At 40.7% G+C, this 57,671-nt stretch carries 57 protein-coding genes, 1 other RNA gene, 1 pseudogene and 1 riboswitch (1 of these 60 running past the window's edge); of the genes and pseudogenes, 43 read left to right on the top strand and 16 right to left on the bottom strand.

Going from position 1 to position 57,671, the window contains the following annotated elements; genetic code table 11:
- Both AAHB12_RS12545 and AAHB12_RS12540 read left to right on the top strand, forming a co-directional pair.
- A protein-coding gene (locus AAHB12_RS12545; RefSeq protein WP_342045578.1) for an ATP-dependent DNA helicase crosses the window boundary here: on the top strand, positions 1–1,382 show its 3' portion. Its footprint begins 559 nt before the window's first position; 1,382 of the gene's 1,941 nt are visible here — the last part of the coding sequence; its start codon lies off the left edge, out of view; the stop codon is at positions 1,380–1,382.
- A gap of 37 nt (positions 1,383–1,419) precedes the next feature.
- Positions 1,420–2,937 (top strand): carboxypeptidase M32, encoded by a 1,518-nt coding sequence (locus AAHB12_RS12540; RefSeq protein WP_342045545.1) that lies wholly within the window; start codon positions 1,420–1,422, stop codon positions 2,935–2,937.
- A 124-nt stretch (positions 2,938–3,061) separates the two neighbouring features.
- Here AAHB12_RS12540 and AAHB12_RS12535 read toward each other — a convergent pair whose 3' ends face one another.
- Positions 3,062–3,829: a TSUP family transporter gene (locus tag AAHB12_RS12535; RefSeq protein WP_342045544.1), complete on the bottom strand. Its 768-nt coding sequence runs from the start codon at positions 3,827–3,829 to the stop codon at positions 3,062–3,064.
- 113 nt (positions 3,830–3,942) lie between these two features.
- On the opposite strand from AAHB12_RS12535, the gene AAHB12_RS12530 reads away from it, so the two are divergent.
- The 5 genes from AAHB12_RS12530 (at position 3,943) to AAHB12_RS12510 (ending at position 7,648) form a co-directional block, all read left to right on the top strand.
- Complete coding sequence (locus tag AAHB12_RS12530) at positions 3,943–4,728, top strand: TrmB family transcriptional regulator (protein WP_129728182.1); 786 nt, start codon at positions 3,943–3,945, stop codon at positions 4,726–4,728.
- Between the two features lie 269 nt (positions 4,729–4,997).
- A riboswitch (purine riboswitch) is annotated at positions 4,998–5,099 on the top strand.
- A gap of 115 nt (positions 5,100–5,214) precedes the next feature.
- The gene (locus AAHB12_RS12525; RefSeq protein ID WP_342045543.1) at positions 5,215–5,811 is read left to right on the top strand and encodes a xanthine phosphoribosyltransferase; all 597 of its coding nucleotides are present in this window, start codon (positions 5,215–5,217) and stop codon (positions 5,809–5,811) included.
- Positions 5,808–7,121 (top strand): xanthine permease PbuX, encoded by a 1,314-nt coding sequence (gene pbuX, locus AAHB12_RS12520; RefSeq protein WP_342045542.1) that lies wholly within the window; start codon positions 5,808–5,810, stop codon positions 7,119–7,121. Before AAHB12_RS12525 ends, pbuX begins: the two co-directional genes overlap by 4 nt.
- A gap of 108 nt (positions 7,122–7,229) precedes the next feature.
- Complete coding sequence (locus tag AAHB12_RS12515) at positions 7,230–7,373, top strand: hypothetical protein (protein ID WP_165350767.1); 144 nt, start codon at positions 7,230–7,232, stop codon at positions 7,371–7,373.
- A gap of 74 nt (positions 7,374–7,447) precedes the next feature.
- The gene (locus tag AAHB12_RS12510; protein WP_129728183.1) at positions 7,448–7,648 is read left to right on the top strand and encodes a hypothetical protein; all 201 of its coding nucleotides are present in this window, start codon (positions 7,448–7,450) and stop codon (positions 7,646–7,648) included.
- Positions 7,649–8,025: 377 nt separating this feature from the next.
- Here AAHB12_RS12510 and AAHB12_RS12505 read toward each other — a convergent pair whose 3' ends face one another.
- The gene (locus AAHB12_RS12505; RefSeq protein ID WP_342045541.1) at positions 8,026–9,174 is read right to left on the bottom strand and encodes a DUF418 domain-containing protein; all 1,149 of its coding nucleotides are present in this window, start codon (positions 9,172–9,174) and stop codon (positions 8,026–8,028) included.
- A gap of 335 nt (positions 9,175–9,509) precedes the next feature.
- Here AAHB12_RS12505 and AAHB12_RS12500 point away from each other — a divergent pair, with 335 nt between their 5' ends.
- The 8 genes from AAHB12_RS12500 to AAHB12_RS12465 all read left to right on the top strand — a co-directional run bounded on the left by AAHB12_RS12500 (position 9,510) and on the right by AAHB12_RS12465 (position 18,419).
- On the top strand, positions 9,510–10,604 hold the full coding sequence (locus tag AAHB12_RS12500) for a type III polyketide synthase (protein ID WP_129728185.1): 1,095 nt from the start codon (positions 9,510–9,512) through the stop codon (positions 10,602–10,604).
- Positions 10,604–11,149 carry an isoprenylcysteine carboxyl methyltransferase family protein gene (locus AAHB12_RS12495; protein ID WP_342045540.1) on the top strand — a complete coding sequence of 182 codons (546 nt, stop codon included), beginning with the start codon at positions 10,604–10,606 and terminating at the stop codon, positions 11,147–11,149. The genes AAHB12_RS12500 and AAHB12_RS12495 overlap by 1 nt, the downstream gene beginning before the upstream one ends.
- A 569-nt stretch (positions 11,150–11,718) precedes the next feature.
- Entirely contained in the window at positions 11,719–15,390 is a 3,672-nt protein-coding gene (locus AAHB12_RS12490; RefSeq protein ID WP_342045539.1) for a dynamin family protein, read from the top strand.
- A 180-nt stretch (positions 15,391–15,570) separates the two neighbouring features.
- A complete protein-coding gene (locus AAHB12_RS12485) occupies positions 15,571–15,840 on the top strand; it encodes a YpbS family protein (RefSeq protein ID WP_129728188.1) in 270 nt (89 codons plus the stop codon).
- 16 nt (positions 15,841–15,856) lie between these two features.
- Positions 15,857–16,702 carry a sulfurtransferase gene (locus AAHB12_RS12480; RefSeq protein WP_129728189.1) on the top strand — a complete coding sequence of 282 codons (846 nt, stop codon included), beginning with the start codon at positions 15,857–15,859 and terminating at the stop codon, positions 16,700–16,702.
- Between the two features lie 116 nt (positions 16,703–16,818).
- A non-coding RNA gene (ssrS, locus tag AAHB12_RS12475) (6S RNA) lies at positions 16,819–16,998 on the top strand.
- 58 nt (positions 16,999–17,056) lie between these two features.
- A complete protein-coding gene (locus tag AAHB12_RS12470) occupies positions 17,057–17,914 on the top strand; it encodes a 5'-3' exonuclease (RefSeq protein ID WP_342045538.1) in 858 nt (285 codons plus the stop codon).
- Between the two features lie 244 nt (positions 17,915–18,158).
- The gene (locus tag AAHB12_RS12465; protein WP_129728191.1) at positions 18,159–18,419 is read left to right on the top strand and encodes a DUF6123 family protein; all 261 of its coding nucleotides are present in this window, start codon (positions 18,159–18,161) and stop codon (positions 18,417–18,419) included.
- A gap of 2 nt (positions 18,420–18,421) precedes the next feature.
- On the opposite strand, the gene AAHB12_RS12460 is transcribed toward AAHB12_RS12465, so the two are convergent.
- The gene (locus tag AAHB12_RS12460; protein WP_342045537.1) at positions 18,422–19,333 is read right to left on the bottom strand and encodes a DMT family transporter; all 912 of its coding nucleotides are present in this window, start codon (positions 19,331–19,333) and stop codon (positions 18,422–18,424) included.
- A 5-nt stretch (positions 19,334–19,338) separates the two neighbouring features.
- Positions 19,339–19,734, bottom strand: coding sequence for a reverse transcriptase-like protein (locus tag AAHB12_RS12455; RefSeq protein ID WP_342045536.1), 396 nt, complete (start codon positions 19,732–19,734; stop codon positions 19,339–19,341).
- A 567-nt stretch (positions 19,735–20,301) separates the two neighbouring features.
- Here AAHB12_RS12455 and AAHB12_RS12450 point away from each other — a divergent pair.
- Together AAHB12_RS12450 and AAHB12_RS12445 are read left to right on the top strand one after the other, a co-directional pair.
- Positions 20,302–20,961, top strand: coding sequence for a ribonuclease H family protein (locus AAHB12_RS12450; RefSeq protein WP_129728194.1), 660 nt, complete (start codon positions 20,302–20,304; stop codon positions 20,959–20,961).
- A 4-nt stretch (positions 20,962–20,965) separates the two neighbouring features.
- Positions 20,966–21,154, top strand: coding sequence for a zinc-finger domain-containing protein (locus tag AAHB12_RS12445; RefSeq protein WP_246040234.1), 189 nt, complete (start codon positions 20,966–20,968; stop codon positions 21,152–21,154).
- A 195-nt stretch (positions 21,155–21,349) separates the two neighbouring features.
- Here the strand turns inward: AAHB12_RS12445 and AAHB12_RS12440 are convergent, their stop codons facing one another.
- Positions 21,350–21,640 carry a DUF2564 family protein gene (locus tag AAHB12_RS12440; protein WP_129728195.1) on the bottom strand — a complete coding sequence of 97 codons (291 nt, stop codon included), beginning with the start codon at positions 21,638–21,640 and terminating at the stop codon, positions 21,350–21,352.
- Between the two features lie 596 nt (positions 21,641–22,236).
- Between AAHB12_RS12440 and AAHB12_RS12435 the strand changes: the two genes are divergently transcribed.
- From AAHB12_RS12435 to AAHB12_RS12425, 3 genes are all read left to right on the top strand, one after another.
- Complete coding sequence (locus AAHB12_RS12435) at positions 22,237–22,533, top strand: cytoplasmic protein (protein WP_129728196.1); 297 nt, start codon at positions 22,237–22,239, stop codon at positions 22,531–22,533.
- Positions 22,534–22,961: 428 nt separating this feature from the next.
- Entirely contained in the window at positions 22,962–23,306 is a 345-nt protein-coding gene (locus tag AAHB12_RS12430) for a DUF485 domain-containing protein (protein WP_342045535.1), read from the top strand.
- A 2-nt stretch (positions 23,307–23,308) separates the two neighbouring features.
- Positions 23,309–24,859, top strand: a complete 1,551-nt coding sequence (locus AAHB12_RS12425; protein WP_342045534.1) for a solute symporter family protein — start codon at positions 23,309–23,311, stop codon at positions 24,857–24,859.
- Positions 24,860–25,055: 196 nt separating this feature from the next.
- On the opposite strand, the gene AAHB12_RS12420 is transcribed toward AAHB12_RS12425, so the two are convergent.
- On the bottom strand, positions 25,056–26,342 hold the full coding sequence (locus AAHB12_RS12420; RefSeq protein ID WP_342045533.1) for a S1C family serine protease: 1,287 nt from the start codon (positions 26,340–26,342) through the stop codon (positions 25,056–25,058).
- Positions 26,343–26,972: 630 nt separating this feature from the next.
- Between AAHB12_RS12420 and AAHB12_RS12415 the strand changes: the two genes are divergently transcribed.
- Positions 26,973–29,126, top strand: coding sequence for a DNA topoisomerase III (locus AAHB12_RS12415; protein WP_129728200.1), 2,154 nt, complete (start codon positions 26,973–26,975; stop codon positions 29,124–29,126).
- 471 nt (positions 29,127–29,597) lie between these two features.
- Entirely contained in the window at positions 29,598–29,981 is a 384-nt protein-coding gene (locus AAHB12_RS12410) for a DUF3979 family protein (protein ID WP_129728201.1), read from the top strand.
- A 122-nt stretch (positions 29,982–30,103) separates the two neighbouring features.
- On the opposite strand, the gene AAHB12_RS12405 is transcribed toward AAHB12_RS12410, so the two are convergent.
- Together AAHB12_RS12405 and AAHB12_RS12400 are read right to left on the bottom strand one after the other, a co-directional pair.
- Positions 30,104–31,144, bottom strand: a complete 1,041-nt coding sequence (locus AAHB12_RS12405; protein WP_129728202.1) for a YkvI family membrane protein — start codon at positions 31,142–31,144, stop codon at positions 30,104–30,106.
- A 385-nt stretch (positions 31,145–31,529) separates the two neighbouring features.
- Positions 31,530–31,742 (bottom strand): DUF3896 family protein, encoded by a 213-nt coding sequence (locus AAHB12_RS12400; RefSeq protein ID WP_342045532.1) that lies wholly within the window; start codon positions 31,740–31,742, stop codon positions 31,530–31,532.
- 246 nt (positions 31,743–31,988) lie between these two features.
- On the opposite strand from AAHB12_RS12400, the gene AAHB12_RS12395 reads away from it, so the two are divergent.
- Complete coding sequence (locus tag AAHB12_RS12395) at positions 31,989–32,942, top strand: CobW family GTP-binding protein (protein ID WP_446715553.1); 954 nt, start codon at positions 31,989–31,991, stop codon at positions 32,940–32,942.
- 75 nt (positions 32,943–33,017) lie between these two features.
- Here AAHB12_RS12395 and AAHB12_RS12390 read toward each other — a convergent pair whose 3' ends face one another.
- A complete protein-coding gene (locus AAHB12_RS12390; RefSeq protein WP_342045530.1) occupies positions 33,018–33,146 on the bottom strand; it encodes a hypothetical protein in 129 nt (42 codons plus the stop codon).
- Positions 33,147–33,231: 85 nt separating this feature from the next.
- Complete coding sequence (locus tag AAHB12_RS12385; protein WP_129728204.1) at positions 33,232–34,173, bottom strand: metal ABC transporter substrate-binding protein; 942 nt, start codon at positions 34,171–34,173, stop codon at positions 33,232–33,234.
- Positions 34,174–34,375: 202 nt separating this feature from the next.
- Here AAHB12_RS12385 and AAHB12_RS12380 point away from each other — a divergent pair, with 202 nt between their 5' ends.
- The 7 genes from AAHB12_RS12380 (at position 34,376) to AAHB12_RS12350 (ending at position 39,870) form a co-directional block, all read left to right on the top strand.
- Positions 34,376–35,362 carry a permease gene (locus AAHB12_RS12380; RefSeq protein ID WP_129728205.1) on the top strand — a complete coding sequence of 329 codons (987 nt, stop codon included), beginning with the start codon at positions 34,376–34,378 and terminating at the stop codon, positions 35,360–35,362.
- Between the two features lie 14 nt (positions 35,363–35,376).
- Complete coding sequence (locus AAHB12_RS12375; protein ID WP_246040236.1) at positions 35,377–36,237, top strand: TIGR03943 family putative permease subunit; 861 nt, start codon at positions 35,377–35,379, stop codon at positions 36,235–36,237.
- A gap of 75 nt (positions 36,238–36,312) precedes the next feature.
- Positions 36,313–36,456, top strand: a complete 144-nt coding sequence (locus tag AAHB12_RS12370) for a hypothetical protein (RefSeq protein WP_165350768.1) — start codon at positions 36,313–36,315, stop codon at positions 36,454–36,456.
- A 147-nt stretch (positions 36,457–36,603) separates the two neighbouring features.
- A complete protein-coding gene (locus AAHB12_RS12365; RefSeq protein ID WP_342045529.1) occupies positions 36,604–37,263 on the top strand; it encodes an oxidoreductase in 660 nt (219 codons plus the stop codon).
- Between the two features lie 39 nt (positions 37,264–37,302).
- Positions 37,303–37,857: an HD domain-containing protein gene (locus AAHB12_RS12360; protein WP_129728208.1), complete on the top strand. Its 555-nt coding sequence runs from the start codon at positions 37,303–37,305 to the stop codon at positions 37,855–37,857.
- A 554-nt stretch (positions 37,858–38,411) separates the two neighbouring features.
- Positions 38,412–38,870, top strand: coding sequence for a methylated-DNA--[protein]-cysteine S-methyltransferase (locus AAHB12_RS12355; RefSeq protein ID WP_342045528.1), 459 nt, complete (start codon positions 38,412–38,414; stop codon positions 38,868–38,870).
- 76 nt (positions 38,871–38,946) lie between these two features.
- Positions 38,947–39,870, top strand: a complete 924-nt coding sequence (locus AAHB12_RS12350; protein ID WP_342045527.1) for a DUF2628 domain-containing protein — start codon at positions 38,947–38,949, stop codon at positions 39,868–39,870.
- Positions 39,871–39,908: 38 nt separating this feature from the next.
- Here AAHB12_RS12350 and AAHB12_RS31775 read toward each other — a convergent pair whose 3' ends face one another.
- Positions 39,909–40,424 (bottom strand): CotG/ExsB N-terminal domain-containing protein, encoded by a 516-nt coding sequence (locus AAHB12_RS31775; protein WP_446715552.1) that lies wholly within the window; start codon positions 40,422–40,424, stop codon positions 39,909–39,911.
- 211 nt (positions 40,425–40,635) lie between these two features.
- On the opposite strand from AAHB12_RS31775, the gene AAHB12_RS12345 reads away from it, so the two are divergent.
- From AAHB12_RS12345 to AAHB12_RS12320, 6 genes and pseudogenes are all read left to right on the top strand, one after another.
- Positions 40,636–41,712, top strand: a complete 1,077-nt coding sequence (locus AAHB12_RS12345; RefSeq protein ID WP_342045525.1) for a CotH kinase family protein — start codon at positions 40,636–40,638, stop codon at positions 41,710–41,712.
- Between the two features lie 440 nt (positions 41,713–42,152).
- A complete protein-coding gene (locus tag AAHB12_RS12340; RefSeq protein ID WP_129728212.1) occupies positions 42,153–42,752 on the top strand; it encodes a DedA family protein in 600 nt (199 codons plus the stop codon).
- 80 nt (positions 42,753–42,832) lie between these two features.
- Positions 42,833–44,215 carry a putative polysaccharide biosynthesis protein gene (locus AAHB12_RS12335; RefSeq protein WP_129728213.1) on the top strand — a complete coding sequence of 461 codons (1,383 nt, stop codon included), beginning with the start codon at positions 42,833–42,835 and terminating at the stop codon, positions 44,213–44,215.
- Between the two features lie 529 nt (positions 44,216–44,744).
- Entirely contained in the window at positions 44,745–45,689 is a 945-nt protein-coding gene (locus AAHB12_RS12330; protein WP_129728237.1) for a magnesium transporter CorA family protein, read from the top strand.
- 322 nt (positions 45,690–46,011) lie between these two features.
- Positions 46,012–46,250: pseudogene (gene tnpA, locus AAHB12_RS12325) on the top strand (IS200/IS605 family transposase); the annotation flags it as partial.
- 121 nt (positions 46,251–46,371) lie between these two features.
- A complete protein-coding gene (locus AAHB12_RS12320; protein WP_342045522.1) occupies positions 46,372–47,241 on the top strand; it encodes a polysaccharide deacetylase family protein in 870 nt (289 codons plus the stop codon).
- A gap of 190 nt (positions 47,242–47,431) precedes the next feature.
- Here the strand turns inward: AAHB12_RS12320 and pgaD are convergent, their stop codons facing one another.
- The 5 genes from pgaD to AAHB12_RS12295 form a co-directional block, all read right to left on the bottom strand.
- On the bottom strand, positions 47,432–47,872 hold the full coding sequence (gene pgaD, locus AAHB12_RS12315; RefSeq protein ID WP_129728215.1) for a poly-beta-1,6-N-acetyl-D-glucosamine biosynthesis protein PgaD: 441 nt from the start codon (positions 47,870–47,872) through the stop codon (positions 47,432–47,434).
- Positions 47,827–49,059 (bottom strand): poly-beta-1,6-N-acetyl-D-glucosamine synthase, encoded by a 1,233-nt coding sequence (pgaC, locus tag AAHB12_RS12310; RefSeq protein WP_129728216.1) that lies wholly within the window; start codon positions 49,057–49,059, stop codon positions 47,827–47,829. Before pgaC ends, pgaD begins: the two co-directional genes overlap by 46 nt.
- Before the next feature lie 615 nt (positions 49,060–49,674).
- Positions 49,675–49,761 carry a YjcZ family sporulation protein gene (locus tag AAHB12_RS12305; protein ID WP_129728238.1) on the bottom strand — a complete coding sequence of 29 codons (87 nt, stop codon included), beginning with the start codon at positions 49,759–49,761 and terminating at the stop codon, positions 49,675–49,677.
- A gap of 163 nt (positions 49,762–49,924) precedes the next feature.
- The gene (locus AAHB12_RS12300) at positions 49,925–50,662 is read right to left on the bottom strand and encodes a uracil-DNA glycosylase family protein (RefSeq protein ID WP_129728217.1); all 738 of its coding nucleotides are present in this window, start codon (positions 50,660–50,662) and stop codon (positions 49,925–49,927) included.
- Positions 50,663–51,073: 411 nt separating this feature from the next.
- A complete protein-coding gene (locus AAHB12_RS12295; RefSeq protein WP_342045520.1) occupies positions 51,074–51,556 on the bottom strand; it encodes a DUF456 domain-containing protein in 483 nt (160 codons plus the stop codon).
- Between the two features lie 297 nt (positions 51,557–51,853).
- On the opposite strand from AAHB12_RS12295, the gene AAHB12_RS12290 reads away from it, so the two are divergent.
- From AAHB12_RS12290 to AAHB12_RS12260, 7 genes are all read left to right on the top strand, one after another.
- Positions 51,854–52,099 (top strand): HPr family phosphocarrier protein, encoded by a 246-nt coding sequence (locus tag AAHB12_RS12290; RefSeq protein ID WP_165350770.1) that lies wholly within the window; start codon positions 51,854–51,856, stop codon positions 52,097–52,099.
- A 344-nt stretch (positions 52,100–52,443) separates the two neighbouring features.
- Positions 52,444–53,598 carry a stage II sporulation protein P gene (gene spoIIP, locus AAHB12_RS12285; RefSeq protein WP_129728220.1) on the top strand — a complete coding sequence of 385 codons (1,155 nt, stop codon included), beginning with the start codon at positions 52,444–52,446 and terminating at the stop codon, positions 53,596–53,598.
- Between the two features lie 437 nt (positions 53,599–54,035).
- The gene (locus AAHB12_RS12280; RefSeq protein WP_342045577.1) at positions 54,036–54,272 is read left to right on the top strand and encodes an HNH endonuclease; all 237 of its coding nucleotides are present in this window, start codon (positions 54,036–54,038) and stop codon (positions 54,270–54,272) included.
- A 331-nt stretch (positions 54,273–54,603) separates the two neighbouring features.
- Positions 54,604–55,353 (top strand): M15 family metallopeptidase, encoded by a 750-nt coding sequence (locus AAHB12_RS12275; RefSeq protein ID WP_425455890.1) that lies wholly within the window; start codon positions 54,604–54,606, stop codon positions 55,351–55,353.
- Between the two features lie 33 nt (positions 55,354–55,386).
- Positions 55,387–55,848, top strand: a complete 462-nt coding sequence (locus tag AAHB12_RS12270; RefSeq protein WP_342045515.1) for an NUDIX hydrolase — start codon at positions 55,387–55,389, stop codon at positions 55,846–55,848.
- Positions 55,849–56,135: 287 nt separating this feature from the next.
- Positions 56,136–56,579 carry an NfeD family protein gene (locus tag AAHB12_RS12265; RefSeq protein ID WP_129728222.1) on the top strand — a complete coding sequence of 148 codons (444 nt, stop codon included), beginning with the start codon at positions 56,136–56,138 and terminating at the stop codon, positions 56,577–56,579.
- On the top strand, positions 56,567–57,499 hold the full coding sequence (locus tag AAHB12_RS12260) for an SPFH domain-containing protein (protein WP_129728223.1): 933 nt from the start codon (positions 56,567–56,569) through the stop codon (positions 57,497–57,499). Before AAHB12_RS12265 ends, AAHB12_RS12260 begins: the two co-directional genes overlap by 13 nt.
- Positions 57,500–57,671: the final 172 nt, after the last annotated feature.

Genomic DNA, 57,671 nt, shown 5'->3' with positions numbered 1-57,671 from the left:
GGTCACAGATTTCCTGGGATTATTTTCAAGATTGCTTTGCGTGTGAGAAGCGTCACCGTTGTGGACAAACATTGTCTCGCGAGCATTACCGAAAAGCAGCGGATATTATTATTTGCTCACAAGACTTTTATATGGAGCATGTATGGACATACGAGGCACGAAAGCGCGAGGGGCAGTTGCCGCTTTTGCCGGAAGGCAGCTGTGTTGTATTTGATGAAGGGCATTTGGTGGAATATGCAGCGCAAAAGGCGCTTACATATCGATTGAAGCAAAGTATGATGGAGGAATTGCTCTCTAGGCTGCTTCAAAATGATATTCGTGAAGAATTTGCTCAGCTCATCGAAGATACGATTTGGCAGTCAGAGCAGTTTTTCTATGCAGTCAAAGATGCCGCAAGAGAAGTGCCAGGATCGGATCGGTTAGAAATCGGCATCACGAATGAGGTGCGAAAAGAGGGAGAACGGCTCTATCGAAAAGTGCAGGAAATTGGCGATGCGCTCGTCTTCGAGAGTGAATTGTATACAATTGAAGAATACGACTTAAAGATTGCGGACGAGCATCTTGATATTTTAGATCATTCCTTGAAGCTGTTTTTGCACGAAAGAAATGTGATTTCTTGGGCAGAAGCGGGAGATGGAATGCTCACGCTTGTCATTATGCCGCGCGCTGTAGAAGAAGTGCTTCAGGAAAAGGTGTTCTCTAAACAAGTTCCGTTCATTTTTTCTTCTGCCACATTATCAGAAAATGGATCATTTTCGTTTATAGCAAGCAGTCTTGGCGTACAGGATTATCTCTCGTTTTCAGTAGCATCGCCGTTTGATTATGAAGAGCAAATGAAGGTATATTTGCCAACGTATCATGCAGACGGATTGTTTGAGAAAAAGATTGCATATACACTTGAGGAAATTGAGAAGCTGCAAGGACGCACTCTCGTTTTATTCCGAACAAAGCAAGAGCTTGCGGCATTTAAACAGCATATGCAGGGAGTGGATATGCAGATCCCGTTCTTATATGAAGGAGATCAAGAAATTAGCCGCCTTGTTTCACAATTTCAAAATGAAGAAGAAACAGTGCTTTGTGCCGTCCACTTATGGGAGGGTCTTGATATTCCAGGAGCCTCATTGTCACATGTTATTATTTGGTCGCTGCCATTTCCTCCGAATGATCCAGTATTTGAAGCAAAGCGCAAGCATGCGTCTGACTCATTTGCGCAGGTGGACTTGCCATACATGATTCTCCGCTTACGTCAAGGGATTGGCCGCTTGATTCGTACGAGCGAAGACAATGGATGTGTTTCTATTTTCTTGGCAGAGGATGAAAATCCAAAGGTGGCAGATGCTGTATTCAGCTCTTTGCCAGTGCAAGGTGAAATCATTCGTTAATCTTAATGCGTTAGTATGTTAGACAAGGAGGTTAGCTATGACGGTGGTTACATATGAAGCAGAGCTAAAATTTTTGGATTATGTAAAAAAGATGATGAATTATGAAGAAGCACTGAATGTGATGTTTTGGGATTTACGCACAGGAGCGCCAAAAGACGGTGTAGAGCAGCGTTCAGAGGTTATTAGTCAGCTATCGACCGATGTATTCAATATGTCTGTATCTGACGAGATGGCGGGTTTTTTGGAGAAACTAGAACACTTGGCGGCAGAGGGGAAGCTTTCTGAAAAGACGCAAAAAACAGTAGAAGAGTGCCGTAAAGAATATGATCGTAATACAAAAATCCCGGAAGCAGAATATACAGCGTATGTGAAGCTGCAAGCGAAGTCTGAGAGTATATGGGAAACGGCAAAGGCAGAGTCGAATTTCGAGATGTTCAGGCCGTATCTAGAGGAAATTGTCGCATATAAAAAGAAGTTCATCTCCTATTGGGGACATAAGAAAAATTGCTATAATGTCCTCCTAGATATGTATGAGCCGGGGATGACTGTGGAAGTGCTGGACCGCGTATTTGGTGAACTGCGCGAGCGGATTGTACCGCTTGTTAAGCAAATCGCCGCATCTGGTAAGCGGCTGAAAACGGAGCCGTTAACAAAGCATTTCCCAAAGGAGCAGCAGCGCACCCTCAGTCTTGAACTGCTGCGGCAGCTCGATTATAACTTCGATGCAGGGCGCTTAGATGCAACGGTACATCCGTTTGCGATTACGCTAAACCCAGGTGATGTACGCATTACAACAAAATACGATGAGTCGGATTTTCGTACAGCTATCTTTGGAACCATTCATGAATGTGGCCATGCTGTGTACGAGCAAAATATTTCAAAGGACTTGATTGGCACACCGTTATGTGACGGAACATCTATGGGAATTCACGAATCACAATCACTGTTCTTTGAGAACTTCATTGGTCGTAATAAACAGTTTTGGAAAAAGAACTACGATGTTCTGAAGAAGTATGCAAGCGGGCAATTTGATAATGTATCACTTGATGAGTTTTATGATGCAATTAACGAAGCGAAGCCATCGTTGATTCGGATTGAGGCGGATGAATTAACATATGTACTTCATGTGATGGTTCGGTACGAAATAGAAAAAGATTTGTTTGACGGCAGCTTAGAGGTGAAGGATTTACCGCGCGTTTGGAATGAAAAGATGGAAGAGTATCTAGGAATTCGTCCACAGAATGATGCGACGGGTGTTCTTCAGGATGTGCATTGGTCCGGCGGTGATTTCGGATACTTTCCGTCATATGCGCTTGGCTACATATATGCTGCGCAGTTTAAGCAGGCAATGCTGAAAGATATCCCAAACTTCGATCAATTGTTGCTTGATGGAAATATTGCCCCTATTCGCAGTTGGCTGACAGAGCATATTCATCGATATGGAAAACTCAAGAAGCCTCTTGAAATCTTACAGGATGTAACGGGTGAAGGGTTGAATGCAGCCTATTTAGCAATATATTTAGAAGACAAATATAAAAACATTTACAATATATGATGCGAAAAAAGCCGATAATACATTAAGTATATAAGGGCCTCTGTTAAATTGAAAAGCCTGTATCTTATATGACTGAGTCATCATAGATACAGGCTTTCTTCTTTATATTAGGTTAATGCACATGTTAATGAAGCTGATCATAAGTATTTTTTGCCAATAACAAAAAGGTTACTAGAATAAACAGTACCCGGACATAGCCGCTTCCTCGTTTAATCGCAAACTTCGAGCCGCAAATCGCACCAGCAATTTGTGCAAGCCCCATAGGTAAACCATAAGCGTAATTGATTTGCCCCAAATACATGAACATTAATAATGCGGCAATATTGCTGCCAAAGTTTAAAAACTTCGCGTTCCCTGCAGCCTTTAAAAAATCAAAGCCGATCATTAAAAAGGCAAACATTAAAAATGAGCCTGTTCCGGGACCTAAAAATCCATCATAGAAGCCAATAGCAAAGATTACAATCATAAAAATAATAAGGTGACGGATGGATAATTTTTTATAGGTTGAAATGCTGCCCCAATCTTTCTTGAAAACGGTATAAATTGCAACGGCAGCGAGCATGACAAGCATTAGTGGCTTGAGCACTTCAGGATTTATCAAATGAACGGTCCAAGCGCCAATCATTGAGCCGATAAAGACGAGTGGAAATAATCGATAGATGGAGGTTAAATCGAGTTTGCCCGAACGATAAAACATAATGGTACTCGTTAAAGAGCCGATTGTCCCCGCTAGTTTATTTGTTGCAACAGCTGTTGCTGGTGTCAGACCTGTAAATAACAATGCCGGCAATGCGATCAGCCCTCCTCCGCCGACAACGGAATCAATAAATGCTGCCAAAAAGCCAAAGACAATCAGAATAAGTAATAACGATGGATCCAATTCAGATAGCATATAATCAGCCCTTCTTTTAGTTACTACTTGAATAGTAACTAAAATATATATTGTTGTAAATAGTTATCGTAATTTTGATATGATAAGGATAATTAACTAGAGGAGGGAGAACATTGGAAAATATATTACAGCAGCTAAAAAAATTAGGATTTAATGAATATGAAGCCAAATCCTATGTTTCTCTTGTTAAACAAGGAACAGTTACCGCCTACCAAGTTAGTAAGGATTCGGGCATTCCGCGAGCACGAATTTACGATGTCTTAAGCAATCTTGTTGAAAAGGGGATTGTTCTGAAGGAAGAAATAGAGGATGGAACCAAGTATTCACCATTGCCTGTTGATATCTTTTTGAAGAAGGCTCAATCAGATTGGCAATCTAATTATGAAGCGATAAGTGACTCATTAAAACGGCTTGAAACAACTGAGAAAAAACCGGACAATCGTGTAATGACGTTAAAGGATCGTGAAATGATTATTAGCTATTGTCAAGCATTACTCAAAAAAGCAAAAAAACGTGTTGTTATTTCGATGTGGGACGATATGTATGAAATGCTGAGAGAGGATCTGCAGCAGACCGCTGCTCGTGTTACGGTACAAGGTATAACGCTTCATGTTGAAGATCCTGTTGCACATGTAGATGTGCATCGTATCACCCCTTTTACTGAAACCCCTTCGAGTGAGCATTGGTTTATCCTGTCCATAGATGCGGAAGAGATGATTTATGGTCCCTCATTTAAAGAGCGCAGCATTGCCTTTTATACAGATGACCCGGTTCATATTTATTTACTGGAGGATTATGTATGGCATGATGTATTGGTGAATCGACTTGTCCGACGCAGCCAAGACAATTTAGAACAATGGATTACTGCGGAGCGGAGAGCCTTCTTTATGGAAGCGTAAAAAGCTCTGCAAACCAGAATAGTAAAAATCCATTAATGCTTAAGAAATAGTTCAAAGGTATTGTGCGTATTTTAGTAAGCTGCTTCGTTTAACTGGCAAGAAGGAAAGATAAGAAAATCCGGAAAAAACTTTACTTTTTGGATTTTGGATTAGGTGTTAAGTTGATTTTGGTTTTTAAATCGAACGAATCTAATTTTTTTTGTTTTATTGTACGTGTTTTGTTCAAAAATTCCTTTTCGAAAGTGGAAAATACATGTATAATTCGGTTATAAAACTACATAAATAACGCTCGTATAATCGCAGAAATATGGTCTGTAAGTTTCTACCAAGTCACCGTGAATGACTTGACTATGAGTGAGGATGGTTAATAGACAACGTCTTATGGGTAAGTACACCGATCATTTACCGAAACTCCAAAAGCCTTCCCCTCACTTGTAGGTGGATGCTTTTGGAGTTTTTTATTTGTAGCAACGGGAGGAGAACAACATGAAGGTATTAGAAGAGAAGATTCGAGAAGAAGGCAGAGTATTATCAGAAGGTGTTTTAAAGGTAGATGCTTTTTTAAATCATCAAATAGATCCGTCTTTGATGGTGCAAATTGGTAAGGAATTTGCCAATCGCTTTCGGGATAATCCTATCACAAAAATTATCACACTTGAGTCCTCTGGTATTGCGCCTGCGTTAACAGCAGCCTTAGAACTGGGAGTTAAGGTTGTGTTTGCAAGAAAACGAAAATCGCTCACGCTGACAGACCACGTTCATGTAGCGCAAGTATATTCCTTTACAAAGCAAGAAACAAATGAAATCTCGATATCAAAGGAGTATTTGTCTGAGGAGGATCATGTCTTAATTATCGATGATTTTTTAGCTAATGGCCAGGCGGCGCTTGGATTGCTAGAACTTGTACAGCAAGCTGGGGCTTCTGTAGCTGGTATCGGCATTGTAATTGAAAAATCGTTTCAAGAAGGACGAAGTAAGCTTGAAGCGGCGGGTGTCCGTGTCGAATCACTAGCGCGAATCGCGGAGCTTGCGGATGGAGAGGTTACATTTTTAGAGCATACAGCAGGAGGAACAACCAAATGAAGCAACATCCATTTCAAATTTTCTCACTTGGAATTCAGCATATGCTGGCTATGTATGCTGGTGCCATTGTGGTTCCGCTTATTGTAGGTGGAGCACTTGGTTTAAACCAAACGGAACTAACCTATCTTGTATCTATTGATTTGCTCATGTGTGGAATTGCAACGATTCTGCAAGCTTTAGGCAATCGCTTTTTCGGAATCGGTCTCCCAGTCGTACTTGGCTGTACATTTACTGCAGTGGGGCCAATGATTGCGATCGGCAAACAATACGGTGTTTCTGCCGTATATGGAGCAATTATCGTAGCAGGTTTATTTATTGTAGTGCTGGCAGGTTTTTTTGGGAAATTGATGAGATTGTTTCCGCCGGTTGTGACGGGTTCAGTTGTTACAATCATTGGGATCACACTTGTTCCAGTTGCTATTAATGATATGGCTGGAGGCACAGGCAGCAAAGACTTCGGCAGCTTAGAAAATTTAGCACTTTCCTTTGGTGTTCTTATATTTATCATTGTTGTGTATCGTTTATTTACAGGCTTTATTCGTGCGATTGCGATTTTACTTGGACTGATTTTCGGTACAATCGCCGCTTCCTTTATGGGAAAAGTGAATTTTCAAGCAGTGGCGCAGGCGGATTGGGTGCATCTGCCGAAAGCTTTTTATTTTGGCACACCGACCTTTGAATTAACGCCGATTCTAACGATGATTCTTGTTGCCTGTGTTGGAATTGTAGAAGCGACAGGTGTATATTTTGCTTTATCTGATATTTGCGGTAAACGGCTAGAAGAAAAGGATTTAGCAAAGGGATACCGAGCGGAAGGAATTGCGATTATATTAGGCGGTCTATTTAACTCGTTTCCATATACAACATATTCGCAAAATGTTGGTCTTGTACAATTATCAGGGGTAAGAAATCGTGTAGTCATTTATACATGCGGCGGTATGCTTGTAGTGTTAGGCTTTATCCCTAAAATCGCAGCTTTGACAACGGTTATCCCAACTTCAGTGCTTGGAGGAGCTACACTTGCAATGTTCGGGATGGTCATGGCGTATGGCATAAAAATGTTGAGCAAGGCAGATTTCTCCAAGCAGGAGAACCTGTTAATTGTAGCTTGTTCAGTTGGAATGGGACTTGGGATTACTGTTGTTCCTACTCTATTCTCACAGCTTCCAGAAGGTATCCGTATTTTAACAGATAACGGTATTGTACTAGGCAGCTTAACGGCAGTTTTGTTAAATGCACTGTTCAATCTTGCTCCCGCTAGAGCAGTAAAGCAAAGTAAAGGTGAAAAGGCAGCAAACCTTGCTAGTTAAGCGCATTTTTTAACGTTACTGTATCCAATATATTAATGCTTAAAATATGTTAAAACGTCGTCTACATGTTCTTTCCTTTTGGTAAGAATTTGGAGGGGACGTTTTTTTATGAAAAGAGTTTATACGATTTCGATTTCCAGCAGGCATATGATTACTTTTTATCTGCAAAAAAGAATGAAGCCGTTAGAAAAGGAACTAAGAAAAAGCAAAAGAAAAATTGTAACTATTGGTTATCTCCTTCATACAGCGTAGTTTTAGCGTTTATTTATCGGCTTTATACAGAAAATAATTATAACATTTGTTTTAAATAAGGAAGGGGTTTTCTTATGAGAGAAATTACAGTGAAGCTAGACGGAAGGTTTTATGAGATGTTTCAGGACATTAAGGAACATCAAGAAAAGGAACTGGGAAAAACAATAGGAGATGCAGATGTAATACAAACATTAATTGTTGGACACTGGCATACAGAAATAGGGGTACATAAAGTACCAGAAAACCAATCACTTGAAGCCCCTTTTTATACGTAATAACAAGTAGCAGTGACTCGGTATCATTAAGAGCATTATACTAAACAGTGGAAATATCTTCAGGTGACTTTTTCCCTATTAATAACTAAGGTGCATACCGATAAATATAAAGAGAACAGTAAACAAACAAAACCTTGAAAATGTTGATATGCACTTTTCCTTTATACACGTAAGAACTGTGTGATCTGATGATATGAAATAAACGCCACTTGAAGTTGCTTGAGGGTAATGAAAAAGGCCATAGAAGAAAAAAAAGCGAACTACGACACAGTGGTTCGCTTCTTTTCATTTCCTGTATATAGATACAATTGCTATCACTGACCCAGCGCAAATATTTTGTTAACAGCATCTCGTTGCTTCGGTGTTTTCTCATGTGGTCATGCTTGTCGGTGCTTTGCTTTTTTTCCATACGTGCCTAGGCGCCATACATATTCAAATGGCCCATACTGAAAGCGGGACAGCCACCATTTGCTCCAAAAGATCTGCAAACTATACAATGCCATGCAAAATACGAGACCTGCTAGCAGCGGCAGCTTAGGACTATTAGGAGCTAAAAGTCCGAATAGGACAACGGTACCAATTGTTTGTGTAAGGTAGTTTGTAAGTGCCATGCGACCTGTATATTGAAGCGGCTGAAGAATTCGCTGCCAAGCTTTATGCTGCATCAGTCGTGCAAGAGTAATTGTATAGAGGATAAATAATGTTTTTCCGCTTAATAGTATATAGATATACATTTCCGCTGAATTATACACATCTGTGTAAGCATAATAGTGTAGGATCATATACCAGCTCGGCAAGGTGAGGAGAAAAGCAGCAATCTGCAGCCTGCGAAGCGGTTTATTCCATTCTTTAACTCGGTGGAATAAGCGGATTTTACCAGCAAACAATCCAAGCAGAAATAATCCTAAAGTTTCGGGTACATACAGTAGATTTAATGCGATATTTTCTCCTGAAAATCGCTTCCATCTATCTGCGGTCTGTTCTGTCCAATGCTGCAAAGGGTTCATTCCTTTTATTTCATGTACCGTACTGACAGAAGTATCAATAAAAATAAATACAAGCAGCATCAGAAGCTGAAACAGTGTGAGCAGCAAAATGGCCCAAATCAGAATTGTTTTCGGACGCCGTTTGTAAAAGAGCAGGAGAAATATTCCCGAGATTGCATAGCTATGAAGGATATCTCCACTCCACAGCAGAACATAATGCAAGGCGCCAAATAGAAATAAAAAGGCAAGGCGGCGGAAGAAGAGCAGTCTCGGATATTGTGTTTTTTCGATAGCATTCGTCACAAAGATGAAAAAGCCGAGACCAAAGAGAAAGGAAAAAATCGTATAAAATTTTGTTTGAATGAACAGGTCATATATAAGCCGAATGCATGCATCAATACCTACATATGTTTTTGTGCCATCAAGTGTTTCAATTCCAGTGAGTGAGGGCCAGTTCACAAGGAAGATGCCAAATACCGCAAATCCTCGAATCACGTCTAACGTCTGGATTCGTTTGTGTTCATTTACATCGATACCCACCTTATTCCCCCTTAATAGTTGCTTTCCCTATTATAGAAGGAGAGAGAGAAAGAAATCTATCTTCACCTAGCGATATTTCCAATTTTTTTTACTGTTAACATGAAAGGAGTGCGTTATAATAAAAGTGCACAACAGTTTGAAACCACTCCTTTCAAACAGGCAGTTCAAATGGGAGCCCCTTACGCAAAGGGGCTTTTTTTTTGCACTGTAGGAAGAGTTTCCTCTCTGCAAAACTACGTAAGTAAAGCCGGGCTGTGTCCGCTTTTCTTACGATGCATAGTTTAGCAGATGGTAGGGGAAGTTATAGATATTTAAATAAGATGGAGTGGGAAATCGTGCCGAAAATTGTTTCAGTAGGAATTTGCAAGCCGCCATATAGTATGACGCAGGAAGCGGTAGTTGCCTTTGCAAAAGAGATGTTTAGCGGAGCGTTTAGTGATATTCAGCGGCTGCTGCAGGTGTTTCAAAATGGCCAGATTGAAACACGGAATTTTGCTAAAGATTTGTCATGGTTTCGGCGTGAGCATACATGGGAAGAGAAAAATTATGCTTATATAGAATGCGCCACTTTGTTTGGAGTAAAGGCCATACAGACGTGCTTGCAAAATGATGCCTTTTTGCAACGCCGTGTGGAGGAGAATGAAGTAGATGCCTTTTTCTTTATTTCATCTACTGGTCTGTCCACACCTACAATTGACGTAAAAATTATGAATCGGCTATCGTTCTCTCCGCATACGAAGCGCATTCCGATTTGGGGACTCGGCTGTGCTGGGGGTGCTTCTGGTTTGGCGCGAGCACTTGAGTATTGTAAGGCGTTTCCACGTGCGAAGGTAATTGTTCTGGCAGTAGAATTGTGCAGCCTTACCTTTCAACGCCATGATGTATCAAAAAGCAATCTCATTGGAACATCACTGTTTGCGGATGGTGCCGCCTGCATCCTTGTTGCAGGGGAGGAGGCTGATATATGTTCTTTATCTCTCCTGCCTGCTTTGCCTGCCTATCTGGATGCACAATCTACGTTATTAAAAGATTCAGAGGATGTTATGGGATGGGATGTAAAAAATGAAGGTCTGTACGTTGTGTTTTCAAAACATATCCCGACACTCATTAAAACATGGCTTAGACCGAATATAGAGCCATTTGTGAGGAAACATGGGCTAACGCTTTCTGATATCACACATTTTATTGCGCATCCGGGCGGCAAAAAAGTATTAGAAGCTTATCAAGAGGCGTTGGATATGCCTTCACAAAAAACAGAGACATCACTTAATGTATTAAAGGAAAATGGCAATATGTCATCGGTTACTGTTTTCTATGTGCTAGAACGATACATGCGGCGTGTGAGGAAGACAGGGGAAATAGGGATGATTGCCGCGCTTGGTCCAGGATTTAGCTCTGAGTTGGTACTTGTGCGATGGGAGGACATATAATGACATTTTTTTCTTTTTTTGCATTTGTAGTGATGCAGCGCCTCGCGGAATTGCTATTGGCACGGCGAAATGAGCAGTATCTGAAAAAAAGAGGCGCACTGGAGTTTGGGAAGGGGCATTATAAGTATATTGTGCTGCTTCATATGTTATTTTTGGTTTTCATAGTTGCAGAAGTCACCTATTTAAAAAAAGCTCCTTCTCCTATGTGGCCTGTGCTGCTCTCTTTGTTTATCGGTACACAGTTTCTTCGTGTTTGGGCGATTGCTTCTCTTGGGGTATATTGGAATACGAAAATCCTTGTTTTGCCCCATAGCAAGCTTGTGCCAAAGGGACCGTATAGGTTTATGCGCCATCCAAATTACATAGTTGTTATGATGGAGTTTTGGATCATCCCGATTTTGTTCCAAGCTTATATCACTGCCATTGTGTGCAGTCTGTTAAATATGCTTGTGCTCTCGGTTCGCATTCGTGAGGAAGAACGGGCGCTGCAGGAGCTCACAAACTATAAACAGTCATTTCAAAAGATTTCACGATTCATTCCATAATGTATATTGATAATCATTCTCCCTCATGCTACAATACAAACTAAGTATGATAATCATTATCAAAATAGGTGTGGTGAAAACGATGGTATATGCTTTTGTAGCAGGTACAATTGCTTTATATGCAGTGCTAGCGAAAGTAGTATTAAATAAGGCGGCAGGAGCAGCATAATGAATGTAGTATTATAAAAAATCCCTTTCATGTAAGCCAAATGAAAGGGATTTTTATACTTTAAGAAAGTATAAATTTCTAGCTAGGAGACCATTCGACGTAGCGAGAAATTTTAGGAATAAAATATAAGTAGGGCTACGCTTCTGTCTTCGCCCAAGAGCATGGCTCGCCAATCAGCGAGTTTTCTTTACACTGTAAGAAAGTATAAATTCCCAGCTGGAAGTTCATTCGACGTAGTGTGGAATTTTAGGAATACAGTATAAGTGCAACTACGCTTCTGTCTTCGCCCAAGAGCATGGCTCGCCAATCAGCGAGTTTTCTTTATTTTTGTACTGTGAAGAGAGTGAAAATTTAGTAAGATAAGAAGGGGTACATCTTTAGATAAAGGGGAACGTGTAAGATGATTGAAACTTTGCCTGTCAATTCGTTGCAGCGACTTCTTTTTATGTATGAAACATGGAAAGAAAAAGGAGATGTCCAGCATAGCCTAAAGCTGCTAGACGTTATTCAGAAGTATGGAAAGCAGGAGTTTATGATTGCGTTTTGCGGACACTTTTCCGCTGGCAAGTCAACGATGATGAATTATTTGTACGGTCAAGAGTTGCTGCCGACGAGTCCGATTCCAACAAGTGCGAACGTTGTTCAAATCCAAAAGGGAAGCGACCGCGTTGTAATAACTCTTCAATCAGGGGAGAAGCATTCATATGAAGGGATGTATACGGATACACAGCTGAAGCAGCTATGTAAAAATGGTGATGAAGTAACGGGTGTCCACATTTATCGGCATGATGCCCCGCTGCCAGCAGGCGTTATGCTCGTCGATACACCGGGAATTGATTCTACTGATGATGCGCATAAGCTTGCAACTGAATCAGCTCTTCATTTAGCAGATGTAATCTTTTATATGATGGACTATAATCATGTCCAATCAGAGGTGAATCTGCAGTTTGTAAAGGAATTAAAGCAACGAAATAAGCGTGTTTACTTGGTTGTAAATCAGATTGACAAACATAAGGACGATGAGCTTTCCTTTGCCTCTTATCGAAAGAGCGTGAGCGAGGCCTTTGCGAATTGGAATATTGAGACGGACGGGATATACTATACATCGCTGCGTAAGCAGGATCAAGCCGATAATGAGCTGCCGGAGCTTAGGAAGCTGTTAGAATCGCTTGTTGCGCAAAGAACGATGTATATGCAAGAAAGTATGCAAAACGAGACGGAGTATTTGCTTAAGGAGCATATGCGTTTTGTTGTTAAACAGGCAGAGGAGGAAATAGAGCCGCTTCGACGTTCGTTATCAGAAGGATCGCTTTCGCGTGAGGATATTGCTGCTAATTTACAACGGCTATATGAGGAGAAGGAACAGGCGGAGCGAAAGGAAGTTACTATTAGAAACACTTTCACAAAAGAAATCGATCATATTTTGCATAACGCGTATTTAATGCCGTATGAAGTACGGGATCTGGCGGAGCGCTATTTGGAGACAGAGCTGTCTACCTTTAAGGTTGGATTTTTCTTTTCGAAATCGAAAACGAAAAAAGAAAAGGAAGATCGCTTGCATGCGTTTTATGAAAAGCTGAAAGGGATTGTGGAGACGCAGCTTGATTTTCATGTAAAGGAGCAGATGCTGTCATTTCTAAAAAGGGAGAATCTATATTCAGAGGCCTTGGCACAACAGGTATATGGGTTGCAGGTGGCATTTGAGCCGGCGATGTTAACCTTTGCTGTGAAACAAGGAGCCGGACTGACTGGCGATTATGTGTTGAACTACACAAATGATGTGGCGCACGTACTAAAGAAGACATATCGCGATGCAGCGAATAGATTTTTTGAAAGGCAGCTCCCATTAATAAAAGAACATATGCAGTATGAGTTAGCAAAGCTGCATAAGGATATTCAGCAATATGAGCAGCAGCAGGCGGCGTGGGAAGAGACTGCTGTTGTCGATGAGGATATCAAGCAATATGAACAGCTATTGTCTAACGTTTGGAAGGGAAATGCAGAGGCTCAGGCGACGATCCAGCTTAAGGATGTCATGAACATGAGACAGGAAATTACAACAGCTAAACCAATTGTATTTGAAGCGGCGCAGCCGCATGCAGAAGTCGAGCCAGCACTCCCTGCAGTGAATACAGAGCTTACGGCTGAAGAACGTATTCAAACAATTCTTGCTTCTGTGAAGCAGGTAGAGGAAACAATTCGCCCAATCAGCCTACTTCGTCATGTATATGATGAAATTGTTGAAAAACGAAAACGGGTTGAAACGAAGCAATTTACTGTAGCGCTGTTCGGTGCCTTTAGTGCGGGGAAATCATCGTTTGCTAACGCGTTGCTTGGTGAGAAGGTGCTTCCCGTTTCACCTAACCCAACAACGGCAACGATTAATAAAATTTTGCCCATCACTGCTGAACATCCACATGGTACAGTGTTAGTACAGCTTAAGTCTGAGCAAACGCTTCTGCAAGACTTACAGGAGATTTATAAACTGTTTGGAAAACGTATAACGACGCTTGAAGAAGGAATGATGCAAATTGATGAATTGCTGCGGCATCCGTCTCCAAGCGGACGCCAAAAAACAACATTCAGCTTCCTAAGGGCGTTGCAGAGGGGTTATAGCGCATTTCAAGATCAGCTAGGTCAAATGATACGTACTGCATTTGATGATTTTAGCGAGTATGTCGCAAATGAAGAAAAATCGTGTTTTGTTGAATACATCGAGCTCTATTATGATTGCGAGTTTACGCGAAAGGGAATTACGCTGGTTGATACGCCGGGGGCAGATTCTGTGAATGCCCGCCATACAGATGTGGCGTTTCAGTATATTAAAAATGCCGACGCTATTCTATTTGTAACCTATTACAATCATGTATTTTCCAAAGCCGACCGTGAATTCTTAATTCAGCTTGGTCGTGTAAAAGACTCCTTTGCGATGGATAAAATGTTTTTCTTAATTAATGCTGCTGATCTTGCAGAGTCCGAAGCGGAACTGCAAACAGTTAAGCAGTATATCGCCGATCAGCTGCTTCAATATGGCATCCGCCATCCGCGTCTGTTTGCATTATCAAGCTTGTTTGCGCTTGATGAAAAGAAGGGGTGCTCTGCTGAGAAGGGGCAATATGGCATTTTGCAGCAATCCGGTATGTCAGCGTTTGAAGAGGCCTTCACATCCTTTACAATGCGCGATTTAATGATTGTATCCTTAACAGCTCTTAATGCTTCTATAAAAGGAGCAAACAGCCTGCTGGCTAATATTATTGCTAATGCCCTTGAAGGGAATGAGCAAAAAGAAGCGAAGAAGAAACGTTATGGAGAAGAGCGGCTGCATATTGTAAAAGAAATAGCGGCTTATAGTGTGTTAACGGAGGAGAAGGCACTTGAGAAGGAAGTGCATGAACTGTTGTTCTACGTTAAGCAGCGTGTCTTTTTCCGCTATCAGGATGTGTTTGCCGAAATCTTTAACCCGGCTGTGCTCCGCACTGATGGAGGCGATATAAAGCAAAGGCTACATGAATGCACGAGTGAGCTGAGCGATTTTCTTATGCATGATTTGCTGCAGGAAATGCGGGCAACCTCGCTTCGCCTTGAAAAATGGATGAATGAAAAGCTTCACTTTTCCTGCCAGGAGCTGCAAAAAACATGTTTATCATATAATAAGGAGCTATCGTTTGTTCCAATCGAAGATGCCTCCTATACGTCTGCTGCGCATATTGAGCCATTTGCTGAGCTTGATTTGCAGCAGTTCAAAAAATCGTGGAGCATTTTTAAAAATGCAAAAAGCTTTTTTGAGCATAACGAAAAGGCTCGTATGCAAGAAGAAATGAAAAAGGTGTTAGAACCGCTCGTTTCGTCCTATATAGAAGAAGAGCAGCAGCTGCTTGCTCGGCACTATGGAAGCGAATGGCAGCGTGCGTGGGGGGATGTTAAACAAAATATGGAGGAACAGGCGACGCAATATTATGAGGGTGTATTGGCTGCTTTGTCTGAGAAAATTGATGTTTCAGTATACAAATCGGTAAAGCATGCAGTACAATGCTCAATAGAGGATGTGGAGCAGGAGCTGTCTGTTCTGTAACGTATCCTTGTGTAAGGTTGAAGGAGAATAAGGAAACAATAAGGCGAAAGACAATGATAGACAGCACTTGTATAGGACGTAGTGCAGGGCAAATGCTCTGCATTGCGTTAGCAAGTGCGCTTCTATGCATAAGCGTGTTAGAAATTGTCTTTCTATTGATTTTATGAAGAGGTGGAAAAAATGGCAGAGGTACATAAAGCAATTACAGCTCACTCACAAAAACAACATGAAATTGTTACAACATTTTTACGGCTTGAAGCGCAGCGTGAAGCTGCGATTGAAGCAGCTGTTGCGCTTTGCACGAATGGCAAGTCGTTCTCAACAGAAGGCATTAATGGTGTAACACAACAAATTAACGAGCTTGCAGGAAAATATGGTGTTGTACCGACTCGTAAATATGTAACGCCAGAAATGGTAGAAGAGTATGTGAATCGTTTAAAGCATTCATAAGTAGGAGGAGAACAGGATGAATGGGGTAGCGGAAATCGGTTGGTTAGCTGAGCATTACAATAGTGAAGCGGTCCGCATTATTGACTGCCGCTTTCAATTAGGTGATCCCTCTTGGGGAAGAAAACAATATGAAGAGGAGCATCTTCCATATGCGCTCTATTTTGACTTGAATAAGGATTTGTCGGGTGAGGTTGGCGTACATGGAGGACGCCACCCATTGCCTGATATTGAGCTGTTCGCAAGGAAAATAGGCGCAGCAGGAATTGATAAGCATACGACCGTAATTGCATATGACAGTCAAAATGGAGCAATGGCTTCCCGGCTTTGGTGGCTGCTTACGTATCTTGGGCATGAAAAGGTATATATTCTAAACGGCGGCTTTACAGCTTGGAAGCAGGCAGGATTACCGACAACAGATGCCATCCCTGTTTTTGAAAGCAAAGAGTTCCTTCCGCATCTGCAGTCAGATATGCTTGTTAGTATGGCAGATGTTAAGAATAGAATTGAAAGTGGCGCAGACTTCTTATTAATCGATTCACGTGAACCGATCCGTTATGCAGGAATTGAGGAGCCGATTGACCGTAAGGCTGGACATATCCCAACAGCTGTAAACAGCTTTTGGATGGACGGTGTGAGTGCAGAAGGAGTATTTCAAGGTGAAAAAGAGCAAGAAGCGCGTTTTTGCATGTTTGACAAGGAAAAGGAAACAATTGTATATTGTGGGTCAGGTGTAACAGCATGTCCGAATGTGCTCGCGCTTAAGATGGCTGGCTTTCAAGATGTAAAGCTCTATGCCGGAAGCTGGAGTGATTGGATTTCATACGATGAAAATATTGTAGAAAAAACGCAAAAGATAAAATGAATTAGGCTGTTGCGTATGCGCCTGCTTTGTATTACAATAAATTACACAGAGTTAAACAAACGCTTTGAAAACGGTTTTACATGATAAAGCGAGTATGTTACTATAATATTAAAAGAAACATCCTGCCGTGTACGTATCTTTTTTATGTCTTAAACCAACGGTGTAAATACGGAAGTTCGATATTTAAGTACTGCCATCACGCCTTGTTGCAAGGAAGATGAAGGTGCTTGTGAGAGCATCCCCCTGCGAGAGCGGGTTTACGGACATATTCAAGCAACGGCACAAGCGGGGTTTCCTAACCTTACGTAATTACGCGTGAGGTTTTTATTTTTTTGTAGGAGAGAGACGAGAAGAATGAAAAAGGTATTATTAATAGATGGGATGGCGCTTTTATTCCGCTCCTTTTACGCAACAAGTGTATATGGCCGATATATGGAGACAAAAAGCGGCGTGCCGACGAATGGTGTAAATGGTTTTGTAAAACATGTTACGGCAGCGGTTCAAGCTGTGCAGCCGACTCATGCGGTTGCCTGTTGGGACATGGGAAGTACGACTTTTCGAACGGAATCATATGAACATTATAAAGCAAACAGAGCAGCTCCCCCAGATGAACTCATTCCGCAATTTGATTTGGTGAAGGAAGCGTCAGCGATGCTGGGTATGCCCAATATAGGGTTAAAAGGCTATGAGGCAGATGACTGTATTGGAACGCTTGCCAAGCAATATGCATCCGAAGCAGAGGTAATAATTTTAACCGGCGATACTGACCTTCTTCAGCTCGCTAACGAGACAGTCACCATTATGCTGTTGCAGAAGGGCATGGGAAATTACAAATATTACACACCGGAAGTGATTTTTGAGGAGAGAGGCATAAAGCCATGGCAAATTGTCCATGTTAAAGCCTTTATGGGTGATACGAGTGACAATTATCCCGGTGTAAAAGGAATTGGAGAAAAAACGGCGCATAGGCTGATTCAGCAATTCGGTACCACAGAAGGTGTATTGCAAAATCTAGCACATCTTACAAAAGCGCAGCAAACAAAAATAGAGAATGATTTAGAAAACCTTCAGTTATCTCTTCAATTGGCGGCGATACATTGTGAAGTACCAATTGTTTGCTCTCTGGATGAAGCGTTGCTCGATTGGAATGAACAGCGTATCCAAACGGTATATAGAGCGATGGAGTGGCGAGATTCATTTGTGCGCGGGTAGGAAGCCTGAACATGGCTCTGTTTTATTTACACTGTAGGAAACTTTAGGAATACAGTATAAGTAAGGCTACGCCTCTGTCTTCGCCCGGGGAGCGGGGCTCGTCAATCGTCGAGTTTTCTTTACGAGATAAGAAAGTATAACTTTTCGGGCCTTGTCCGCTTTTCTTATATTTCTTCCCTATTTTCAGAGTCCCCTAAACAAGGTATGATAAGAGTGGGAATGAAATTTTTAGAGGAGAGGCACCATGGGGACAGTACAAGACTATCTTTTCCACCTGCAAACAAAAGGGTTTAAGCTTTCACAGGAAGCGCTTGGGTTTATTATGTTTGGACAAAAATATACAGGGGCTTCGGACAAAATTGTGAAGATAGCGATTGAGGCAACCTTAAAGCATCAGCGTGATTTTGATGGCAGTTATTTTATTGCTTTGTTAGAAGGCTTGAAAAGAGATCATATTGAGGATGAAAAAAGCGCACAGGCATATGTACGCAGGCTCGAATCCTGAGCTTACGCAGCCTGTGCGCTTTTTTCTTTTTGTTTGCTGGGCAGTTCTACTAGAATCATGCCGAGGAAGATGCAAGCGCAGCCGATTATTGTTGCTGAGGACAACTGTTCATTGTTTACAAGCATTGCTGTTAAAGCAGCGAATACCGGTTCCATTACTAAAATCATCGCTACCTTGGTAGGTGAGATGCTTTTTTGTGCGGCTGTTTGAATAAAAAAGGCGAGAGCGGTCGCGAAGACAGATGTTAAAAAGAGTGCGAATAAAAATGAATTGTTTTGCCATAAATCGTTAGATAGGGCGCGTTCCCAATCCTCAAATATAATTGCACAAATTGTAGAGAGAGTCCCTACTGTTAATATTTGCACGGTACTTAAGAAGAGCGGTGAAAGTGTGTGTGAATAGGCCCCATTTATGAGTATGTGAAGCGCAAAGGAAATCGCGCAACATAGCACCAGGATGTCTCCTTGATTCAAACGAAAGGAATTCTCTGCTGTTAGTAAAAATAATCCAGCCGTTGCCGTTAGGATACCAATTATGGCAAATAACCCTGTTTTTTGTTTTAAAAAAATATATGAAAAAATGGGAATCATTACAATGCTCAACCCTGTTAAAAAACCAGCCTTAGATGAGGTAGTATACAGTAAGCCAAATGTTTGGAATAAATAGCCTCCAAACAAGAAAAAACCAATGAGTGCACCAGATATAATGTCTTTGCGTGAAATAGAGACAGTTGCTCGTTTGGTATATATCATTTGAATGATGAGTAAGATAAACCCGGCAATGAGAAAACGAATCGCGTTAAATGTGAACGGTTGTACAAGTGATATGGCATGTTGTACGACAACAAACGTTGCTCCCCATATAAGGGTAACAAACAGAAGCGATGCGTGAGCAATCCATTTTTTGCTTAACATGTTAATTATCTTTGCTCATTTTGCAGGATGGCTCTACGCGCAAGCTCATCTGCAACTTTATTTTGACTGCTTGGAATCCACTTAATGAAAAATAAATCAAACTGTTCCACGAGCCGGAATGCTTCTTCTAATAATGGCAGAAAAATTTTGTTTTTTACATATTGTTTTTCAAGTGCTCGTTCTACAAGCTGTGAATCCGTGCGAAAAGAGACAACCTTAAAATTATGCTCAAGACAATACTGCAAAGCGATGAGCAGTGAACGACATTCTGCTTCATGATTACTCATAATTCCAAGCGGCATGGACAGTTGTACTGGTTGCGGAATTCCTTTTATAAAAACACCCGCACCAGATGGTCCTGGGTTCCCTTTTGATGCTCCATCAATATATACTTCGATCAAAGCCTTACCTCCATTTTTCCATTAGGAAAATATAATTCATTTACCAAAATGATGCCGCAATCTGTATGCGATTATAACTCTATCATGTTTGTTGCTGTAAATCGAGAGGTTTATCATGTTTTGGGTATAATAAGGATAGATAGATTATTGCATTTGTCCGGTAAACCGGAGCAGGCAATAATGAATGCAAAACAAGAGCTCTTCAAGTTATATGCATGAAATTGGAAATTTATTGTAAAATAAAGGGAATAGGTCCATTTCTTGTACTTTAAGAAAGTATAAATTTCGAGCCGGAAGCCAATTCGACGTAGTAAGAAATTTTAGGCATAAAGTATAAGTGCAACTACGCTTCTGTCTTCGCCTAAAGGCGGGGCTCGCCAATCAGCGAGTTTTCTTTACACTGTAAGAAAGTATAAATTTCCAGCTGGAAGTGAATTCGACGTAGTCGGAAATTTTAGGAATACAGTATAAGTGCAACTACGCTTCTGTCTTCGCCTAAAGGCGGGGCTCGCCAATCAGCGAGTTTTCTTTATTAAAATACTTATTTAAAGATAAAGGAGAAGGTTCATGAAATATAAAATTGAGTGGACATATAAGATAAAGAATGGAAGTGAGACGGTTCTGACAACCGATTTTCTCCGCTTAGAGGAGGCACTGCACTTTGCAAATGATTTTGAAAAGACAGGAAGAGTCAAGGAACTGAATTTTTATGATGAAGTCGGAACACATTGGACGAAGAAGGAGGCAGAGAAGCTCGCGAGAAAGATCGAGGAAGAGCCGCACGATATTGTGATGTATTTTGATGGAGGCTATGATTTGCAAACGAGGGAAACGGGTGTTGGGGTTAGCATATATTATGTTAAGAACGGAAAAACATACCGCGTGCGCCGCAATGGGCAATTAACAGGTTTAGAAAATAACAATGAGGCTGAATATGCTGCCTTATTATATGGCATGGGGCTTTTGGAAGAGCTGGGAGTACGGTATCAGACTATAGTACTAAAGGGCGATTCGCAGGTTGTGTTAAAGCAGCTGTCTGGCGAATGGCCGTGCTATGAAGAAAACCTAAATCGGTATCTTGACCGTGTAGAACAAAAGGCAGCGGATATGCAGCTGCGCTTTTCATATGAGCCGGTTTCAAGAAAGGCGAACAAGGAAGCGCATCAGCTGGCATCACAGGCATTGCAGGGTATTGTGATTGATAGCCATGCGGCAGTGGAGGAGTGAAAGAGTGAGTAAGTCGTTAAACCGAAAGCAGTGGATTGGAGAGGTGCATCAGCTGCTCGACACGTATTGCGATGGCTGCTTTCTAAATAGCCATTTCCGAAAGGAGAACGGTCCACGATATGCACAATCATTTTGTATCAAACATTGTACTGTTGGAGAAAAGTTGAAGGATTACGGCAAAAAACTATCATGAAGCATGAATAAAACCGCCGATACGGCGGTTTTTCTAGCAAGATAAGAAAGTATAACTTTTCGGAGCGATATCTAGCTCCCAAGACCTAAAATGGCAGACTTCGGGCTGAACCTCCGCAAAAGACAAACAGCGTCTTTTACTCCGGCCCACCCCTATGCTGCCATAAAAGGCGAACCTTGTCCGCTTTTCTTAAGATTATTGCATTGCTTCATTTAGTTGGTGTTCGCATTGCTCGAGCATTTCTTCTTGTTTTGAAAGAAATGCCTCGTCGAGATCTGTTGCTATTTCCTTCATGTGTGTAAGCTGACGACGTGCTTCCTCTACTATTTTGGCCGCGTTATGCAGCTGAGCAGGATCCATACTCATAGTGGCAGAGCCGACCACTTTCTGGGCGGATGCCACCCGCATTCCTACGTCTTCAAAGCCGTTAAAGCCATTATGAGAGGCATGGTATGGATCTCCCGCGCCTCGTATATCTTGTGCCATAGATAAAACACCTCCTGCGAGTTACTACATGTAGTTTGCGCATAGGAGGTGTTTTTTAATCTTAGGAAATGAGTATGTATTTTTTGGTTTTTCTCGTTAATCAATATGCCTGCTATTTTATATATAACCAAGGGAGGGGAATTAGGATTTCGTGTTTGATTTTTATACAAAACAGACATGCTAGGGAAAAGAATTGAATTAGGGAAATTTTTGAGTTATTTGTTTACAATTTAATATATAAATTCCTATGTATCAGTTTAATTTTACATATTAGGGAATTTTATGAAAAATTGTAAATACAACTACACCTCCGTTTTCACAATCAGTGAATTTTCTTTAAAAATTTTATTTTTGCTGCAAATTTTGTGAAGAATAAACAAGGGTTTTTTATGTTCAGAATGGAATATAGATGAATAAGAAACAGGTTTCTGCAAGGGACTGAGGTTACCTTGGGGGAGATTGTTGGAAAGGGAATATTTTTGTAAGGAAGCACATTCTTCAAAAAAAAGCTAACCTGTTTTTTTGTACATGTAGCACAATCTCTTCTTGTATAAGAAAGTACGGCTGGTTAGTATGCTTAAAGGGAGGATACGAGTATGTATCGAACGACGATAAACGGAAAAGAAGTAATTGTTAAACTCTCAACAAAGCTAGGAAAAGAAGTGCAGGAGCGTACTGAAATTTATGAAGCGGTACTATCGGTTGTTGAGCGCGTTCTTCCGCGAGAGAACCAGTATAATTTTGCAGTACATCACAAAAACACGGGATTAATTATAGGTGAGGTGCATAGAGGAGAGGTAATTGTATTTTCGGTAGAGCATATTGTTGATCAGCAAAATATATTTCAGCAGCATATAAGCAATCGCTCTTTTGAGCAAGGAGCCAATTTTTAAAAAGTATTGAATAAATAGAATAGAAAGTATAGCTGTGTATAAGAATCACTCTTTCGCGTCGCTGAAAAAGGCGGCGTTTTTTATGGGAAAAGCGGACAGATTTAATGTCTGCCCAGTCACTCCTTCTATAAAAGAATTTTGCCGATTGTGCATAGGCTTCCTAGAAAGTGGCTTATGGATACATGGTATGCAGAATAAAAGGCTAAAAAATAGCTCTCCATGACTATTGGCGGTTTTTTGAAAAAAAGAAATTGTAAAAAAATGTCTACTTAAAATACTTTCCATATGAGGGAATATTTAATAAAATTAGATTTGCATTTGGTAATCTCTTTTTAATTGTGAGCGCTTTACTCAGGTGGTTCAGGGGAGGTGTTATTTTAGCTGTCTCATGATTGCAACGGCATATAATTTGAGAGGAGAGTGTAACAATGGAAGTAAAACAAGAAAGTGCTGCTCGCTCACAGACCGATGGAATCGATTACACGCAGATTGTACAATCCTCTGAGTTTAAACAGCTGCTACAAGCGAAAAAGAAATTTATTATTCCTATGACCATCTTCTTCTTCACGTTTTATTTTATCCTTCCGATTCTGACATCCTATTCTAATGTTTTGAACACACCCGCTATTGGAGAAATTACATGGGCTTGGGTTTTCGGATTTGCCCAGTTCGTTATGACATGGGCACTTTGTATCCTTTACAGCAAAAAGGCTCAGTCGTTTGATAAGCTGTCCACCGATATTTTACAAAAACTGAATAAAGGGAGGGGCTAATCGTGAACGTTACAGCTTTTACACTATTCTTAGCAATCGTGCTTGGTACACTCGTCATCACATACTTCGCATCGAAGAAGACAAAGAATGCCAGTGAGTTTTATACAGCGGGCGGCGGCTTGACAGGCTGGCAAAACGGATTAGCTATTGCAGGTGATTATATGTCTGCTGCATCATTCCTTGGAATTGCAGGCACAATCGCGCTGGCTGGATTTGATGGCTTCTTTTACAGCATCGGCTTTCTTGTAGCGTATCTTGTTGTTCTATACTTAGTAGCAGAGCCCCTCCGAAACCTTGGAAAATATACATTAGCTGACATGATTGCGGCACGATTTGAGGAAAGAAAAGTACGTGGCGTTGCAGCCTTGAATACGATGACAATCTCCATTTTCTACATGATTGCACAGCTTGTAGGAGCAGGTGCACTTATTAAGCTATTATTAGGGCTAGAGTATACTACTGCTGTGTTAATTGTAGGAACATTAATGACGATCTATGTTATTTTTGGAGGGATGACGGCAACAAGCTGGGTACAAATTGTAAAGGCTGTGCTGCTTATGGGTGGCACACTGGTAATTTCTATTATTGTATTTGCGAAATTTGGCTTCAGCTTTACGGAGATGTTTGCGCAAATGAAAACAGCAACCCCGTTAAAAGAAGCATTTTTGAACCCAGGCGTGAAATACACAAACGGTATCGACACGCTTTCCTTGAACATGGCACTTGTACTTGGAACTGCTGGATTGCCGCATATTCTCGTTCGATTCTTTACCGTGAAAGATGCTAAAACAGCGCGTCAATCCGTTGTGTACGCTACGTGGCTAATCGGTGCCTTCTATGTTATGACGATGTTCCTCGGCTTTGGTGCGGCTGCATTTGTAGGGAATGCAGCAATTGTCAAGGCAAACCCGGCAGGAAACATGGCTGCCCCTTTATTAGCGCGGGAGTTAGGCGGGGATTTCTTATTTGCGTTTGTTTCCGCTATTGCATTCGCGACGATTCTTGCAGTGGTAGCAGGCCTGGTATTAACAGCTGCCTCGGCGTTTGCACATGATTTTTATAATGAAATTATCCGGCGCGGCAAAGCATCCGAAAAAGAACAGGTTGTAATGGCCCGTTATGCTTCTATCGGTGTTGCTGTTTTATCTATTGTGTTAGCACTTTTTGCCCAAACGTTAAACGTTGCATTTTTAGTCGCTCTTGCTTTTGCAGTAGCAGCAAGTGCCAATTTACCTGTTATTTTGTTGACGATTTATTGGAAGCGTTTTAATACAGCGGGAGCGGTTTCGGGTATGCTTGTAGGTCTCATTTCTGCCATCATTATTGTGGCAATCGGTCCAAATGTATGGAGTCCGGAGGCAGGGAAGGCAATTCTTGTTGGCGAGCCGCTAATTCAGCTGACAAACCCAGGGATTATCTCTATTCCTCTTGGATTTCTTGCAGCGTATTTAGGTACAGTATTATCAAGCAAAAAAGCAAGTCAGGAGAAATTTGATGAAATTCTTGTAAAATCAAATACAGGCCATGGTGTGAGTGGTGTATCTGGTCATTAAGAAAAGCGGATAAGGCCCGCTTTTTATGGCAGCGTAGGGGTGGGCCGGAGTAAAAGGAACTTTTTGCCTTTTGCGGAGGTTCAGCCCGGGGTCCGCCATTTTGGGTCTTGGGAGCTAGACATCGCCCCGAAAAGTTATGCTTTTCTACAGTGTCAAAAAAGCGGGATGTCTTGTTGTGTAAGACATCCCGCTCTTATTATTCCGTGCCTTTTTCCGGCGGCGATTCAGGGACCTCAGGTGTTTGCGGTCTTTGTTTTGGTTTGAGGACAAAGGCAAAAATAATGAGAAAGATAATAATGACAGCAGCAACCCCGTCATATATATAGAAATAGGTTTTGTACTTTGGCCAATAGGTTTTGTTTTGCCCCATTTTTTCTCGTGATTCACTAATGAGTTGTTTAATTTTAGGATGTTTGTCGTACAGTTGCTCTACCTTTTGGAAGCGATCTAGTGCTTCTTCATAATAACCAGCCCAGAAAAATTCTAAGCCCTCTCTATACAGAGTGTCCACAGGTCCAGGAGCATTTTTGGCGCCAGATTGTGCGACAAATTCTTGTACAGTGGAGGAAGGCACAGCAAAGTTAAGTTGCTCGGTTGGACCAGCTGTGAGCAGACCGATAATTTTTCCGTTTCTGTCAACTACTGGACCGCCGCTATTTCCAGGCAAGGCTGCGGCGTTAATTTGAATGAGTGGGCTTCCTTGCTCGGACTTCTTATCCTTTGCTGAAACCTGCCCGGCAGCTATCGTAGATACAATCTGCGAATCCTCAGATAGTTCACGTAACTCGGCGGCGCCTGGATAACCGATAACCCATATGTCGTCCTGCAGCTCTACAGCATCAGAATTCCCAAGCTGAAGTGTCGGTAAATTGTTCGCATCAATTTTGATAACCGCTACATCTTTTCCTTCCCCGATAGGAGCCCCAAATGCTTTAGTATCGCTGTCATAGGCTTCCCCGCTTGGTAAAACTACCTTTTGCACCCGTTGGATGGATGTAAAATCGAGGGTGTGGATTAGGTAAGCATAAACAAGAGAAGGGTCGAGGCTGTATATGTCTGCAATTTCATATGCTGTGCTTTCTAACCCTGCCACGATGAGCTCATCATCACTTTTTCTTGTTGCATCAACAACATGAGCATTTGTTACGATATAGCCATTTGAACTTATAATAGCTCCGGAACCGCGACCACCTACATAGGACCGTCCCTCTGTCGCAACAAAGTACTCATTTATCGCACCCAGGTAATTATATTCCTGTTCCGTAGCAGCGTAATACTGAAATGCTTCCACAGCTGAAAAGTCCCAATTTATAACTGCATAGTTATAAACCTGAACAACAGCAGGCTCTGCATAAGCAGCAATTCGTTTTGCATCTTTTACATTTGTCGCATCAATCTTTGTATTGCCTAGAATAACTGTTGCAGCAATGCCAGCAAGAAGCACTATAATAATTGGCAAGCTAATCCATGCGCGTTTCCCCACAGCAGTCCCTCCTCGTTAGAATATATTACTCAAAGCATTGTATTCGTAGTGTTGTTTGTCATATTCTTATATCAAGTAGGAAAAATGTAAGCATGTGAAATACATCTTGTACACAAAATGGAATGTTTTTGTTTAGTTGGGGTTGTTGTGGATATACAGTTGGAAGCTTAATATTGAAAACGATATAATAGAATGGGATATAAAGAGAAGAGGTCTGAAATAAAAAACTATAGATTCCCCAAAAAAGCATAAATAGAATGCTGCTTACAAGCAAGAATTTTTTATATCCGCCTGCTGAGAAGCTACACCTTCTCCGATCAACACAAACTGAATGCAGGAATGAAGGATATTGCGATATGCAGCTATGCAGCAAAGAGCAAATGTTTTAAAACTTAAGTTGCAGCCGCAAAATCAAAAAATGAGAAGCATCCTGAAGCGGTGGTAGCGAAAATGAAGTTGGAAATATGAATCCAAAAAGAAAGGTGGTGAATCCTGCTATAAAAACATCTAAAAACAAAGAGTAATCATTCAAAAACTTCACATGAGCACGCATTTATGGGGAAGCTGTGAGGCTTTGTTGTATAAACCAGTGATTCCATTTGTTTATGTTTTTAGTAGCAGATAATAAAATTGAAGGTTGTGATTGCAGAGAAACCGGACCAAGCAATGAAGCTGGCCGCGCCATTCTCGTTTCGGAAGAGGGACGGCTATATAGAAGTAGGAAAATGCGAGTTGTTTCCGAACGGAGCTTATTTTACATGGGCTGTCGGTCATATTTGCGAGTTGCTGTCTCCTGAGGAATATGATAAAGCGTGGAAGCGGTGGACACTGGAGGCTTTGCCGCTTATCCCTGATAAGTTTCAATATAAAGTAACAAAGTCCAAAACAAAGCAATTTTTTATGATAAGAGATTTGGTCAAAAGACCAGAAGTGAAGGAAATTATCCATGCGGGCGATGCTGGGCGAGAAGGTGAGCTCATTATCCGGACTATTTTGCAAACAGCACGCATTTCTAAGCCAATGAAGCGGTTGTGGATTTCCTCTCTAACTGAAAATGCAGTACGGGAAGGATTCAGGAATCTACTGGGGGAAAAGGATACGCGCAATTTATATTTTGAGGCATACAGTCGTGCCTGTGCCGATTGGCTTATTGGCATGAACGCCTCACGAGTTTATACAATTTTGTTAAAACAACGAGGCATTTCGGATGTGTTTTCAGCTGGACGTGTGCAAACACCGACACTTGCTCTTGTAGTGAAACGAGAAAAAGAAATCGAGAGCTTTGTCTCCAAGCCGTTTTGGGAAGTAGTAGCGACCTTTTCTATGAACGGAAAAGAGTATGAAGGGAAATGGCATAAGGATGGAGAATCCCGCCTTGAGAACCCTGAGTTAGCGCAGAAAATTGCTGCGTTTTGCTGCGAAAAGAATGCAGAAATTACTGAGGCCCAAACGGAGCGAAAGGAATTTCAGCCGCCTCAGCTCTTTAACTTATCAGCTCTGCAGGCAACAGCAAACCGAGCCTTTAAATTTTCCCCCAAAAAGACGCTTGATCTTGCGCAGAGCTTGTACACGAAGGGATATATCTCATACCCCCGGAGCGATTCGAGCTTTGTGACAAAAGAAGAAGCTTCCAATTTTTCAGACATATTGGAAAAATTGAGTCAACAAAATGCCTATAAAAGCTACTTTCCAACACCGGTTGCATCTATTCTTCAGAACAAGCGCTATGTAAATGAAAAGAAGGTAACGGACCATTACGCGGTAATTCCGACAGAACAGGTTCCTGATGTGGCAAAGCTGAGCGGGGATGAGCAGAAAATATATGATTTAATAGCAAAACGCTTAATTGCAGCCCATTATAAAGCGGCTATCTTTGATTATACAACCATTACAACATTGGTAGACGGTCGTGCTACTTTCTTATCAAAGGGAAAGCAGCAAATTCAGGAGGGATGGCGAAAGGTTTTGTTTTCTGAAGGAACAAAGGATGAGGATGACGAAAAGCTTCTGCCTTCGCTGCAAAATGGAGAGAAGGGACAAGTGTGTGATGTGCAGGTGAAGGAAGGCAAAACTCAGCCACCGAAGCGATATACAGAAGGGCAGCTTATTACTCTTATGAAAACAGCAGGTCGTCACCTTGATAATGAAGAACTGGAAAAGGTGCTGATGAAAACTGAAGGGCTCGGTACGGAGGCAACGCGTGCGGGCATTATTACGATGCTCAAGGACCGGAAGTATATTGAGGTAACGAAAAATCAGGTGTATGCAACAGATAAAGGAAAAGTTTTAATTGAAGCGATCGGTAATAAAATTTTGGCATCCCCAGAAATGACAGCAAAGTGGGAACAGCGGCTTGCTGAGATTGGAGAGGGGAATGCATCTGCCGCAAGTTTTATGGAGCAAGTTAAAAAGCTGTCCGCTAAAATTATCGAGGATGCTGTACAAATGTCTGCGCAGTGGACATTTTCTGGCATTGATACGGGTGCGATCGAGCAGACAAAATCGAAGGCGTCACTTGGCAAGAAAGTTGGATCTTGTAAATTGTGCGGAGAAAATGTTGTTGATAAGGGCGATTTTTATGGTTGCTCCCACTATGCAAAAACAAAATGCAGCTTTACAGTTTCTAAAAAAATATTAGGAAAAAAGCTGTCGGTGACAAATGTAAAAAAGCTTCTTGAAACAGGAAGGACAGATGTAATTAAGGGGTTTAAAAAGGGAGAAAAGACTTTTGATGCGAGGCTGGAGTGGAAGGACAATAAAATACAGTTTCTATTTGATAAATAGCAGATGTATTCTCTTTCGTAGCGTAGACATTAAAGAGAAATATAAACAAAAAGCAGCGGATCCTTGCACACTGGATTCGCTGCTTTTTGTTTGCAGAATAGAATGTCTGAGTTTTTTACACTGTAAGAAAGTATAAATTTCCAGCTGGAAGACTATTCGACGTAGTCAGAAATTTTAGGAATACAGTATAAGTAAGGCTACACCTCTGTCTTCGTCCGGGGAGCGGGGCTCGCCAATCGGCGGGTTTTCTTTACCAAAAAACGGGTGAGAATACTCCTTCCTCAATCATGTGAAGAAGCATTAGCGAGTAAGTAGAGGGTAGTTCAAGTAACTATGTATGGGCTGCTGTATAATGAAGGAATATAGTTTGTAAAGGTAGGTAGGTTATGTAGGCATATAGCTTGTGATAGATTGTACGATATGGCAAGATGCTTATATGAAAGGCTTAGATAGAAGTGGAGGGATAAAAAGATGATCCAAGATGTGTTACAGTCCTTTTTCGGGATGAGTCCAAAAGCTGATTCTAAAGGATATCGATATATTGCAATTGAGCAAGAACAAGGATATGTAGTGTGTACCTCCGTTTGTGATATGGAGGATGTGGGCAAAGGATCGATTTCAATCGGCTATAATGATGAGCAGGAAGTATGGATCGTGTGGCATCAAAACCATCATCCTATTGTGACTATTCAGCGTTTTACTGCACAGCAAGTCATTGCTTCTAAAGAAGATGGTGAGGAGCTGCTGCAGTTTGTATTTGAGCGATGGCCGAGCCGAATGCTGCAGGTGCAGTTTAAACCACATTTTGCGGTAGAAATGGGGATGTATTGGGAAACCTGCGAGGAATGTGACTAAATCAGGAGTCTATTCATAGGGTGCACCTTATACATATATCGGCTATTACGGTGTTTTACAATCACGCTGTAATACTTGAGGCGACTCAAAATGGGACGTTGCACCCCTTTCGAGTCACCTCTCTACAATTTTGTTTTGCCTTGCATAATTATGAGTGGAAGGAAAATAATGCTTAGCCAGCCGATCAGCGGATAGAGCGTATGGAGAAGTGGACCATAGCCGATGTAGCTAATACAATAGCTGATAAATAAAATGACTAGCACAACACTGTAGCCTTTCCAGCCAGTCATTGAATGCACCTGCTTACTCATGCCAAATACATTGCCAACGAGCGTTGTAAATACTTCTCCGAAAATAATAAGCACGAAGAAAAAATGAAAAGTTGGATTGAGGCGCCGCACAACCTCAGCCATCGGGATGCTATATTGATAAAACTGCTCCACAGATAAAATAGCAAATTGACTGCATAATAGGATAAGAAATAATCCTGCTCCCCCAAGGATACCTCCCATTGTAATAACCTTCTCATCTTTGATTTCGTGCGCAAGCGGGACAAGAACGCTTTGAGAAAGAGAGATATTTAGGGAAACGTATATTAGAGGACTAGTGATCCAACGCCAATTCCAGCTTTCTTCCGGAATAGCTGTGAAAAGGGTAGGCCATGTTTGTAAAAAGGTAGTAGAGTAGAGCCCAATAATAAAAATCATCATAATAGGTACAACAAGGGAATTTACTTCAAAAACACCTTGCAGCCCCCTTGTTAAGATTAAAAGACAAGCTACGATTGTAAGTAAAATGCCAAACTGCCTAGGCAAACGAAGCTGTTCTTCAAATACCGCACCTGCACCAGAAAGCATAACGCTTGTTGTACCAAGAAGAAATAGGAGGAGCACGGCATTTACAATATTCCCGAACACATCGCCAAATAAGTATTTATTAAATTCCTGCGCTGAGTACGCTTCGATACGGGCGGCCAGGAGCATCATTTTTGTTCCAATCCAAATGAATAAAATGCCACTCGCCAAAATACCGATGGTTCCGTATGTACCGTGCACCGTGAAAAACTCAACAATCTCGCGTCCTGTCGCAAATCCTGCCCCGACAATTGTACCGATATACGTAGCGGCAATTCGCTTCGCCGTTTTCCATTGTTGTTGGTCCATACAATCCCCCCTTATGGGTTTGTTATATACATATGAGTGAGCATGGACAAATAGACGGACATGTAAGGGGAAAGGAGCATATTATCGGTTTTCGGCGAGTTTTCTTTACACTTTAAGAAAGTATAAACTTCTAGCTGGATGTCGATTCGACGTGGCGAGAAATTTTAGGAATAAAGTATAAGTAGGGCTACGCCTCTGTCTTTGCCCAAAAGCAGACTCACCAATCGAGGAGTTTTCTTTACACTGTAAGAAAGTATAAATTTCCAGATAGGAGGAAATTCGACGTAGTCGGAAATTTTAGGAATACAGTATAAGTGCAACTACGCCTCTGTCTTCGCCCAAGAGCATGGCTCGCCAATCGACGAGTTTTCTTTATACGGAATTGTTATTTTCGTTTTTTCTGAGAGGAGCGTTGCAGACCTCGATTAAAATGGTTCATATCGACTAGCTCTAAAATATACTCATAATTAGCTATTGACATGTGGAGCGTTTGTTGTTCCTTGGAGGTGAGCTTTCGTCCCTTAAGCTGTTGGATTAGCTTTTGTTTTTCTTGTTCCAACAACTCTTTAATTTCATCATAGCTGTAAGATTTCTTCATGCTGCATGACCCCTTTGCATTTGAATTGGCGGTTTGCTTCTTTTGTATAGATATATGACTGCAAATAGAAAGAAGTACCTGTTGATGGGTTTGAGGCATTTATAGCATTTCAAAAGGGGCAACTTTTCTTTTTTTATACAGGGAGGCTCACTACAAATAAAATCGAAATAGAGGTATGGATTTGCTATAATAACGAAATAGAACAAGCAGAGAAGAGAGGTAACGAATTTGAGTGTACGACGGAAAATTCCGGTGACGCTTGTAACAGGCTTTCTCGGTTCAGGCAAAACAACGTTGTTAAACCGTATTTTATCAGAGCACCACGGTCATCGATTTGCTGTGATTGTGAATGAAATTGGGCAAATTGGGATTGATAATGAATTAATCGTAAATGTGGAAGAGGAAGTTATGGAAATGACGAATGGCTGCCTCTGCTGTACTGTACGAGAAGACTTGCTTGTAGCGTTGAAAAAGCTATTACAAAGCAGAAAAAAGGGAGAAGCACGGTTTGAAGGCTTGCTTATTGAGACGACAGGTCTTGCTAATCCTGGACCGATTATTCAAACATTTTTTCTTGATGAAACAATACAGACCTATTATGAATTAGACGGTATTGTTACGGTGGTGGATGCCTATCATATTCAGCAGCACTTTGAAAAAGGCATGGAAGCGGAAGAACAAGTCGCTTTTGCCGATCTTATTATATTGAATAAACAGGATTTGGTAACAACTTCGCAGCTTGAGGAAGTCAAATACCAAATACAATCCCTAAATCCAACCGCTCAGATTGTGCCAACTGTAAATGGCGAAATCGATTTTAGCTTGTTATTTGGCATACAAACATTTCGGACACGTGACACTCTTGACGTACGGCCTTATTTTCCTAAAGAGCACCTAACGGGGGTACAGTCATTTGTACTGCGTGAGGAGCGCCCTATAGATATGGTAAAGCTTAATCACTGGATGACTGCAGTTGTGTCAGAGTTAGGGGAATATTTATATCGTTATAAGGGAATTATAGCTGCGCAAGGAATGGACAGACGTGTTGTATTTCAAGGTGTGCATACGCTGTTCGCAGCTTCTTATGATCGTCCGTGGAAACAAGGGGAAGAACGAAAGAGCGAAGTTGTGTTTATCGGGAAAGGGTTAAATAAAGTTTGGTTTGAGGAACATTTTCATAATTGTGTTGCCGATCATTAAGAAAGATGATGCAGTTGTGCTCGCTGCGCAGAGTTTTTCACAGCGAGCATACAGAAGCTTAGATATGTTTTAGCATTATTCTACATAATCCAAAGATGCTTGAACACCACGCTGCTCTTTTTTTGTCATCGGAGAGGGTGTATCCTTTGGTACATGGTTTGTCGCTTGCTTTCGTGCTTGCTTCTTTTTTCCTTTTGCCATCATTTGCACCTCCTTGCTCTGTTACATATAATGTAAGTCTTTTCTTAAATCTTTATGCAGCAAGGGGCGCTAGTCAGCGCCCCTTATCTTATGGATTCATAGCTTTCTTTAAAGTTTCTAAATTTTCTTTCATCAATGTAAGATAGTCTTTGTTTTTCTTTGCATCTTCCTCAGAAATAGTTGCCAGATGGTTTAAACGAAGAATTTTTGTTCCTGTTTCCTTCTGTACAACCTCAGCCACTTTTGGAGTCGCAAATGTTTCAAATAAAATATATTGTAGGTGATGTTCTTTTGCCAGCTTTGCGATTTCTGTCAGCTTTTTTTGTGAAGGCTCTTGAGAAGCTGATAGACCGGCGATTGCGATTTGTTTAATGCCATAGCGGTGTTCCCAGTAACCGTACGCAGCATGGGATACGAGTATTTCTTTTGTTTTTGCGTTGTTTACTGCGGTTTGGAACTCCTTGTCTAAATCGCTTAGTTGTTGATTGAGGACTTCATAATTCTTTTCAAATTCGTCCTTATGCGCTGGCTGCAGCTTTACAAGTGCATTTTTGATGGCCTCTGCTTGCCGAGCAGCTAAAGAAGGGTCGAGCCACACATGTGGATCTTGATCGTGATGATGCGCTTCTGTTTCTTCATGCTCTTCCTCTTCTTCAGAGGATGTGATAAGCGGCAGACCTTCGGATGCATTTACAATTGTTACTTTCTCCTGTTTAAGAGATTCCTCGAGTTTATCTACGAACGGTTCTAATTCCGCCCCATTGTATACAAATAAATCTGCTTTTGCGATACTTACTGTTTGTTTTTGCGAAGGCTCGTATGTATGTGAATCTGCGCCTGCAGGATAAATAGCTTGTACATCTACATAGTTGCCGCCAATTTTTTCTGCAAAATCTTTTAATGGAAAAATAGTTGTATACACGGTAATCTTTTCGTTTTGCTGCTTTGCTGTGCTGCTTTCTTTACCACATCCCGTAACGAAAGCTGAGATGATAAGAAAAAGCGACAGGATTATAGCTTGTTTCTTCATAGTAATTCTCCCTTTCAAATGTTTAATGCGAATTATATCGTAACAATTTCGATTTACTAAGTATACTATGGAATCCTTGGATGTGCAATAGTCGAAATCATTACGATTTCAGTCTGCTATGGTGTATAAAGAAGTATGTCATAGAGCGTTCGGACAAGCATATATTGCTAGTATAGGCAATCTGTATGTTAGGAGGATTATTATGGCTTGGTCACGCTTTTTGCGGGAAACGATTGGTGTTGTACTCATTGCGTTGTTTTTATTTTTATTTTTCTTTGTAGATTTTACTAGTTTAGCACATATAAAGGACATTATTCCGAAGAACTGGATGAATGTAAATACAATATTCTTAAGTATTTTTCTTGAAGCTGCTCCATTCGTTCTTATTGGTGTATTTGTTTCTTCTATCATTCAAACGTTTATAACAGAGGAGCAGCTGAAAAAGGCAATACCGCGCAACCCGTTTTTGGCAGTGGTACCAGCAGCACTTGCCGGGCTCGTGTTTCCAATGTGCGAATGCGCAATTGTTCCGGTCGTTAGACGTCTCATTCAAAAAGGAATGCCGCTGCATATTGGCATGGTCATTTTAGTAAGTACACCTATCCTTAACCCGATTGTATTTGCATCAACATACTATGCGTTTCGGACAACCCCCTATATTGCCTATTACCGGCTCGGCTTAGCCTTTGTTGCAGCAGTTATTATCGGGCTCGTCGTGTATTGCCTGTATCGCAATCAGAATGTGCTGAAAGATCAGACCGTTGTGAATCCGCATATACACTTAGGATTTGAAAGCCGGTGGAAACAAATTTTGCAGCATGCTGCTGATGAATTTTTCAGTACAGGAAAGTTTTTACTCATCGGCGCGCTGATTGCCAGTTGTTTTCAAACCTTTCTCGATCGGCAGCTTCTGGAGCAGGTTGCATCTAATCATGTATTGTCACCGGCGGTTATGATGGGATTAGGGTATGTTTTGTCACTTTGCTCAGAGGCAGATGCTTTTATTGCAGCTTCGTTGAACCATACATTTTCGGCTCAATCCTTGCTCGCATTTCTTGTATTTGGTCCTATGCTCGACATTAAAAATACGCTTATGCTCCTCGCATATTTTAAGAAGCGGTTTGTTGCAAGTTTCTTCGTTATTGTAATTGTTGTTGTATACATTGTTGTTCAATGTGCTAGATTGTAGAAAGGAGGATGGAGATGAGTGAGCAAGAATCTTTCCATCAATACATACGGGGGCTTTTACTAATTGGCTTTGGTATGCTGCTATTTAAATTGCTTATGACGGGCCATATTGAGAATTTTATTGCTCCAAAGATGCGTGGATTTACCTATTTTACCCTTATAGTTTCCTTTGCATTAGGTGTGTTTCAAGTGTGGAGTCATCCAAAGCAGCAAAGCTGTGATTGCGGGCATCATCATGAGGAGCAAACAAGGTTCGGTAAAGGCTTGATATATGCTTTATTCCTTTTTCCGATTGTGAGCGGGTTTCTTTTTTCTAATGCTGCATTAGATGGAAGCGTTGCTGCAAAGAGAGGAGTAACGCTAGCAGGGACAACGTCTTCACAACAACCGGCTGGCGGAAATGATGCCGTAAGCAGTTTATTGACGGACGCGGAAGAGAATCCCCAGTTACTACCGCAAACAGCACCTCCTGGCTATTATGAGAAGCTCGAAAAAAAGTTACTTAGCCAGCAGCATATCACTGTGAATGATGCAGATTATATGTCTGTTATGGATGTCATCGGAAAAGACGTAATGGGCTTCAAAGGGAAAGGAATTACATTTATTGGCTTTGTGCATCGTGAACCAGATCTTGATCAAAATACAATTATCTTAGCACGTTACGGCATTACCTGCTGCACCGCAGACGCTTCTGTGCTTGGGATGATGGCCAAAGGACAGAACGTTTCTTCATTGGAACAAGGGGATTGGGTCCAAATTACGGGTACGTTGGGAGATACGATTTACATAGATACGCTTCTCCCGATTGTGTCGATTCAATCTGTCAAGAAAATATCTGCACCAGAGACGCCATATGTGTATCAACAGTTCCAGTAGCAATTCTCGAAACAGAGGCATAGAATCCTTTTCCCTCTTCATATAGTGAAACAAGAATGGGGAAGGGGAGAGACTATGGGGTATTGGTTTGAGGCGGTTGCTATTTTGCTAGCCGTACTAGTTCCTTTAGGCGGTGTTGTTTGGTTTTTAAGAGACTTAATCGAAAGTTTTGGAGATGCAAGCACGATTACGCCCCTTCAGGATGAAGAGACGCAGTAAAAATAAAGGAGTGTCTTTTACAACAGGAAGAGGCACTCTTTTTCTAATGTTAAAAAAGAAGGGTTTTTATTAAAAAGCAGGTTGCTTCCTGTTCTTCCCTTACAGTATACTTCAAGTATCCAATTTGATTCATAAAGAGGGAAACACATGGAAAAGAGAACTGCTTTAGTACTTGGAGCCAGCGGTTTAGTTGGACAAGAGGTCACAAGATTTTTGCTTGCTTCTTCTCGTTATCGATCCGTAACGGTATTAGTTAGAAAGAAATTAGATTGGAAGCATGAGAAGCTGCGGCAGCAGCTGGTTGATTTTGCTGCCTTAGAACAGTACGAAAGCGTTTTTTCCGTACATGATGTGTACAGTTGTCTAGGAACCACCATCAAAAAAGCGAAAACAAAGGAGAATTTTTGGAAGGTCGATTATGAGTATACAATGAGCGCTGCGCGATTGTCTCAACAAAAGGGCGTACATAACTTTCTAACAGTCTCCTCTATCGGAGCAAATCCCAGGTCTATATTTTTTTACTCGCAAGTAAAGGGGAGAGTGGAAGAAGACTTAAAGAAGCTTTCTCTGCAAGGTCTCCATATTTTTCGACCTTCTTTGCTTTTAGGAGAACGTGAGGAGGTTCGATTAGGAGAACGGGTGGCAGAAAAGTTTTTCGGTATTATGCCCTTTCTGTTTACAGGTCCATTGCACAAGTATAAGCCAATTGCTGCCGAGCAGGTGGCAAAGGAGATGTGTAAGGTAGCATTATGGGACATGAGAGGTGTGCATATATACGAATCCAATGACATTGCCAACATGCAATAATGTTGGCTTTTCGTTTACTATTTATAAGGGAGTGGGAGTATGAACAGGTATATATTAGATTTGTTTAGTTTAGTTGTCGAAGCTGCTACCGTCGCACACGGCAAACAAACGAGAAAAGGAAATGGAACACCATATATTACTCATCCGTTTACAGTGGCGCTTCTTTTGCTGCAGGCAGGGTGTTCAGAGGAAACGGTTGCTGCCGGCTTGCTTCATGATACCATAGAGGATACGAACCTTTCTTTTGAAGAAATTGAACATAAATTTGGGCAACAAATTGCTCGCGTTGTACGCGAATGTTCCGAGTATGACAAAAGCAAGGGCTGGGAGGAAAGAAAGCAACATAAAATTGATCACCTCCATACCGTCTCGTTAGAAGCATGCATGGTGATGTGTGCTGATAAGCTTCATAACATTCGTGCTACTGTCCGCGAATTTGAAGCAAAGGGAGACGATGTTTGGGGTCGTTTTAATCGCGGCAAGGAAAAGCAAGAATGGTATTACCGCAGCGTAGTAGACGTGCTCGGGAAAAGGGTACCTGACTTTTCGCTGTACAGTTTGCTGAAACAGGAGGTAGACGAGCTGTTTCGTTAGGGGTGGAACCTGGCTTTAACAAATTTGCAGCGGCTACAAGTATTAGAAATCTTATGGTATCTCTCAGCACCGGTAAAGCTTCTTTGACATATAATAAGGACAAGCTTACACGGTAGATTGGTTAGTTCCTGTTGTATAAGCTAATGATTCAAATAAGGAGATTTATCATGAATCTCACAAAAGAAAATATTGTAAAGTGCTTGAGCAACTGGAAGACATGGGTTGCTCTTTTGTTCTGTTCTAGGGCTTGTGTTTAAAAAGCAACTGCTTGGAGAAGACAGGGAAGTAAAGAAAACAAAGAAAACAAAGAAAACAAAGAAAACAAAGCCGTTGGCGTACTATCTTATGAGCAATGAAGCCTAGCTTTGGTTGTATTGTCCTGATAAATTTTGACCATAAAAACGCTCACGAAGTTAAAAAAGTTTGAAAAAACTCGAAATGAGTTATAGGATGAGTGATAAGGAGATAAGTAAAAACAAGGTTTTCCGGAACTTTATGAAGATATCTGAAACCTAAAAATAAAATAGCACTATGAATGAAAATGGAGTGAGAATATGGATTATACTGCGTATTACGAAAGCCCGTTAGGTTGGATAGAAGTAAAGGGAAATGACCTTGGAATTATATCTGTTTTGTTTGTGGACGAGCAAGGGCAGACTTGTAAGAGCCCACTTGTTGCACAATGTGTGGAAGAGTTGGAGGAGTATTTTCAAAATAAGCGAACTGCGTTTACAGTGCCGTTATGTCCGAATGGAACTGATTTTCAAAAACGAGTGTGGACGGCCCTGCGAACGGTTTCATATGGAAAAACTGCTTCGTACTTAGATATGGCAAATGAGATTGGAAACCCGAAGGCTGTACGAGCAATTGGCGGTGCAAACAGTAGGAATCCCATTTCAATTATTGTACCCTGTCACAGGATTATTGGGAAAAATGGCACGCTTGTTGGGTATGAGGGAGGTCTTTGGAGAAAAGAATGGTTATTGAAGCATGAAGGGAGCTTGACAAAGTAACGTGCAGATTAAGATAATCTAGCTTTATATACTAGAAACACCTGCTGTAAAAAGGAGTTGAATGAGGGTGTTTTGTATGAATTGCGGAAAACCGTGTGACCGTGCTTCACTGAACTGTGAACAATGCCGGCAGCAGTTGTACGAGGGAGAGCAGGAGTTAGAACGGGAGTTAAGACTGTTTGTCGGCAAACAATATCCTTTTTATAAGCGTAAATGGGAACGGGAGCAGACAAGAAAGTTAAAATGGAGCTGGAACGGCTGGGCAGCTTTTTTTAATGTTCTGTGGCTGGGATACCGAGGAATGTACAGAACAGCATTGTTGTTTCTTTTTATGGTAGTAATTATGAACGCTGTTTCATATTACATTGGCTGGAACTACGGGCTTCCGATTATCAACACAACGCCCGCGGCTTTGCTGCTTGTGTTTGTTGCTTGTATTGGCTTGGGTCTTTTTGCTAATCAACTGTACTATCAACATGCGATTCGCCGTATTTATAAGCTAAAAGCAAAAGGAATTGCGAACGAGGCAGCGGAAACATACTTGTTACAGACTGCAGGAGGAACGCGTAAAGTAGGTATCGCTCTGCTGCTTGCAGCAAGTGTTGTCTTATCCTCTATTAGCCACAGGCTATTTCCGACAGACCTTGATATTGTGAATACGGTGAGAAACGGCTCTCTATACAATTATCCTTTGTATTCTATCGGTGAGTCATTTGAGCAATATTTTCATCAGCCATCATGGCAGTATTACCGTGCGCCTGATGGACTAGAGCTCGTTGAATTTCATGGTTTTAAAGCGGGTACTGAGCGGACAAAGATTGTAATTCAGTTTCTTGTCGACTATCAGCTAGGGGAAATTGAACCATATTCTCTTGAAATAAATGGTGTTGTGCAAGAGGAAGCTGCTTTCTATGAATTAATGGACTCAGTATACAGCGTGCAGAATCCATTTGAGTTAGATGATGATTTAGATAAAGGGAGCGAAAAAAATGCATTGTAATACAAAAAGCTGTCAGGAACTCTGACAGCTTTTTTGTATTACCATGAGAAGTAGTCTTTTTTGTTGGTATTTTCAGTGTTTCCGGATTTTTTGCAGCAGCAATCGCAGCAATCGCAGTTCTTTTTCTCTTTCTCTTTCTCTTGATACTGCGGGTTGTACCAGTGAGTGCCATTTCCTTTGTAATAAGGGTTGTAATGAGAGTAAGCATCTTTATAGGAATATTTGTACTTTTTATAGCATTTGCAGTGATAGTCGTAGGAACGATTATATTTATGGGAACATTTGCTTCTGTTCGATCTGTTCGATCTGTGCGATTTGTTCGATCTGTGCGATTTGTTCGATCTGTTTGATTTGTTTGATCTGTTCGATTTGTTTGATCTGTTCGATTTGTTTGATTGGTTCGATTTGTTTGATTGGTTCGATTTGTTCGAGTTTTTGTTTGATCTGTTAGAGCTATTGGACGAACCTGGATCTTGGCTTAAAAATTCTCCCATACCCGCAGCTTGTACTTGTTGAACTGCAAGTTGGATGTCTTGTTTGTTATAATTTTTCATCTAAAATCCCCCATGGATGAGTTTTGTTATAAGTGCTGCTCATCAAATATATTGACTTGCAACTTTCAATATTAAGATATGTACAACCATGACAAGTTGTTTCAGTATTCTTTGAAAATAGTTTTATACCTATTAAGAATGGGTATAGTGTCAACGAGGTGACAGAGTACATACACTGGGGATAGATGTTACTAAAAGGGGAGGAAGAGGGATGCTGCCTTCTTATGATTTATTCATCCATCCTATGCATTTAGTTGAGCTTCGGAGAGACGTGTGGAGTGATGAACCTGTTCCGGGAAAGCTTACACATGAGAAGAAGAAGTACAATATTGAGATTGTTTATCGTGGATCTCATATCCGTGAGTTTGAAAAAAGGTCTTACCATATTGTATTCTATAAACCGAGAACGTTTTATGGAGTAAATGAAATCCATGTAAATTCCGAATTCAAGGATGTCTCGCTTATTCGTAATAAGCTGTCGCTTGATTTTTTTCAAGATATTGGAACACTATCTCCAAAATCTCAACATGTTTTATTAACAATAAATGGGAAGTTTCATGGTGTATATTTGCAGCTTGAATCAGTAGATGAGCAGTTTTTACGGCATCGTCATTTGCCAAAAGGCTGCATTCATTATGCGGTAGATGACGATGCGAATTTTTCGTTACTTAGTGACTTGGATCAAGATGTGAAGGAGTCATTATCTGCTGGATTCGAATTAAAATGTGGAGATGCTCAAAGTGAGGGCCACCTTATAGATTTTATGTATAAAGTAAATACAATCTCTCGAGCCGATTATGAGAAAGAGATTGTGAAGTATGTAGATGTTGATAATTATTTAAAATGGCTCGTTGGAATTGTTTGTACACAAAACTTTGATGGCTTTGTACACAATTATGCACTTTATAGAAATAGCGAGACAGGCTTATTTTATATCATTCCATGGGATTATGATGCCACCTGGGGACGTGATATACAAGGTCGTGTGTTGGAACATGACTACATCCGTATTCAAGGATATAACACCTTAAGTGCTCGTTTGCTTGATGTACCAGCTTTTCGAAAGCAATATGCAGCCTTGATGAGGAGAGTTTTAGATGAACAGTTTACGGCTGCATATATGAAACCTAAGGTGGAGCAACTTCACGCACTCCTTCGTCCTTATGTACAAAAGGATCCGTATATGAAAGATCGGATAGATACTTTTGATCAAGAGCAGGGAGTTATTTTACAATACATTGAAAATCGCAATCGCTTTCTTAGAGAACGTCTTACAGAGCTGGATTAAGCGCAGATATGAAATCTGCGTTTTTTATACTGTAAGAAAGTATAAGTTTCTAGCTAGAAGCCAATTCGACGTAGCGAGAAATTTTAGGAATACAGTATAAGGGCAGGACTCGCCAATCGGCGAGTTTTCTGTACTGAAAAACAAGAGTTAATTTCTAATGATTATGAAAATATAATGATATTATATAATAAAGTAGAAGATGTTGTGTAGGGAGAGGAGGTGTAGAAGGCTGTCGATATTTATGTCATACTATAAGCTGCTCACGTAGTACTTGGATGTAACATGGCAGAGACTGAAGAAGGGTTTTATCTGGGAAAATAAAAAATTTCATGTACTGTAATGGGAATATTAAAGAAACTAAGAAGGACTTGGCAAGATGAGCATTTCATGGAATAATGGGAGAGGGATATAGGGCAGAATGCAAAATTGAGGAGAATTTTATGTTTTCAAATATTGTCGAGACATTGTTAAACTTTTTTATGGATTTGGGTTATTTTGGTGTGGCGCTTGGTCTTATGATCGAGGTGATTCCAAGTGAAATTGTGTTATCATATGCGGGGTTTTTAGTAGCTCAAAATGAGATTAATTTTATCGGTGCTGTCGTTGCTGGGACAATTGGCGGAACATTGGCGCAGATTTTCCTATATTGGCTTGGCTATTATGGAGGGCGTCCGATTGTCGAGAAGTATGGGAAATATTTATTGATTAAGAAAAGTCATCTTGATAAGTCGGAGGAGTGGTTTCAGCGCTATGGCGTTGGTGTTATTTTTTCAGCGCGTTTTATTCCTGTTGTACGCCACGCTATTTCGATTCCTGCTGGTCTTGCGAAAATGCCGCTTGGCAGGTTCACACTTTACACAGTACTTGCTATTATTCCATGGTCGATTTTTTTCATTTACTTAGGAGAACAACTCGGCACGAATTGGCGTCATATTAAGGAGTATGCAGCACCTTATATGCCATACTTTATCGTAGGTGCCCTTTTATTTATTGCGCTGTATATCTTCTATTCTTTATTTAAAAAGAAAAAAGCTATTTAGGCCGCCTTGTGCGGCTTTTTGCTTGTTCTAAAATCAAACGGTTGTCCATAGCTTTGTATAAAAAGCCGTTGGAGGACAATATGAAGGGATCACCTTTTTTACGGGGAACGTTATTTTTAACAATTGGCACACTCATTTCTAAAATGCTTGGCTTTGTATATGTAATTCCGTTTACAGCTATGGTTGGTACGAGTGGCTATGTGCTTTATACATATGCATATCGTCCCTACACGATTATGCTCAGCATTGCGACAATGGGTTTGCCGCTTGCGGTTTCTAAAATGGTGTCAAAGTATGATCAATTGAATGATTACCATACAGTGAAGCGAGTGTTACGGAGCGGTATTACAGTGATGATAGGGATGGGAGTCGTTTCATTTTTACTTTTATATGTATTAGCTCCGGTGCTTGCCGGCCTTGTCATTGATACAAAGGATCAGACAGGGAACAGCGTACAAGCTGTTACATATAATATTCAGGTTGTAAGTTTTGCTTTACTTATCGTTCCGGTAATGAGCTTGCTGCGCGGCTTTTTTCAAGGTTTCCAGTCGATGGGGCCTTCAGCGGCCAGCGTCGTTGTGGAGCAAATGTTCCGTGTATTAACAATTTTAATTGGCAGCTATGCAATGTTAAAGCTGTACAATGGGGACATTGGTATGGCAGTAGGTGCTGCTACGTTCGGTGCGTTTATCGGGGCAACTGCAGGGCTTTCTGTTTTACTGGCCTTTTACCTGAAGCGGAGACGCTATTTGAAACAAAGAGAAAGGAATAGTCTATCGACAACAACGAAATCATTTCGTTCCCTATATAAGGAGCTGTTTACATCTTCTATTCCATTTGTTATCGTCGGTCTTGCTATTCCGATGTATCAGACAGTGGATACATTTACGGTAAATCAGCTGCTTATGCATATTGGTTATGCACAAGTCGAGGCAGAGAAAGTGAATGCTATCATTGGTCTTGTGCAAATGGTTGTGCTGATTCCAGTGTCTCTTGCAACCGCATTTAGTATGTCGCTTATACCTGAGATGACGAAGGCGTTTACTGCCGGAAATCAACAGCAGCTTTACAAGCATTTTACTCGCACGAATATGTTTGTAGTAATTGTAACACTGCCTGCGGCAATCGGCCTTATTTTACTTGCGGAGCCTGTTTATACAATTTTGTTTGGAGTAGACAATGATCCGGTATTAGGTAGTGAAATGCTGCGTTACTATGCAGCGGCATGTATTCTATTTTCCTTATTTTCTGTTTCGGCAGCGATGCTTCAGGGGATTAATCAGCAACGAAAAACAGTAATTGGACTGCTGATTGGCTTGTTTTTAAAAGTGGTACTGAATGTTTTGCTCGTCCCCCAATTTGATTTTGTCGGACCAATTATCTCTACATATGTTGGGTATACGTTTTCGGTATTGTTCAACCTATGGATGCTGCAAAAACATGTTGGAGATTCATCGAGGTGAGGAAGAAGGTTGTATAATTTGCTTTGTTCCACTGTAAGAAAGTATTAATTTCCAACGTGAAACGAATGCGGCGCAGTAGGGAATTTTAGGAATACAGTATAAGTAGGGTTCGCCAATCAGCAAGTTTTCTTTACAAGATAAGAAAGTATAACTTTTCGGGGTGATGTCTAGCTCCCAAGGCTCAAAATGGCAGACTTCAGGCTGAACCTCCACAAAAGGCAAAAAGCGCCTTTTACCCCGGCCCACCCCTACGCTGCCATAAAAGGCGGGCCTTGTCCACTTTTCCTAACTTGTACAAGACAAAGGCTTGAACGCTCCGACCTATTCCTGAGCTATGCTCGCTCTTCGCAACATTAAGGATGGGTTTCTTAGCTGAAATAATAAAAACTATCTATTTTTCACGTGTATCTTATATTTTTCTATTGAAATCTGTTTGTTTGTTGCATATGCTTGAAATGGTGCTAGAAACGGTCTTAATATGATAACAGCTAGGTCGCTTCTTATATGCAGGAGAACTGGGGTGAGCAGAATGCTAAACATTTACTTGTCAGAGGAAAATGGCAAATTACAAGAAATTGATTCTATTCAAAAGGGCTGCTGGATTAACGTCCTTCATCCAACGGAAGAGGAAATTCAATATTTAATTGAAACATTGAATGTAGAGCTTGATTTTATTCGAGATCCGCTTGATGATGAAGAACGTTCCCGTATTGAAAAAGAAGATGATACGACGCTTATTATCATGGATATTCCAACTGTCCGTCACGGTGAAGATGGAAACTCCACGTATGATACAATCCCAATCGGTATGATTATTATGCCGGAGTGCTTTGTTACGATTTGTTTAGAGGAAAATCCTATTTTTGAACGATTTACAAATCAACGTATTAAAGGTTTCTATACTTTTAAAAAGACGCGCTTTGCGCTGCAGCTCTTATATATTATTTCTACTTACTACTTGCGTTATCTAAAACAAATTAGTCGTAAGACGGTGGATCTCGAGAAAGAATTGAATAAATCAATGAAAAACAAAGAGATTTTCACGCTGTTAGGGCTAGAGAAAAGTTTAGTATATTTTGCGACCTCTTTAAAATCAAATAAGGTCGTGATTCAGAAGCTTATGCGAAGCAGAAGCGAGTATTTAAAGATGTATGAGGATGATCAGGACTTACTGGAAGATGTACTTGTTGAAAACAAACAGGCCATTGAAATGGCTGAGATTTACAGCAATATTTTAAATGGGATGATGACAACGTTTAGTTCTGTCATTTCTAATAACCTGAACAGTGTAATGAAGCTGTTAACATCAATTACCATCATCTTATCGCTTCCGACAATGGTAGCAAGCTTTTTCGGAATGAATGTTCCTGTGCCGCTTACACATCATAAGCATGCCTTTGCATTTATTATGGCGATTGCGGCTGCATTATCATGTACAACAGCTGTTATTTTTTGGAAGAAGCGATACTTTTAAGGCCTCTGCAGAGAGGATTTTCTATCACCTTTAGTTCAGTGCACTTGGTGTCTTTGGCATCGGGTGCACTTTTTTACATTGTAAGAACGTAAAAATTTTCAGCTAGAGGTCAATTCGACGTAGTTAGAAATTTTTAGAATACAGTATAAGGGCAACTACGCCTCTGTTCTCACCCAAGAGCAGTGCTTTTTTTATGGAAAAGAAAATTTTAGCCTAGGTCTAGGGTCCCAAAAAGCCTTCAGCGTGGTAATTAAAAAACTCTTCCGTGGTACTAAATATTTCGGGTTTATCAGCTGAAATATCGGTATACGGAGGAGTTTTTATGTCAAAAGATACTAAGATTCTAGCACATACGGCTTGGAATTGTAAGTATTCGGCTGTATTTGCACCGAGGTACAGAAGACAAGTCATGTATGAGAAGTTAAAAAGGACATTAGAGGAATACTCCGCACTCTATGTGAAAGAAAAGGTGTGAATATTATATAAAAAACGTTATATAAAGATTATGTACATATGTTGGTGGGTCTTTCGCTTAAGTTAAGTATGTTCGCATTTGTAGGACGGATGTTTTGACTTATAAGTCATGAGTAAAATCATACATTTTGGGCATACTCAAATACAGCTTCTTTTATGTTCTCTTTATTACAAAATTTAAACTTGACAAAAGGAAAAGGGAAGAACTTTGAAAAAACTTACACTCATTGTAACTACTCTTATTTTTGTGTTCATTGGATCAGGCTGTAATTCTTTTCAATCAATGGAACACTCGAAAGCGGAATACTCGAACTCGGAAGACGATTTTTCTTTATCGGCTGGTGGCTGCCTTGTGTTAAACTATCATCGCATTCGCTCTCCGGACTGGTTCACTAAAACGTTAGAAAAGCTGACTCATAATACAGAATTAACTACATATTCGGTATATACCAATGAATTTAAAAAACAGATTTTGTATTTAAAAGAAAAAGGTATACCATTCATTACACCAGCCGATTTAGAAACGTATGTTTCAGGTGAAAAGCCAATGCCTAAGAAATGCGCACTTATTACATTTGATGACATTGATGTAAGTGTGTATGAACATGCTTATCCTTTTTTGAAAGCGGAGAATATTCCATTTACCGTCTTTATTATTACAGGACAAGTGGGAAATCCTGATTTTGATGGATTAAAAATGGTTACTTGGAAGCAGTTGGAGGAAATGAATCGTTCGGGTCTAGCTACAATAGGAACACATACACATAAGCTTCATTATATAGAACCAAATGAGAAAGCTCCGTTCTTGAAAGAAAAAAATTTGAATTTGTTTAAACAGGATTCTCTAGAAGCGATAAAAGTATATAAACAGCACTTTGGTACAGAGCCTATTTATTTTGCTTATCCATATGGATATGGCATCCCAAAGACTGACGAAATTTTATTAAATCAAGGGTATCATTTGATTTTTTCATTGAATCCTGGAACTGTAAAAGTGAATGATCCGCGATTTTTCATTAATCGGGTGTTAGTAGATCGGGGTGATTGGAAAGTAATAGAGAGGTGGGCTAATAGCTGATAAAAAAGTGGATATTATTGAGATTTCCATTTTTTTACATTGTAGGAAAGTATAACTTTTCGAGGTGGTGTCTAGCTCCCAAGGCCCAAAATAGCAGACTCCATGCTGAATCTCCGCAAAAGGCAAAAAAGCGCCTTTTACTCCGGCCCACCCCTACGCTGCCATAAAAGGCGGGCCTTGTCCGCTTTTCTTATACAATCGTATCTTTCAGCTTAATAATGTTATTCTTCTGAAAGTATTGAATTTCTTCTTCTGTAAGGGAGAAATACTGTGCCAAGTCCTGTGGTTGTACATCTTTCGGGAAACGGCGACGTTTCAAACTTCCGAACATGCGATAGTTATATTGAACCCACACGAATTGGATGATAAAGAAAATAACGCTGAACATTCCAATTTTGTATATAATATTTTGTACATCCTCCGCTTGAATTTGGAAAATCACCAATAATATTCGTTTCCATTCAAAATCTAAGTCACATGTAATGGTGACTACAAGCGTCAATATACTTAAGAGATAAAGCCAAAGAAGTACGGTAACAAGCACCTCTATAGACTTGATAACTAAGGGGCGTTCCTCTTGAATAATTATGCCCCCATGTTTCCTTTTACGCCGCGGTCTGGACTTTCCCATATCGCAAATGTTCCTTTCTTTCTAAAAATGGCCTTTGGAATGGCTCTTACAACGACAAGGGTATTCATATACCAGTACAGAACAGGATACCAAGCGGCCCAGAAGTAATACTTTTTCATTTCTTTATCGTACTTAGAATCTAATGCAATCGAAATAAAGAATTGCAAAATGCAAATTACGGATAAAATACAGGAAAACAGTGTAAACAGATTGAAAATATTTGCAGTTACAGCAGTGTTAAACAAAACGAGAAAAGTGAAAATAACCCATAAGACTGACCAGAGAATACTGCAAAGCTGTTCAACATAAATTAAATATAATCGCCGCTGCCGCCAATCTAAGAAAATATCCCAATGTCTCAATAGCACTTCCACACCGCCCTGTGCCCAACGAACACGTTGGTTCCAAATCCCTCGGATAGTTTCCGGGACAAGCATCCAGCAAATAGCATTTGGTTCGTAGCGTACATCCCAGAATCTTTTTTGAAGTTTCCATGTTACGGCTATATCCTCTGTAATCATATCGCGGTCCCATAGACCTACATCCATCAAAGCTTTTTTTCGGAATGCTACGATAACACCGGAAACAGTCATAATTTTTCCTAAAACACGCTGTGTACGTTTAATGCTACCAATAATACTCGCATACTCTACGAGCTGCATACGCGCCAATAAAGAACTGCGATTCCGCACACGTGGATTTCCCGTTACCGCACCTACACGCTCTCCATTATGTTCGGTTGTAAAATGTGGAATCATGTACAGTAGTGCATTTTTGTCGAGCAGGGCATCAGAATCGATGCAGACGAGGAATTCTCCCCGTGAAGCAAGTAAACCAAGATATAGCGCATTCGCTTTTCCAGAATTTTTCTGAAGGTCAATAAAACGAACATTTTTATGTTCTAAAGCTAATGCCTTTGCTACTACTGCTGTTCCATCTGTACTGCCATCATTTATCATAATTATCTCATAGTTAGGATAGTTAAGATTTAATAAGTGAGCAATTGTTTCCCGAACTGTCTCCTCTTCGTTATAACAAGGAACAAGAATAGATACGAGGGGTGATTCTTTCAAGGGTAATGGCTCCTTACGTTCTCGACGGAAGTAAAATAATAAAGAACCCGTTATCCAAAACAAACTCATGATAACGGGATACCAGAATAGATATCCAGAAAAAAATGCAAACATATTTCATGCCTCCAAACCTCAGGTGGTGGATAGGGGATGTTTTTGTGAAAAAATATTATCTTTTTTACAATGTGAAAATAAATATAAATATAAGTTAATATAGCGTTATGAAGATGTTAGCAATAAAATCTCTGCATGTAAATAGGGTTCCTATGGAAATTGCTTGCATATCATCTTTTCAAATTAAAGGATTTTCCATTCATCGGTTTTCTTTTTAATTGATGTAATTATTCTAAACCAGTATTTTTTATATACTACACTCTAGAAGTCGCAATAGGGAGTGCTTACAGAAAAGAGGGTGAAGAAAACTTGCCGACTGGCGAGCCATGCCCCCCAGCGAAGCTTATACTTTACTCCTAAAATTTCTCGCTACGTCGAGTCGGCTTCCAGCTAGAAGTTTATATTTTCTTAAAGTGAAAAACATCTAAACCATTCGTTAGCTTGAAACAAGCAAAACGCCAACTGGGGAAGGGCCTTCTGTCAAATTTGGACACCCTTCCATGCTACTGGATGGAAGGGTGTCCAAATTTCGTTGCTTTATGCATATCCTTAAGTTGATGAAAAAGCCCCCAGGTTGGGGGCTTTTTCATCATATACTGTTACTACACACATGTGTTAGCAATAGCAAACTGCTCCAATAATAATTAAAAGAATAAACAACACAACGATTAAAGCAAACCCGTGATGGTGGCCATAGCTCATGTTTTTTTCCTCCTTACCTGCATCTACAATATAACGTATGTCGTTTTGCCCGTTTTGACATTGGGTATATGTTGGGCGAATGTGTATTTTTTACGAAATATTGGGTGAATTCTCAGATAAGTATTAGAGCCAAACTGTAAGGAGGCAGTAACCAGGCTTGCAATTATGTAGAAAAGCTGCGATGTACCTTTTCTAGAAACCCTGCTTTTCCTTCTTGAAATTGTTTATGCCGATGCCCGTTCGCACCTGAAGGATGAGGAAAACCAAACAGGCAGGCTTGTTCATCAATCGCATGTACTTTTGACAGTTCAAATAGGGTATCGGAAACCGCCTTTCCGAGCGGAATGATGAGAGTGGGGTGGACGGAACGTAGCTCAGGCAAAAAAGTGGCTGTAATCCATTCCATTAGAATGTCAGAACGTATCATAGACGGATTATGACCTGTATAGTTTTTTTGAGAGATAAATACAGGGTAGCGCAGCATAGAGCACGGATGTAAAAGCGCCCTGTCTTCTCCAAATAGCGATGCTGTTGTTTGAATTCCTAAGTAAGCAGGGAGCCCGAGTTCATCAAGCATAGATGTTAAATGTGTACGCATGGAACCGGCAAAGCTTGCGTGTTGCTTCACGTGCTTTACCCCATCTTCTAAGGATTTGCCGTTTTCTAAGGCCTGTATAACTGCCTCATAAGAGAGCCGCATTTGGGTCCAGCCAGGTGTGATACCGACAATCATAATCTGTGCTTGATTATTAATATAATCAAACGGCGCGTAATAGATTTCCAATTCCTTTTCTTTATCAAGCAAAAAGCGAGGATGAAGAAGTTGTTCTTTTGTGAGCGGTTCTTTTGCTACTTCTTTGATAGCGGGTAGGAATTCTGTTGCTTGGTAAGCTCGTTTCATAAAAGCACACCTTCAATTCTTTCTAAATTTACAACGCATTTTCTGTTTTTTCCTTGATCCTTCTGAATAAAGGGAGGTGTAGCAGTCGTAATGCAACGATATATATATAGTAACCAAGGAAAGAGCTAAAGATAAGTAATACTGAAATTAAGGAAAAAGGGCTGTTGTGTATAGGATAGAAAAAATGCTTTCTTGCGCGAAAAGAAAGGGGCATGTGTGGGCATTATGTATTATATTCGTAAAGAAAACTCGCCGATTGGCGAGCTCTGCCTTTGGGCGAAGACAGAGGCGTATCCCCATCCCTACTTATACTGTATTCCTAAAATTTTTCACTACGTAGAAGGGTCTTCTCGCTAGAAATTTATCCTTTCTTAAAGTATGAAAAAACCCCATCTATGAACGGGGTTCCTCTTATAAAAATATGTATAGAAGGAAGACAGCAACCATAATGAACTGTATAATTGCTTTTGCAACAGAACTACTTAAAAAGCTGATGACCGTGGCAAACGCTACAAGGAATGCATCTTTCATCTCTTTTTTGTGTAAGAGTTCTGTTAAAAATACAAATAAAAATGGGATAATCAGTAAGCCAAAGGGCGGAAAAAAGAACGAGCCGATAATAATGGAAAGCATACCAACACGCTCACCCCATTTGGTACTGCCATATTTCTTTAAAAAGTAGCTATTCGCGAGAAAGTCAGCTACAAACAAAAATACAGTAAACAGCACCTGCAGAATCCAAAAGAGTACAGGTAAATCTGCACGGTCTATGCCAAACTGATACAGCAAAAATCCGACCCAGAGAAGAGGTATACCGGGAATAATCGGGTATACAAGGGCAACAAATGCTAATACGAAGCAAGCAATGACAAGAACCCATAGCAAGATACTCAAGTATCATACACCTCCTGGTTTTTCTTCTTTCATCATAAGGGGAAACAATAAGGGAGTCAAAGAAAACAAGAAGGTATAGTAAGCTGTCAGAATGTCATATGCACAATAGAAAAGGAGTTTTTGCTCACGATGTGCTTGCTGAAAAAAGCCGAAATACGATAGGCAATGGATGGAATCATAAAGAGAAAGGATTGTCTGTAAGACGTACTGATATAAATGCTTGAGGAAATAGACAATGCAAATGGTTTGTAGAATAATAGAAGTATATAGAGGGAGATGAAAGGTGGCGGCAGTAAGATGCGTGTGTTTTCATTTGTTATACAAACGGAATTAGATGTAGAAAAGTTGCAGGAATTGGTGCATACCGTAAGCTGCTTTGAATCGGATACTCTACTATCTATAAAAGGAAGAATAGTAGATATGAAAAGTATTCTTGGCCTATGTACGGTGATGCCTTATTCAGGTGATGAGATCGAGGTACGTACATCCGGCTATGATGAAGAGGAAGCTATGTTAGCTATTAAACGATGGTTTTGTTTGTAGCACTTTGAGCTATTCTATTATTCCAAATGGAAATCTCCTTTGTTTAAAAGGGGTTTTTTACACTGTAAGAGTATAAATTCCCAGCTGGAAGTTCATTCGAAGTAGTAGGGAATTTTAGGAATAAAGTATAAGGGCAACTACACTTTAAGAATGCATAAATTTCTAGCTGGAAGACCATTCGACGTAGCGCGAAATTTTAGGAATACAGTATAAGTAGGGCTACGCCTCTGTCTTTACTCAAGGGCAGGGCTCGCCAATCGACGAGTTTACTTTATCCCTAATCTAGCAGTCGGCGTTCTATTCCCGATAGTTTGTACATATATTGTCAACGAAAGGGTGATAGGATGAGCCGAAGCTATTTTTATGTGAAAAAAGCAAATTTTATAAAGATTATAGCATTCTGTTTCATTGGTGTATTGACTGCTTTTTTGTTTACAGGGGTAATGGTCACTTCACTCAAGCAAGCGAAGTCCTCCTATCTATACAACTGGATGAGCGAACTTTCTATGGGGGGATATATGTACGCCTTTGGAATGGAAAATCATTACTTTACGCAGGAATATAGAAATTTAAATAAAGATTTTTCCATATCGTCATTATTACTTTCTACTGCGACAAATATTCGCTTTAATGATGTAAGAAGCCTTCTTGGAACAGAATTGCCGGGACTTGCTAAATATGACATGGAAATCATTATTGCTGGAGAAGGGACAAACTATTCAAACCTGCCAATTGAATCTAATATCCCCCTAGAAGAGTTACTGCAGGAGCGAAAGGGAGACAGTACGCAACAGTCAAAAACAGAAACTTCGCGGACAGTCAAACCGCCTGCTCAAACAACAGGGGATAAAAAGGTTGTTTTCATATATCATACGCATAGCTGGGAGTCATATTTACCGCAGTTGAATCTGACTGGAGATGCGAATCCAAACAAAGCATCTAGTTCTGTTTCTAATATCTCAATTTACGGAGATCGATTAAAGCAGCAGCTCGAAAATTACGGAATTGGAACAATGAACGATAAAACGGACGTTGGGAAGCTGCTCGTAAGTAAAGGATTGAATTCAAACAGCTCTTACAGGGTATCAAGAGAAATTGTAAAGGAAGCAATGGCAAGTGACCCTGATTTACAGTTTATGTTCGATTTGCACCGTGACAGCGCTAGAAAGCCTGTTACAACTGCAATGGTAAACAATAAGCCGTATGCAAAGCTAGTATTTGTAATTGGGACAGGCAATCAAAATTACAAGAAAAATCTTGAGGTTGCCAGTGCCCTTCATGATATTTTGAATAAAAAATATCCAAATCTTAGCAGAGGGGTCATGTACAAAGATTTTAGTACAGGAAATGGAATATATAATCAAGACTTATCTGGACAGGCTATTTTAATTGAGGTAGGTGGCGTCGATAATACAGCAGAAGAACTGAACCGAAGTATTGATGCGCTAGCTGAAGCGTTCAGTGAATATTACTGGAAAGCTGAAAAGGTGAATGGGTAAACGCAAACAGATTGTTTGCGTTTTTTTATATTGTAAGAAAGTACACATTTCCGGCTGGAATTCAATTTGACATAGCTAGAAATTTTAGGGGTACAGTGTAAATGAAGCTATACCTCTGTTTTCGCTAAGCAATAAGTTTTCTTTATGCGTAGGTAAGAAAGCTTTCCTTAGCGTGTAGCTGGCTCTTATCTCCATGTGATAGATAAAATGCATCTTGTGCACAGGTGAAAATGGGAGCTCTCATAAGTTAGCCGGGTGTTGTGCTTGTATTCATTTTCTTGCTGAAATATCGAACCTTGGGGTTTAATGTCTGTTTAATTGGAAATATATAGGAAGGTATAATGGTGTAAAAATGGAATTTTAAGAAAGAGAAGGCTTTAAAATAGACAATAATTTAATTATGTAAACAATTTGAAGGTTTTTCATGGTCATCAGACATTCAGGGCAAGGAGTACCAAGAAGGTGATACCTTTGGATATCACGATGTACGATACTTTGTCTTTGCGAGGGACAACTATACTTGCCAAGTCTGTAAGAAAAAAGGTGGAATTTTACAAACGCACCATATCATCGACAGAAGCCATGATGGTAGCAATGCATCATCCAATTTGATTACGGCTTGCACAAATTGCCATACCCATGAAAATAACAACTGGCAATTCTCGGTCTTGTAGGCTTGTGCCTACCGGAAATTCATCCCCCACCTACTCATTGGGCTACGTCCTTCTTATTTCTTGAGGAGGGGGGCTTCTTTCCGGAAACTCTGTTAAAAGTATTATTGAAGCGACGGCAAAGGAGAATAAGCCGGAAACATGAATCGAAAAAGAAAGGTGGTGACATTGCTCTAAAAACGTATAAAAACAAAGAGGAATCATTGGAACGCTTCAAGCCTGCGGAGAACCAAGCAAACGATAGCAGCAAGCGGTGAGGCTGGGGTTTATCGGGGCAGGAAGTGCCAGCACGAATCAATCATTCCATTTGTTTTTGTTTTTAGCAGCAGGTGTAATGAGAAGACACTATCTCTTTTCAATCTCCGGCGTTTTACTTGTAGCGGCAATTGCGATGACTCTATGGAAGAATCCTGCTATTTATTTTCATGCTTCTGATGAAGATGCATCAAAGCAACTGTTTCCGAGCTATTGGTCCACTGTGGAAAAGCGTGAGGGGGCGATAGATGTAGTCAACAATCCTGATTCTATCCTCGTTCTTGTGAATAAAGAACGAAAGCTCCCGGATTTTTATGTTCCAAATGATCTAACCATACCAAATGTGCGCTTTTCTTTTGATGGAGATAAAGAAAAAATGAAAATGAGAAAGGAAGCAGCGGCCTCTTTGGAGAATTTATTTAAAGGAGCGGAGCAGGATGGTATATATTTATTTGCTGTGTCTGCGTTTCGCTCCTATGATCGGCAGAAGGCTTTGCATACGATGTACAGACGAACAGAGGGGGAAGCAGCAGCTGCGGCATCCAGTGCTTCGCCTGGAACGAGTGAGCATCAGACTGGACTGGCTGTTGATCTTACAGCACAATCTGTTAAGTTTGAGGTAACGCCTGCTTTCGAAAAGGTGAAAGAGGGGCAATGGCTTGCTCGTCATGCTCACGAATTTGGATTTATCATTCGATATCCAAAGGATAAAACTGCTGTAACAGGCTATACATATGAGCCATGGCATATCCGGTACGTAGGGAATCCACATGCGACGTATTTGTATGAGCATCGTCTTACATTAGAGGAAGTCATGCCGAAGAAGTAACTGGCATATATGTAGAAGGGGGAGAAGCAGGGGATGAAGGAATTGTACAAAAAGAAGGTATATGCTTACATCACGCGAGAAAAGGAAGAACAAACACAATTGCTCATCTGCACGCATCAGGGCGTCCCAGAAGCAGGTGTACGAGTACCAGGTGGAACAGTTAGACAAGGGGAAACACTTGAGGATGCATTGCTTCGCAAAATTCAGGAGGAGTCTGGTTTGCGGCAGGTCTCTCTCGGACATCTTGTAGCCGACGAGCTTATACATGTGAAAGACAAAAATGAATATCAGAAGCGGCACTTTTATCACGTGGCCCTTTCGGAAAGTTCCGTGGATGTATGGGAGCATTCACTAGAGCATGATGGGAAAAATAATGGGTGTGTACTTTCTTATACGTGGATGCATATCGACAAATGTCCTCGTCTTTTAGTAGACAGACAGGGAGCTTACACTCATCTATTGGAAAAGCCATATACGAGGGCAGTTTCATATTAAACTATTGATACGTAGCGGATCCGCTTAAACCTATAAATAAAAAGCAATGCCTTTGAGAGGTATTGCTTTTTTGTGTGAAAAAACAAAAAAATAGAGGGATTTGCCGGAAATATGAAGAATAACAGTATTTTGCTTATTTATAAAAGGAAGTCCTCCTTTTTGCATATGAGTCAGAAGCATAGTTTAATGGATAACATAACATTTTGTACTGTTTGTAAATTTCTTGTTTGTGAGATTCATATACATAATAGGGAGGAAGGTTTGGGGAGAGAAAGGGGCGATGTAGGTTGGCAGGATGGGTCGTATGGCTTATAATTGCAGGCTGCCTATTCATTGCAGAAATGCTGACACTTACCTTTTACTTACTTTGGCTTGGTGTGGGTGCATTGTTCGGTGCAGTGGCAGCCCTTGCTGCGCCAGAATCTCTGTTTGTGCAAGTCATTGCAGCTTCTATTGTCAGCTTGCTGCTTATCTTAGGATCGAAGCGCATTTCGCAGCACTTTCGGATGGGAAAGGGATATAAGGATGCAGTAGATGCTTTAGTTGGAAAAACAGCAGTTGTGACACAGGATATTACGGAGCAAGCAAATGGCATTGTGAAAATTGGCGGGGATGTGTGGAGTGCCACAGCAGACGAACACATCCGTCATGGAGAAAAAGTAAAAGTCGTTGAGAGACGAAGCACTGTATTATATGTCAGAAGGGAACGTGATTCATCATGGTTGGAGTAATTCTATCTATAGTACTTATCATTATTGTTGTTGTATTTGCAGTGCTTACTGTTAAAATTATTCCGCAACAGCAGGTTGGCGTCGTTGAGCGTCTCGGTAAGTTTAATCGTTTAATGAACCCAGGATTAAACATTCTTGTGCCTATTATCGACCGCGTACGTGTGTATCATGATTTACGTATTCAACAAACGAATGTTCCGCCGCAAAAGGTTATTACGAAAGATAACGTACAAGTTGAAATTGATACGATTATTTTCTATCAAGTAATTGACCCGGAACAAGCGACATATGGCATTTCCAATTATGTAAACGGCGTTCGCAATATTACGACAGCTACTATGCGTCAAATCATTGGTAATATGGAGCTCGATGAAACGCTGTCTGGTCGCGAGAAAATTTCAGCAGAAATTCGTCTTGCTTTAGATGAAGCAACGGAAAAATGGGGCGTCCGTATTGAGCGCGTTGAGGTTGTTGATATAAATCCCCCAAAGGATGTCCAGGTATCCATGGAAAAACAAATGAAGGCAGAGCGCAACAAACGCGCTATTATTCTAGAAGCAGAGGCTGCCAAACAAGATATGGTATTGCGTGCAGAAGGGGATAAGCAAAGTAAAATTCTTATCGCAGAGGGAGATCGAGAAGCTCGCATTCGTGAGGCGGAGGGGGTTCGCCAGGCGAAGGAGCTTGAGGCGCTTGGTGAAGCAAGAGCTATTGAAGCCATTGCACAGGCAGAGCAGAATCGGATTCGTCTTCTAAAGGAAGCAGGTTTGACAGAGCAAATTCTTGCTTATAAATCGTTTGAGGCGTTAAATGAAGTGGCAAAAGGTCCTGCTAATAAAGTGTTTATCCCATCTAACGCAGTTGAAACCTTAGGCAGTTTAGGAGCGCTTGGAGAACTGTTTAAGGAAAAGGGGAAGTAAGGATGAGAGAACCCGAGAATTACGGGTTCTTTTTGTTTCACTGTAGGAAAGTATAAATTTTCAGCTGGAAGACAATTCGACGTAGTCGGAAATTTTAGGAATACAGTATAAGTAGGGCTACACCTCGGTCTTCGCCCAAAGGCAGGGCTCGCCAATCGGCGAGTTTTCTTTA

This window comes from Bacillus sp. OTU530 (assembly GCF_038440375.1).
Note: the sequence above shows the minus strand (reverse complement) of the source record. Positions and strands in the feature narration are given on the sequence as shown.

Bases quoted from the DNA above. Each gene is read 5' to 3' on its own strand.
- AAHB12_RS12540 (WP_342045545.1), top strand. From the start codon at position 1,420: ATGACGGTGGTTACATATGAAGCAGAGCTAAAATTTTTGGATTATGTA.
- AAHB12_RS12535 (WP_342045544.1), bottom strand. From the start codon at position 3,829: ATGCTATCTGAATTGGATCCATCGTTATTACTTATTCTGATTGTCTTT.
- AAHB12_RS12525 (WP_342045543.1), top strand. From the start codon at position 5,215: ATGAAGGTATTAGAAGAGAAGATTCGAGAAGAAGGCAGAGTATTATCA.
- pbuX (WP_342045542.1), top strand. From the start codon at position 5,808: ATGAAGCAACATCCATTTCAAATTTTCTCACTTGGAATTCAGCATATG.
- AAHB12_RS12515 (WP_165350767.1), top strand. From the start codon at position 7,230: ATGAAAAGAGTTTATACGATTTCGATTTCCAGCAGGCATATGATTACT.
- AAHB12_RS12510 (WP_129728183.1), top strand. From the start codon at position 7,448: ATGAGAGAAATTACAGTGAAGCTAGACGGAAGGTTTTATGAGATGTTT.
- AAHB12_RS12495 (WP_342045540.1), top strand. From the start codon at position 10,604: ATGACATTTTTTTCTTTTTTTGCATTTGTAGTGATGCAGCGCCTCGCG.
- AAHB12_RS12490 (WP_342045539.1), top strand. From the start codon at position 11,719: ATGATTGAAACTTTGCCTGTCAATTCGTTGCAGCGACTTCTTTTTATG.
- AAHB12_RS12485 (WP_129728188.1), top strand. From the start codon at position 15,571: ATGGCAGAGGTACATAAAGCAATTACAGCTCACTCACAAAAACAACAT.
- AAHB12_RS12480 (WP_129728189.1), top strand. From the start codon at position 15,857: ATGAATGGGGTAGCGGAAATCGGTTGGTTAGCTGAGCATTACAATAGT.
- AAHB12_RS12470 (WP_342045538.1), top strand. From the start codon at position 17,057: ATGAAAAAGGTATTATTAATAGATGGGATGGCGCTTTTATTCCGCTCC.
- AAHB12_RS12465 (WP_129728191.1), top strand. From the start codon at position 18,159: ATGGGGACAGTACAAGACTATCTTTTCCACCTGCAAACAAAAGGGTTT.
- AAHB12_RS12460 (WP_342045537.1), bottom strand. From the start codon at position 19,333: ATGTTAAGCAAAAAATGGATTGCTCACGCATCGCTTCTGTTTGTTACC.
- AAHB12_RS12450 (WP_129728194.1), top strand. From the start codon at position 20,302: ATGAAATATAAAATTGAGTGGACATATAAGATAAAGAATGGAAGTGAG.
- AAHB12_RS12440 (WP_129728195.1), bottom strand. From the start codon at position 21,640: ATGGCACAAGATATACGAGGCGCGGGAGATCCATACCATGCCTCTCAT.
- AAHB12_RS12435 (WP_129728196.1), top strand. From the start codon at position 22,237: ATGTATCGAACGACGATAAACGGAAAAGAAGTAATTGTTAAACTCTCA.
- AAHB12_RS12430 (WP_342045535.1), top strand. From the start codon at position 22,962: ATGGAAGTAAAACAAGAAAGTGCTGCTCGCTCACAGACCGATGGAATC.
- AAHB12_RS12410 (WP_129728201.1), top strand. From the start codon at position 29,598: ATGATCCAAGATGTGTTACAGTCCTTTTTCGGGATGAGTCCAAAAGCT.
- AAHB12_RS12405 (WP_129728202.1), bottom strand. From the start codon at position 31,144: ATGGACCAACAACAATGGAAAACGGCGAAGCGAATTGCCGCTACGTAT.
- AAHB12_RS12400 (WP_342045532.1), bottom strand. From the start codon at position 31,742: ATGAAGAAATCTTACAGCTATGATGAAATTAAAGAGTTGTTGGAACAA.
- AAHB12_RS12390 (WP_342045530.1), bottom strand. From the start codon at position 33,146: ATGATGGCAAAAGGAAAAAAGAAGCAAGCACGAAAGCAAGCGACAAAC.
- AAHB12_RS12385 (WP_129728204.1), bottom strand. From the start codon at position 34,173: ATGAAGAAACAAGCTATAATCCTGTCGCTTTTTCTTATCATCTCAGCT.
- AAHB12_RS12380 (WP_129728205.1), top strand. From the start codon at position 34,376: ATGGCTTGGTCACGCTTTTTGCGGGAAACGATTGGTGTTGTACTCATT.
- AAHB12_RS12375 (WP_246040236.1), top strand. From the start codon at position 35,377: ATGAGTGAGCAAGAATCTTTCCATCAATACATACGGGGGCTTTTACTA.
- AAHB12_RS12370 (WP_165350768.1), top strand. From the start codon at position 36,313: ATGGGGTATTGGTTTGAGGCGGTTGCTATTTTGCTAGCCGTACTAGTT.
- AAHB12_RS12365 (WP_342045529.1), top strand. From the start codon at position 36,604: ATGGAAAAGAGAACTGCTTTAGTACTTGGAGCCAGCGGTTTAGTTGGA.
- AAHB12_RS12360 (WP_129728208.1), top strand. From the start codon at position 37,303: ATGAACAGGTATATATTAGATTTGTTTAGTTTAGTTGTCGAAGCTGCT.
- AAHB12_RS12355 (WP_342045528.1), top strand. From the start codon at position 38,412: ATGGATTATACTGCGTATTACGAAAGCCCGTTAGGTTGGATAGAAGTA.
- AAHB12_RS12350 (WP_342045527.1), top strand. From the start codon at position 38,947: ATGAATTGCGGAAAACCGTGTGACCGTGCTTCACTGAACTGTGAACAA.
- AAHB12_RS31775 (WP_446715552.1), bottom strand. From the start codon at position 40,424: ATGAAAAATTATAACAAACAAGACATCCAACTTGCAGTTCAACAAGTA.
- AAHB12_RS12345 (WP_342045525.1), top strand. From the start codon at position 40,636: ATGCTGCCTTCTTATGATTTATTCATCCATCCTATGCATTTAGTTGAG.
- AAHB12_RS12340 (WP_129728212.1), top strand. From the start codon at position 42,153: ATGTTTTCAAATATTGTCGAGACATTGTTAAACTTTTTTATGGATTTG.
- AAHB12_RS12335 (WP_129728213.1), top strand. From the start codon at position 42,833: ATGAAGGGATCACCTTTTTTACGGGGAACGTTATTTTTAACAATTGGC.
- AAHB12_RS12330 (WP_129728237.1), top strand. From the start codon at position 44,745: ATGCTAAACATTTACTTGTCAGAGGAAAATGGCAAATTACAAGAAATT.
- pgaD (WP_129728215.1), bottom strand. From the start codon at position 47,872: ATGGGAAAGTCCAGACCGCGGCGTAAAAGGAAACATGGGGGCATAATT.
- pgaC (WP_129728216.1), bottom strand. From the start codon at position 49,059: ATGTTTGCATTTTTTTCTGGATATCTATTCTGGTATCCCGTTATCATG.
- AAHB12_RS12305 (WP_129728238.1), bottom strand. From the start codon at position 49,761: ATGAGCTATGGCCACCATCACGGGTTTGCTTTAATCGTTGTGTTGTTT.
- AAHB12_RS12300 (WP_129728217.1), bottom strand. From the start codon at position 50,662: ATGAAACGAGCTTACCAAGCAACAGAATTCCTACCCGCTATCAAAGAA.
- AAHB12_RS12290 (WP_165350770.1), top strand. From the start codon at position 51,854: ATGCGTGTGTTTTCATTTGTTATACAAACGGAATTAGATGTAGAAAAG.
- spoIIP (WP_129728220.1), top strand. From the start codon at position 52,444: ATGAGCCGAAGCTATTTTTATGTGAAAAAAGCAAATTTTATAAAGATT.
- AAHB12_RS12275 (WP_425455890.1), top strand. From the start codon at position 54,604: ATGAGAAGACACTATCTCTTTTCAATCTCCGGCGTTTTACTTGTAGCG.
- AAHB12_RS12270 (WP_342045515.1), top strand. From the start codon at position 55,387: ATGAAGGAATTGTACAAAAAGAAGGTATATGCTTACATCACGCGAGAA.
- AAHB12_RS12260 (WP_129728223.1), top strand. From the start codon at position 56,567: ATGGTTGGAGTAATTCTATCTATAGTACTTATCATTATTGTTGTTGTA.